At 60.4% G+C, this 57,423-nt stretch carries 49 protein-coding genes, 2 tRNA genes and 1 pseudogene (2 of these 52 only partly in view); 32 read left to right on the forward strand and 20 right to left on the reverse strand.

The window, feature by feature from the left end:
* Window positions 1-509: the 5' portion of an outer membrane protein assembly factor BamE gene (locus GOB87_RS00720; RefSeq protein WP_166312622.1), read on the reverse strand. 91 nt of this gene lie to the left of the window's left edge; the window shows 509 of its 600 coding nt (coding positions 1-509); it begins with the start codon at window positions 507-509; its stop codon lies off the left edge, out of view.
* Window positions 510-638: 129 nt separating this feature from the next.
* On the opposite strand from GOB87_RS00720, the gene GOB87_RS00725 reads away from it, so the two are divergent.
* From GOB87_RS00725 to GOB87_RS00770, 10 genes and pseudogenes are all read left to right on the forward strand, one after another.
* Entirely contained in the window at window positions 639-1,214 is a 576-nt protein-coding gene (locus GOB87_RS00725) for a DUF177 domain-containing protein (RefSeq protein ID WP_166312623.1), read from the forward strand.
* 163 nt (window positions 1,215-1,377) lie between these two features.
* Window positions 1,378-1,581, forward strand: a complete 204-nt coding sequence (gene rpmF, locus GOB87_RS00730) for a 50S ribosomal protein L32 (protein WP_166312624.1) — start codon at window positions 1,378-1,380, stop codon at window positions 1,579-1,581.
* A 125-nt stretch (window positions 1,582-1,706) separates the two neighbouring features.
* Complete coding sequence (gene plsX / locus GOB87_RS00735; protein WP_166312710.1) at window positions 1,707-2,759, forward strand: phosphate acyltransferase PlsX; 1,053 nt, start codon at window positions 1,707-1,709, stop codon at window positions 2,757-2,759.
* 93 nt (window positions 2,760-2,852) lie between these two features.
* Entirely contained in the window at window positions 2,853-3,818 is a 966-nt protein-coding gene (locus GOB87_RS00740) for a beta-ketoacyl-ACP synthase III (protein WP_166312625.1), read from the forward strand.
* Window positions 3,819-3,885: 67 nt separating this feature from the next.
* A complete protein-coding gene (locus GOB87_RS00745; RefSeq protein ID WP_166312626.1) occupies window positions 3,886-4,179 on the forward strand; it encodes an integration host factor subunit alpha in 294 nt (97 codons plus the stop codon).
* A gap of 83 nt (window positions 4,180-4,262) precedes the next feature.
* Window positions 4,263-4,530 (forward strand): annotated as a pseudogene (locus GOB87_RS17090) (MerR family transcriptional regulator); the annotation flags it as partial.
* Between the two features lie 303 nt (window positions 4,531-4,833).
* Window positions 4,834-4,907, forward strand: a tRNA-Pro gene (locus GOB87_RS00755).
* Window positions 4,908-5,099: 192 nt separating this feature from the next.
* Complete coding sequence (gene efp, locus GOB87_RS00760) at window positions 5,100-5,666, forward strand: elongation factor P (RefSeq protein ID WP_166312627.1); 567 nt, start codon at window positions 5,100-5,102, stop codon at window positions 5,664-5,666.
* Between the two features lie 87 nt (window positions 5,667-5,753).
* Window positions 5,754-6,581 carry an inositol monophosphatase family protein gene (locus GOB87_RS00765; protein WP_194303156.1) on the forward strand — a complete coding sequence of 276 codons (828 nt, stop codon included), beginning with the start codon at window positions 5,754-5,756 and terminating at the stop codon, window positions 6,579-6,581.
* 12 nt (window positions 6,582-6,593) lie between these two features.
* Entirely contained in the window at window positions 6,594-7,460 is an 867-nt protein-coding gene (locus GOB87_RS00770) for an OmpA family protein (protein ID WP_166312628.1), read from the forward strand.
* Between the two features lie 10 nt (window positions 7,461-7,470).
* Here GOB87_RS00770 and radA read toward each other — a convergent pair whose 3' ends face one another.
* Window positions 7,471-8,868 carry a DNA repair protein RadA gene (radA, locus tag GOB87_RS00775; protein WP_166312629.1) on the reverse strand — a complete coding sequence of 466 codons (1,398 nt, stop codon included), beginning with the start codon at window positions 8,866-8,868 and terminating at the stop codon, window positions 7,471-7,473.
* Window positions 8,869-9,027: 159 nt separating this feature from the next.
* Between radA and GOB87_RS00780 the strand changes: the two genes are divergently transcribed.
* The 3 genes from GOB87_RS00780 (at window position 9,028) to GOB87_RS00790 (ending at window position 12,480) form a co-directional block, all read left to right on the forward strand.
* Entirely contained in the window at window positions 9,028-9,444 is a 417-nt protein-coding gene (locus tag GOB87_RS00780; protein WP_166312630.1) for a hypothetical protein, read from the forward strand.
* A 93-nt stretch (window positions 9,445-9,537) separates the two neighbouring features.
* Entirely contained in the window at window positions 9,538-11,712 is a 2,175-nt protein-coding gene (locus GOB87_RS00785) for a ComEC/Rec2 family competence protein (protein ID WP_166312713.1), read from the forward strand.
* A 132-nt stretch (window positions 11,713-11,844) separates the two neighbouring features.
* Window positions 11,845-12,480, forward strand: coding sequence for a hypothetical protein (locus GOB87_RS00790; protein WP_166312631.1), 636 nt, complete (start codon window positions 11,845-11,847; stop codon window positions 12,478-12,480).
* Between the two features lie 99 nt (window positions 12,481-12,579).
* Here the strand turns inward: GOB87_RS00790 and bfr are convergent, their stop codons facing one another.
* Complete coding sequence (bfr, locus tag GOB87_RS00795) at window positions 12,580-13,065, reverse strand: bacterioferritin (protein WP_166312632.1); 486 nt, start codon at window positions 13,063-13,065, stop codon at window positions 12,580-12,582.
* Window positions 13,066-13,423: 358 nt separating this feature from the next.
* Here bfr and GOB87_RS00800 point away from each other — a divergent pair, with 358 nt between their 5' ends.
* Window positions 13,424-14,875, forward strand: coding sequence for a pilus assembly protein (locus tag GOB87_RS00800; protein WP_166312633.1), 1,452 nt, complete (start codon window positions 13,424-13,426; stop codon window positions 14,873-14,875).
* A 58-nt stretch (window positions 14,876-14,933) separates the two neighbouring features.
* Here the strand turns inward: GOB87_RS00800 and mdoH are convergent, their stop codons facing one another.
* From mdoH to GOB87_RS00820, 4 genes are read right to left on the reverse strand one after another with little or no spacing between them, the layout of a single operon-like run.
* The gene (gene mdoH, locus GOB87_RS00805; RefSeq protein WP_166312634.1) at window positions 14,934-17,099 is read right to left on the reverse strand and encodes a glucans biosynthesis glucosyltransferase MdoH; all 2,166 of its coding nucleotides are present in this window, start codon (window positions 17,097-17,099) and stop codon (window positions 14,934-14,936) included.
* Window positions 17,075-18,679: a glucan biosynthesis protein gene (locus tag GOB87_RS00810; RefSeq protein ID WP_166312635.1), complete on the reverse strand. Its 1,605-nt coding sequence runs from the start codon at window positions 18,677-18,679 to the stop codon at window positions 17,075-17,077. Before GOB87_RS00810 ends, mdoH begins: the two co-directional genes overlap by 25 nt.
* A 5-nt stretch (window positions 18,680-18,684) precedes the next feature.
* Window positions 18,685-19,044 carry a winged helix-turn-helix domain-containing protein gene (locus tag GOB87_RS00815; RefSeq protein WP_166312636.1) on the reverse strand — a complete coding sequence of 120 codons (360 nt, stop codon included), beginning with the start codon at window positions 19,042-19,044 and terminating at the stop codon, window positions 18,685-18,687.
* Between the two features lie 60 nt (window positions 19,045-19,104).
* The gene (locus tag GOB87_RS00820; RefSeq protein ID WP_373320729.1) at window positions 19,105-20,595 is read right to left on the reverse strand and encodes a DegQ family serine endoprotease; all 1,491 of its coding nucleotides are present in this window, start codon (window positions 20,593-20,595) and stop codon (window positions 19,105-19,107) included.
* A 216-nt stretch (window positions 20,596-20,811) separates the two neighbouring features.
* On the opposite strand from GOB87_RS00820, the gene GOB87_RS00825 reads away from it, so the two are divergent.
* Window positions 20,812-22,467 carry a lysine--tRNA ligase gene (locus tag GOB87_RS00825; protein WP_166312638.1) on the forward strand — a complete coding sequence of 552 codons (1,656 nt, stop codon included), beginning with the start codon at window positions 20,812-20,814 and terminating at the stop codon, window positions 22,465-22,467.
* Between the two features lie 181 nt (window positions 22,468-22,648).
* The gene (locus GOB87_RS00830) at window positions 22,649-24,565 is read left to right on the forward strand and encodes a lysylphosphatidylglycerol synthase domain-containing protein (protein ID WP_373320730.1); all 1,917 of its coding nucleotides are present in this window, start codon (window positions 22,649-22,651) and stop codon (window positions 24,563-24,565) included.
* Window positions 24,566-24,791: 226 nt separating this feature from the next.
* Here the strand turns inward: GOB87_RS00830 and GOB87_RS00835 are convergent, their stop codons facing one another.
* Entirely contained in the window at window positions 24,792-25,400 is a 609-nt protein-coding gene (locus GOB87_RS00835) for a TetR/AcrR family transcriptional regulator (protein ID WP_166312640.1), read from the reverse strand.
* A 99-nt stretch (window positions 25,401-25,499) separates the two neighbouring features.
* On the opposite strand from GOB87_RS00835, the gene GOB87_RS00840 reads away from it, so the two are divergent.
* Entirely contained in the window at window positions 25,500-26,906 is a 1,407-nt protein-coding gene (locus GOB87_RS00840) for a coniferyl aldehyde dehydrogenase (RefSeq protein ID WP_166312641.1), read from the forward strand.
* A 117-nt stretch (window positions 26,907-27,023) separates the two neighbouring features.
* Here GOB87_RS00840 and GOB87_RS00845 read toward each other — a convergent pair whose 3' ends face one another.
* The 3 genes from GOB87_RS00845 to GOB87_RS00855 all read right to left on the reverse strand — a co-directional run bounded on the left by GOB87_RS00845 (window position 27,024) and on the right by GOB87_RS00855 (window position 31,718).
* Window positions 27,024-27,545 (reverse strand): DUF4142 domain-containing protein, encoded by a 522-nt coding sequence (locus GOB87_RS00845; RefSeq protein WP_166312642.1) that lies wholly within the window; start codon window positions 27,543-27,545, stop codon window positions 27,024-27,026.
* 573 nt (window positions 27,546-28,118) lie between these two features.
* Window positions 28,119-29,723: a B12-binding domain-containing radical SAM protein gene (locus GOB87_RS00850; protein ID WP_166312643.1), complete on the reverse strand. Its 1,605-nt coding sequence runs from the start codon at window positions 29,721-29,723 to the stop codon at window positions 28,119-28,121.
* A 474-nt stretch (window positions 29,724-30,197) separates the two neighbouring features.
* Window positions 30,198-31,718 carry a replicative DNA helicase gene (locus tag GOB87_RS00855; protein ID WP_166312644.1) on the reverse strand — a complete coding sequence of 507 codons (1,521 nt, stop codon included), beginning with the start codon at window positions 31,716-31,718 and terminating at the stop codon, window positions 30,198-30,200.
* 125 nt (window positions 31,719-31,843) lie between these two features.
* On the opposite strand from GOB87_RS00855, the gene rfaD reads away from it, so the two are divergent.
* The 7 genes from rfaD to GOB87_RS00890 all read left to right on the forward strand — a co-directional run bounded on the left by rfaD (window position 31,844) and on the right by GOB87_RS00890 (window position 40,116).
* Window positions 31,844-32,824: an ADP-glyceromanno-heptose 6-epimerase gene (gene rfaD, locus GOB87_RS00860; protein WP_166312645.1), complete on the forward strand. Its 981-nt coding sequence runs from the start codon at window positions 31,844-31,846 to the stop codon at window positions 32,822-32,824.
* A gap of 29 nt (window positions 32,825-32,853) precedes the next feature.
* Window positions 32,854-33,681, forward strand: coding sequence for a prolipoprotein diacylglyceryl transferase (gene lgt, locus GOB87_RS00865; RefSeq protein WP_166312646.1), 828 nt, complete (start codon window positions 32,854-32,856; stop codon window positions 33,679-33,681).
* Window positions 33,678-34,709: a class I SAM-dependent methyltransferase gene (locus GOB87_RS00870; RefSeq protein WP_166312647.1), complete on the forward strand. Its 1,032-nt coding sequence runs from the start codon at window positions 33,678-33,680 to the stop codon at window positions 34,707-34,709. Before lgt ends, GOB87_RS00870 begins: the two co-directional genes overlap by 4 nt.
* Window positions 34,706-35,506, forward strand: a complete 801-nt coding sequence (pgeF, locus tag GOB87_RS00875) for a peptidoglycan editing factor PgeF (protein WP_166312648.1) — start codon at window positions 34,706-34,708, stop codon at window positions 35,504-35,506. Before GOB87_RS00870 ends, pgeF begins: the two co-directional genes overlap by 4 nt.
* Window positions 35,506-36,474, forward strand: coding sequence for a hypothetical protein (locus tag GOB87_RS00880; RefSeq protein ID WP_242006072.1), 969 nt, complete (start codon window positions 35,506-35,508; stop codon window positions 36,472-36,474). Before pgeF ends, GOB87_RS00880 begins: the two co-directional genes overlap by 1 nt.
* A 177-nt stretch (window positions 36,475-36,651) precedes the next feature.
* Window positions 36,652-37,710: an ABC transporter substrate-binding protein gene (locus tag GOB87_RS00885; protein ID WP_166312649.1), complete on the forward strand. Its 1,059-nt coding sequence runs from the start codon at window positions 36,652-36,654 to the stop codon at window positions 37,708-37,710.
* Between the two features lie 114 nt (window positions 37,711-37,824).
* Entirely contained in the window at window positions 37,825-40,116 is a 2,292-nt protein-coding gene (locus GOB87_RS00890) for a TonB-dependent receptor (protein ID WP_166312650.1), read from the forward strand.
* A gap of 68 nt (window positions 40,117-40,184) precedes the next feature.
* Here GOB87_RS00890 and GOB87_RS00895 read toward each other — a convergent pair whose 3' ends face one another.
* The 4 genes from GOB87_RS00895 to GOB87_RS00910 all read right to left on the reverse strand — a co-directional run bounded on the left by GOB87_RS00895 (window position 40,185) and on the right by GOB87_RS00910 (window position 42,874).
* Window positions 40,185-40,604 carry a hypothetical protein gene (locus GOB87_RS00895; protein ID WP_194303145.1) on the reverse strand — a complete coding sequence of 140 codons (420 nt, stop codon included), beginning with the start codon at window positions 40,602-40,604 and terminating at the stop codon, window positions 40,185-40,187.
* 84 nt (window positions 40,605-40,688) lie between these two features.
* Window positions 40,689-41,264, reverse strand: a complete 576-nt coding sequence (locus GOB87_RS00900; RefSeq protein ID WP_166312651.1) for a hypothetical protein — start codon at window positions 41,262-41,264, stop codon at window positions 40,689-40,691.
* A 343-nt stretch (window positions 41,265-41,607) separates the two neighbouring features.
* On the reverse strand, window positions 41,608-42,186 hold the full coding sequence (locus GOB87_RS00905; protein WP_166312652.1) for a cob(I)yrinic acid a,c-diamide adenosyltransferase: 579 nt from the start codon (window positions 42,184-42,186) through the stop codon (window positions 41,608-41,610).
* Between the two features lie 103 nt (window positions 42,187-42,289).
* Entirely contained in the window at window positions 42,290-42,874 is a 585-nt protein-coding gene (locus GOB87_RS00910) for a DUF4142 domain-containing protein (protein WP_166312653.1), read from the reverse strand.
* A 104-nt stretch (window positions 42,875-42,978) separates the two neighbouring features.
* Between GOB87_RS00910 and GOB87_RS00915 the strand changes: the two genes are divergently transcribed.
* From GOB87_RS00915 to GOB87_RS00925, 3 genes are all read left to right on the forward strand, one after another.
* Entirely contained in the window at window positions 42,979-43,404 is a 426-nt protein-coding gene (locus GOB87_RS00915) for a DUF423 domain-containing protein (RefSeq protein WP_242006073.1), read from the forward strand.
* Window positions 43,397-44,332, forward strand: a complete 936-nt coding sequence (locus GOB87_RS00920; RefSeq protein ID WP_166312654.1) for an SAM-dependent methyltransferase — start codon at window positions 43,397-43,399, stop codon at window positions 44,330-44,332. Before GOB87_RS00915 ends, GOB87_RS00920 begins: the two co-directional genes overlap by 8 nt.
* Before the next feature lie 83 nt (window positions 44,333-44,415).
* Entirely contained in the window at window positions 44,416-44,934 is a 519-nt protein-coding gene (locus tag GOB87_RS00925; RefSeq protein ID WP_166312655.1) for a TlpA family protein disulfide reductase, read from the forward strand.
* Window positions 44,935-45,005: 71 nt separating this feature from the next.
* Here GOB87_RS00925 and GOB87_RS00930 read toward each other — a convergent pair whose 3' ends face one another.
* Window positions 45,006-45,614, reverse strand: a complete 609-nt coding sequence (locus GOB87_RS00930; RefSeq protein ID WP_166312656.1) for a superoxide dismutase — start codon at window positions 45,612-45,614, stop codon at window positions 45,006-45,008.
* A gap of 138 nt (window positions 45,615-45,752) precedes the next feature.
* On the opposite strand from GOB87_RS00930, the gene GOB87_RS00935 reads away from it, so the two are divergent.
* The gene (locus GOB87_RS00935; RefSeq protein ID WP_166312657.1) at window positions 45,753-46,586 is read left to right on the forward strand and encodes a squalene/phytoene synthase family protein; all 834 of its coding nucleotides are present in this window, start codon (window positions 45,753-45,755) and stop codon (window positions 46,584-46,586) included.
* A 1-nt stretch (window position 46,587) separates the two neighbouring features.
* Here the strand turns inward: GOB87_RS00935 and GOB87_RS00940 are convergent, their stop codons facing one another.
* Window positions 46,588-49,584 (reverse strand): glycosyltransferase, encoded by a 2,997-nt coding sequence (locus tag GOB87_RS00940; RefSeq protein WP_166312658.1) that lies wholly within the window; start codon window positions 49,582-49,584, stop codon window positions 46,588-46,590.
* A gap of 283 nt (window positions 49,585-49,867) precedes the next feature.
* Here GOB87_RS00940 and GOB87_RS00945 point away from each other — a divergent pair, with 283 nt between their 5' ends.
* From GOB87_RS00945 to GOB87_RS00960, 4 genes are all read left to right on the forward strand, one after another.
* Entirely contained in the window at window positions 49,868-51,268 is a 1,401-nt protein-coding gene (locus GOB87_RS00945; protein WP_166312659.1) for a beta strand repeat-containing protein, read from the forward strand.
* A gap of 84 nt (window positions 51,269-51,352) precedes the next feature.
* Entirely contained in the window at window positions 51,353-54,109 is a 2,757-nt protein-coding gene (locus GOB87_RS00950) for a glycosyltransferase (protein WP_194303146.1), read from the forward strand.
* A gap of 45 nt (window positions 54,110-54,154) precedes the next feature.
* Window positions 54,155-55,309 (forward strand): ATP-grasp domain-containing protein, encoded by a 1,155-nt coding sequence (locus GOB87_RS00955; RefSeq protein WP_166312660.1) that lies wholly within the window; start codon window positions 54,155-54,157, stop codon window positions 55,307-55,309.
* Window positions 55,310-55,648: 339 nt separating this feature from the next.
* A complete protein-coding gene (locus GOB87_RS00960; RefSeq protein ID WP_166312661.1) occupies window positions 55,649-55,918 on the forward strand; it encodes an HU family DNA-binding protein in 270 nt (89 codons plus the stop codon).
* Between the two features lie 42 nt (window positions 55,919-55,960).
* On the opposite strand, the gene GOB87_RS00965 is transcribed toward GOB87_RS00960, so the two are convergent.
* The 3 genes from GOB87_RS00965 to proC all read right to left on the reverse strand — a co-directional run.
* Window positions 55,961-56,035, reverse strand: a tRNA-Gln gene (locus GOB87_RS00965).
* A 68-nt stretch (window positions 56,036-56,103) separates the two neighbouring features.
* Window positions 56,104-56,781, reverse strand: a complete 678-nt coding sequence (locus GOB87_RS00970) for a TetR family transcriptional regulator (protein WP_166312662.1) — start codon at window positions 56,779-56,781, stop codon at window positions 56,104-56,106.
* Between the two features lie 29 nt (window positions 56,782-56,810).
* A protein-coding gene (gene proC / locus GOB87_RS00975; RefSeq protein WP_166312663.1) for a pyrroline-5-carboxylate reductase crosses the window boundary here: on the reverse strand, window positions 56,811-57,423 show its 3' portion. The gene runs 215 nt beyond the window's last position; only the last 613 of its 828 coding nucleotides appear in the window; the start codon falls outside the window, past its right edge; the stop codon is at window positions 56,811-56,813.

Here is a 57,423-nt window from a genome sequence, read left to right on the forward strand (position 1 = left end):
ATCATGCCCTGCATCGGGTTGTAGCGTCCCACGTTGCCGAGGATTTCCTGCAGGATATTGATCTTGGTGCCGGGCGCGGGTGTCCTGTCGCCCACCATTCCGGGATGCTTTGCGTCTTTGAGGTTGAGTGTGCGCAGGGCACGCAGCGTACCGCCCTCATCGAAATTGAGCACCACCACCTGCTGCTTTGTCACATGCGGGAAGTTTGCCGGCGTCGGCGCCGTCATCATGGAAATATAAATCCATGTATTGTCGTCGAACGTCGCCTTGGCCGTGGGAGAGCCGAGGAGGTCGATAGCATCCGCGCGGTTGCTTTTTCCCGGCTGGAGCTGGTTGTAATCATCGGCCTCGATCAGCGAGCCGCGCGGCATGGGCGGATTTTCGAACACTGCGCAGCCCGACAGCGCCAGCACGCATCCAATGAGACCGACGGCTTTCCTCAAGCGCCGTCCACCATGCCCATTATGGGCGAAGGATGCGGTCGAGGCTGGAAGCGGTCGTGTCAACATGACGCTGTTCTGGTGCTTTCGGATATGGGCCTGATGTAGCGGGTTCTGTTAAAGCACAGGAAACAGCCCCCCGATAGTGTGTTTCGCACTGTCTCGCGGGCGGCTGTGGTGCAGGAAAGGGATCATGTCGTGACCGCCAAGCAATCGCTGGAGTTTTCCCGTCCCGTCCTCGTGCGGTCGCTGCGGGACGCAAGGCCCGAGGCACCGCGTGAGATCGTCGTGACGGCCACGCCTGAAGAATGTGTCCGCATCGCCCATCGGCTGGGGCTGCCGCAGGTGGCCAGCCTGTCATGCCGTTATGCGCTGTGTGCAGGAGTCGGTGGAGCGATCGTGGCGGAGGGCGCGTTGTCCGCACGCGTCAGTCAGCCCTGCGTGCTCACGCTCGATGTGTTCGAGGATGTGGTGGGGGAGCGCTTCACGCTCCGATTCGTGCCCGAGCATCGTTTCGACCCGGAGGCCGCTGACGATCTGGAAGCGTCGGATGAAATTCCGTTTGAAGGCGATGCCATAAATCTCGGGGAAGCGACGGTGGAGCAACTGGCCCTTGCTCTTGATCCGTGGCCACGCAAGCCGGATGCAACGCGTCCGGATTATGTGATTACTGAGGAAGAGGCGGAAGCATTGGCGGAACGCGATGCGGAAGATCCGCAGGCGCGCCGTAATCCTTTCGGTGCGCTGGCCAAGCTCAGGCGCGACGATTCCTGATACGAAAAACGTCTATTTGCCTGCGCGGCGCGGCTGTTTGTCGTGCGGCGCTTCTTGCGGAAGTGGGGCGCGTCTGATAGAGGGCCGCCCTCAATTGCAGTTGTGTCCAGGTTCCGCCGGGGGGTGGTTCCGGGATGTCGTCATTTCGGAGGGGCTTGGACCCATGGCAGTACCCAAGAGAAAAACTTCACCGTCCCGTCGCGGCATGCGTCGCAGCCATCAGGCCCTGCGCCCGGAGGCCCATGCCGAGTGTGGAAACTGTGGTGAACTGAAGCGTCCGCACCATGTGTGCAGCCACTGCGGTCACTACGATGGCCGTGAGGTCATTGCGGCCGGCAAGGCCCTGAAGGTCGCCGTCCGCGCCTGATTGGGTGTTTGTGGCTTGAAACGGCGTGACACTGACATGACAGCCCGTCTTTCGGTCGAGCAGGTGGGAGCGGTTTCGTGAGCGAAGCGCTTGCATCTGAGAGGACGGAAGACGGAAGCTGCGGCATGTTCTCCCTGGCGGTTGACGCCATGGGGGGGGATGGCGGCCCTGATGTTGTGGTGGCCGGACTGGCGCTTGCGGCGGATCGTCACCGGGGAGCGCGCGTGCTGCTCATCGGCGATGAAAAACGTCTGCGTCCGATTCTGGCACGGCACCCAAAGGCAGCCGCCATATGCACAGTGCGCCATGCGCCAACAGCCATCAGCATGGACATGAAGCCCACGGCGGCTCTTCGGGTTCGGGACTCATCCTTGCGGATGGTGATGGATGCGGTCGCGGCGGGTGAGGCGGCGGGTGTGGTGTCGGCTGGCAACAGCGGTGCCATGCTGGCATTGGCCAAGATTGTCGTGAAAACGCTGCCGGGCATTGCTCGGCCCGCCATGGCCGCCATCAGCCCGAGCATGAAGGGCGATGTCGTCATGCTGGACCTTGGGGCGAACGTCGCGTGCGACACCCGCAATCTGGTCGAGTTCGCCGTGATGGGTGAGGCGTTCGCCAAGGCGGTTCTCGGTCTTCCCGCGCCCAGCATTGGCCTGCTCAATGTCGGCGCGGAAGAGGTCAAGGGCGACGAACGGCTGCGGCAGGCTGCGGAAATGCTCCGTGACAGCCCACTGGCGTCCCAGTTTCACGGTTTCGTGGAAGGGCATGACATCACGGCTGGCACGACGGACGTGGTGGTGACGGACGGTTTCACCGGCAATGTCGCGCTCAAGACAGGCGAGGGGGCCATGAAGATGGCGTCCGGGCTGTTCCGGCAGGTGTTCACGAGCAGCATGGCCGGCCGGTTGGCCTATCTTCTCGTGCGCCCCGCATTGATGCGCATGAAGGACTGGCTGGACCCCCGCCGCTACAACGGTGCTGTGTTCGTGGGGTTGAACGGTGTGGTGGTGAAATCGCATGGCGGCACGGACGCGCAGGGGTTTGCGTCGGCTGTGGATGTGGCGATGGATATGGTCACGCATCAGTTCAATGACAGTATCCGCGAACGTCTGGCGCATATGACGACGCTGACGACCAGCCGCCCGAAGATGGAAGCGGAACGTCAGGCCGCCCTTTAAACCCCGTCGGCGCAGGCTGGTGGCGGATCAGGTATTTTATGCGGCCGGGACGCGGGAGTGCAGCCGGAACCGCGTCTTCTTGGGGTATTCTCAATGGTGACACGTTCGCTCCTCTCCGGTTTCGGAAGCTATCTGCCTGAGCGCATCGTCACCAATGACGAACTCTCGCAGCGTCTCGACACATCCGATGACTGGATTCGGGGTCGTACCGGCATTCGTCAGCGTCATATCGTGGGCGAAGACGAGACGGCCGTCTCCATGGCAGCAGAGGCCGCGCGTCGGGCGCTCGCATTCGGTGGTATCGATCCGCAGACTGTGGACGCGGTTATCGTGGCGACCTCCACGCCCGATCAGGTCTTTCCCGCGACGGCTGTGCGCGTGCTGCACGAACTGAGTGCCACGGGCGGATTCGGATTCGATATCGCGGCGGCGTGTTCAGGATTCATCTACGGCATGGCGACGGCGGATGCGTTCATCCTGTCGGGCAAGGCCAAATGCGTGGTGGTCATTGGCAGTGAGGTGTACTCACGCATTCTTGACTGGGACGACCGGACGACGGCCGTACTGTTCGGGGATGGCGCAGGTGCGGTTGTCCTGACAGCCAGTGATGATCCGGGGAATCGCGGGCTTCTCTCCACTCATCTCCACGCCGATGGAGCGCTGGGGGACATCCTCTACGTCGATGGTGCGGTCGGTCGGTCCGGTCACAGCGGGCATCTGAAAATGAACGGCCGTGAGGTGTTCCGTCATGCTGTGGGGCGTCTTTCCTCCGCCGTGGATGAAGCGCTGGGGGCGGAAGGGCTGACACATGCCGATGTGGCGTGGTTGGTGCCGCATCAGGCCAATATTCGCATCATTGAGGGTGTAGCCCGCAAACTGCACCTGCCGATGGAGCAGGTGGTGGTGACGGTGGACCGGCACGCCAACACGTCGGCGGCCTCTATCCCTCTCGCGCTGGATGAAGCCGTGCGGGATGGACGTATCCGTCGTGGCGATCTGGTGCTGATGGAAGCATTGGGCGGTGGTCTGACATGGGGATCGGCGCTGGCGCGGGTGTGACGGAGCTTCCCCAAGCGGGGTTCTTCATTCAAATTGACGCCGGGTATCAGCATGTTACTCTGCGCGCATGAGTACTGTGACGCGCGCCAGTCTGGCGGAAAAAATCCATACGCAGGTCGGGTTGTCCCGCAGCGAGTCCATCGACTTGCTGGAGGCGGTGCTCGAAACCATGGCAGCGACGCTGGAGAGTGGAGAATCCGTGAAAATCAGCGGGTTCGGTACCTTCATGGTGCGCCGCAAAGGGCAACGCAGCGGGCGAAATCCCAAGACAGGGGTGGAGATTCCCATTCTTCCCCGTTCGGTCATCACGTTTCGCGCCAGTCAGATTCTTCGTGCACGGGCTAATGGCGCGCCGGAATGATGGAAGAGCGGCCTGTTGCGAATCCGGGTGGGACTGTGTCCCCAGTTGATGTTGCTCTGGGAGAAGAGGCGGGCGAGCGGCTCCAGAAAGGGCCACTGGCGTTTCGTACCATCAGCGAAGTTGCCGATGAACTGAAGGTGCCCCAGCACGTCCTACGTTTCTGGGAGACCCGCTTCGAGCAGGTGCGTCCTCTGAAGCGTGGAGGCGGACGGCGTTATTACCGCCCTGAGGACATTGCGCTTCTGCGTCAGATTTCCGATCTGCTTTACGTGAAAGGCTACACCACCAAAGGGGTGCAGCGTGTTTTGCGGGGCGAAAGCGATCCGGAAAGCGAACATACTCCTGCATCCGATGGACAGGAGGAGGTGTCTGTCAGCGCGCAGGACGAACTTCCGCCGCTTGTTGCCCCTCTGGAGGAAAAGCCGCCTGAGCCAAAGGTTGTGGTCGAGGTGCGCGAGGTGCCTGATCCGCATGTGGTGGCGGAAAACGAACGGTTGCGACGCAGTCTTGAGCGTGTGCTGGGTCAGCTTGAGGCGATCCGGGCGAAACTCAAACAGGCGGACGTCTGATCATCCCGTCGCAAGAAGGGATAATCGGTGGAAAGGCTCTTGCGGGGGCTTTGTCAGACTGCTAGAGACCACCCGTTCACGATGACGGGCAGTAGCGCAGCCTGGTAGCGCATCAGTCTGGGGGACTGGGGGTCGTGGGTTCGAATCCCGCCTGCCCGATATCGTGGAACTGGACCGTTCTCGCTTGAGAACGGTTTTTTTTCTTTCCAAATTCAGGAAAACTGGCGGGCATGGTGAGTGCTTCCGCGTGTCGGAAAGGCACGCGTCGAGGCCGTGTGATCTTGCTCTTGACGGCTGTGGGGAGTAGAAGCCCGCCTTCGAGCCCAAAGCTTTTTTCTCCAGGGACAGACCATGAAACAGCAGGCCAACCTGATCCGTGCGGGCCAGGTCATTGAGCACGACGGACGTCGTTGGACCGTCCTCAAGCAGCAGATCATCACACCCGGTAAGGGCGGTGCGTTCATTCAGGTGGAGATGCGCGATCTCAAGACCGGCAACAAGACCAACGAGCGTTGGCGTACGGCCGATACCGTCGAGCGTCTGATCACCGAGGACAAGGAGTACAACTACTCCTACACCGACGGTGAGACGCTGGTTCTGATGGACCCGGAGACGTTCGAGCAGTTCATGATCCCCGTGGACCTTCTGGGCGATCAGGCTCCGTTCCTGCAGGACAACATGGTACTGAACCTCAATCTGGTGGAAGGCGATCCGGTAGCCGTGACGCTGCCGCCGCATGTTACGCTGGAAGTGGTGGAAGCCGACCCGGTGGTGAAGGGTCAGACGGCCAGTTCTTCCTACAAGCCGGCCATGCTGTCCAACGGCGTGAAGACGATGGTGCCGCCCTTCATCGAGGCGGGTGAGCGCATTGTGGTCCGCACGGATGACGCCAGTTACGTCGAGCGTGCGAAGTCCTGACGGACCTCTGAGCCGACTGATCGCGGCCGGACAGTCTGTCCGGCCTTTCCGTTTCTTGAATTTTCCACAGGGATGACCGCCTTGGCGATGCGTCTTTCACCCGTAATGACCGTGATGCAGAGTGCTGCCGAAAAGGCGGCACGGCGTCTTCTGCGTGACTTCAATGAAGTCGAGCAGCTTCAGGTGAGCATCAAGGGGCCGGGCGATTTCGTGTCGCAGGCCGACCTGCGCGCTGAGCAGACCCTGCGGGAAGAACTGGAGCGGGCCCGTCCCGGTTATGCCTTCCTCATGGAGGAAAGTGGCGAGTCGGGCGGTGAGAACTGGACGTGGCGTTGGGTGGTCGATCCCTTGGATGGAACGACCAACTTCCTGCACGGTATTCCGCACTGGGCCATTTCCATCGGTCTGCAGCGGCGTCTGCCCGATGGCTCCATCGAACTGACCGCGGCTGTGGTGTACAATCCGGCAGCCGGTGAGATGTTCTGGGCCGAGAAAGGTGTGGGGGCGTATCTCAACGACCGGCGCATCCGTGTGTCGGCGCGTCGCGAGATGCTGACGGCCCTGTTCGCCACAGGTATTCCTTTCGCCAAGGTGTCGCCCAAGCGCCGCCTTCCGTTTGCGCGGGTCATGGGCGCGTTGATGCCGCAGGTTGCGGGCATCCGTCGCTTCGGCGCGGCGGCGCTCGATCTCGCGTGGGTCGCGGCAGGCCGTTATGAGGGCTACTGGGAGTTCGGCATCAAGCCGTGGGATTGCGCGGCCGGTGCGCTTCTTGTGCGCGAAGCCGGTGGCTACTGCACCGATCCCGCAGGTGTGGATCTGAACGAACTTCCCGATGACGTGCTGATCGTGGCGGGCAATGGTCATCTGCACGCCAAGCTGCGTGAGATTGTGGCGGAGAGCCTGACAGACGCCTGAACCGACGGGGAGGTGAAGGACGATCGTTTCCGCTCGATCTTCCCTCCTGTGCTTGGGCCGGTTTCCCAGATGAGGTTGCTGATGTTGCTGCGTGAACGGCATGCGTTCCGTCTTTCTGCTTTTCCTCTCGCCTGTATCTGGTGTTTTGTTCTCGCGGCACCGCTTGCGCACGCGCAGGTGTCCACCGACACGTCCGCGCTGGATGCGCTTGGTCCCGCCCCAGCAAAGAAAAGCGGCGCACGGCAAACGCCCTCTCCCACAAGACCGAAAGCCTCGTCTGTCGCCCGTACCGGCGCGAAACATGTGGTGGAGCATGCCGCACCAGCGAAAGTCGCACCTGTCCCGCAAAAGGCGCCTGATGCACCAGCGACCGCCAGCGGCCCCAAACCGGCATCGCCTTCTCACGCGCCCGTAGCGGCGACCATTCCACCCGCGCCTCCTCCGCCGCCGGTATTCACGGCGCCGCAAATTCCAGTGCAACTGCATCCGTTCCCTCTGCCGCCTGATCCGCAACCTGTCGCCGATGCCAAGGGTGACAGCCGTCCGATCGACGGGGGCGTGCGCGTAACATTTGCGGCGGATTCCGATCACCTGAACACGGAGACGCGCAACGCCATTCTCGCTTTCGCCAAGGCGCTGAAGGAGCGGCCTGATACCCGTGCGCTGGTGGATACGACCGCGAGCGGTGTGCCCAACGACCCGTCACGGCCGCGCCGCATGGCGCTCAGCCGCGGGCTTGTTGTGCGGGCTGTGCTGATGAACGCGGGTGTCCCGTCCACCCGGATTTATGTCCGGGTAATCGGCCTGCCGGATAAGACTGGCATCGAGACTCCAGCGGATCGGGCCGACATCCGCCGCTCCGACGCCGTGGATCAGTAGGCGCTGTTCCTTAGTCGTCCTTTGCGGCGGCGGAACTTTCGGTCATCGTTCTGACCAGACTGGAGAGATGTCCCAGTTCGTGCAGGTCGAGACCGGGAGGGGCAGCGAGCTTGGCATTCCCGCGTGCGATACGGCGCGGCAGAATGGCGGACGCGAACCCGAGTTTGCTGGCTTCGCGCAGGCGCAGATCGGCCTGTGGCACCTGCCGGATTTCCCCTGACAGACCGATTTCCCCGAAAAAGACGGAGCCAGCGTCCGTCGGGTGACCTGTCGCGGCCGAGACGATGGCGGCGGCAGCGGCAAGATCGGCCGCCGGTTCCGTCACTCGCAGGCCGCCCGCGAAATTGAGATAGACATCCATTCCGGACAATTTCAGACCGCAGCGCGATTCCAGCACGGCCAGCAGCATGGACAGGCGTCCCGAATCCCATCCCACCACAGCGCGGCGGGGACTGCCGTCCCCGGCTTTGGGGGAAAGTAGGGCCTGCACTTCCAGCAGCACGGGGCGCGTGCCTTCAAGCCCGGCAAAGACAGCGGAGCCGGCAATATTGCCCTGCCGTTCGGCCAGAAACAGGGCGGAGGGGTTGGGCACTTCGATCAGGCCGTGATCGGTCATGGCGAACACACCGATCTCATCGGTCGCGCCGAAACGGTTTTTGGCCGCGCGCAGGATGCGGAACTGATGGCCGCGATCCCCTTCGAAATACATCACCGCATCGACCATGTGCTCCATGACGCGCGGACCGGCCAAGCCTCCCTCTTTGGTGACGTGTCCCACCAGAACGAGCGAGAAGCCGCGCTTCTTGGCGAGACGGATCAATTCGAACGCACAGGCCCGGACCTGTGCCACGGACCCCGGCGCGCTCTCGATGCTGTCGAGCCACATGGTCTGGATGGAATCGATAATGACGAGGCCCGGTGGCTCGTCTGTTTCAAGCGTGGCCACGATGTCCGACACGTTGATCGAGGCGGCAAGCTCCAGCGTGGGCGCGACCAGTTCGAGGCGACGCGCCCGCATGCGGATCTGATCCACGGCTTCTTCGCCTGAAATATAGACAACGCGCTGGCCGGTGGTGGCGAGATGACACGCGGTCTGAAGCAGCAGCGTGGATTTACCGATACCCGGATCGCCACCTACGAGCACAACGGATGCGGGCACGAACCCTCCACCCAGCACGCGATCGAGTTCAGGAATGCGCGTGAGAATACGTGGTGGCGGCGCGACGTTTCCCTCCAGTCCCGTCAGCGTAAGGCGGTTCTTGGTACGGCTCGCACGTGAAACCGTCGGTTCCACGCTTTCCTCAACGATGGTGTTCCATTCTCCGCAGGCCTCGCATTTACCGGACCATTTTGGATAGACGGCGCCACAGGATTGGCAGACGAAACGGGTTGTGGGACGCTTGGCCAAGAAGAACGATTCTCCTGTCGGATTTTAAGGAACGATGTGTGTTGTGTAGCGTTTTTTAACGCAAATCGACGATCCTGACGCATTGTCTTTCTGAAATGTGTTGCTAATCATTGCGCCAACGATCGCGTGATCGAGAGTCATAGATGAGGAGAGGCAGGCGTGGCACGAGCAGCGAGGGGCACGACATCGGCGGCACGGGGCGCTACGGGCCGCGGAAAAACGGCAGAACGGACAGCCACTCCTCGTGAAAAAGCCCGTTCCACACGAAAGAAACCGGCAGAAGTGATTGAGGAAATCGTGGAAGAGGTGGTGCCTGTGCGTGTGCCGCCCATACGCGACGCCCTTTATTTCGATGTGCAATGGTATCTCTCAGCCTATCCGGATGTGGCGGAAGCTGGCGTCGATGCCGCGACGCATTATCAGACTGTCGGTTTTCGTGAGGGACGTCAGCCCAACAAGCTCTTCGACAGTAAGGCTTATCTCGCCGTCAATCCGGATCTGGAGGGTTATGACGGCGATCTGTTCCTTCATTACGTGTTTTTCGGTGCTGCCGAAGGGCGTGCCCTGACGTCGTGATTGTCACGGTTGAGCGGCAGTTCCTTAGGGAATTGCCGTTTTTGCGAAGAGTAAATCTTTGCTGATGGTGCCCTGTACCGTTTCATGCGTCTGATGGCCGAGATCGTTGGATGGCTGGAAGAGCGCCTTCTCTCTGAACGGCACCGGTTGCCGGTCTGGTTGCCGGTGTGCGTGGCCTTCGGTGTGCTGCTTTATTTTCAGCCACGTCATGAGCCGGTGTTCTGGCCCGCGCTGCTGAGCGCGGGTTTTTCCATTTTTATTCTCATATACGGCTGGTATCGGATCGGTGCCCGTGTGGTGGGATCTGTGGTGTTGTGTCTGTCGCTCGGTTTTCTGGCGGCATGGACGGAGTGTCACCGCCTGCCGCCAATGCCGGAACTGCCACGGCGCGCCGTCATGCTGAGCGGACACGTTCGGGCGGTTGACCAGCTTGCCCCACGTGAAGGCGCGGAAAGCGGTGGGCGACGGGTGACGCTTGCGAATGTGCGCTTCGAGACATGGGTGGATGACGGCATGGCGCCGTTGGCCCGCACGCTGCGCATCCGTCTGCGCAACGACGACCCGCTGGTGCTGGCGGCGGGTGACGAACTGCGGGTGCGGGCTTTGCTGACGGCGCCGCCTTTTCCGGTAATACCCGGTGCCCGCGACCTGCAACGGGAGGCTTGGTTCAAGGGGGAGGCCGGAACCGGACGTGCTCTCAATGCCGCGACCGTGGTGACGGGCGATACGGGTGTGGGAAAACGCGCGTCTTCCCTGTGGGAGCGGCTGCGCGAAGGGATCGGAGCGCGCATTCATTCCGTGCTGCCGGGCACCAACGGCGCCATCGCCGCGACGTTGCTTGTTGGTCTTTCCAGCGCCATTCCTCAGATGGATCGGGAGGCGTTCGCCGCATCCGGCCTTGCGCATCTTCTGGCCGTGGCCGGGCTGCATCTGGGTATCGTGATGGGACTTGTGGTGACGGTGGCGCGCTACGATTTGGCCGCCATCGAGTGGGTGGCGTTGCGGTGGCCCTGCAAGGAAATCGCGGCTCTCTGCGGGCTGGCGGGCGGTGTGCTGTATGTGGCGATGACGGGGCTGCATCTTCCTGCTCTGCGCAGTCTGGTGATGGCGTGTCTGGTGGTTCTGGCCCTGCTGACCGGACGAAATGCCGCGTCGATGCGTGGGCTGGCGGTGGCGGCGCTGGTTCTGCTGCTGACGGGACCGTCCGTTTTGCTGGATGTGCCGTTTCAGATGTCGTTTGCCGCTGTCATGGCGTTGATCGCGGGCTACGAGGTGTTACGCCAGCCATTACGCCGCCTGCATGGCGAGGGTGGGGTGAGTCGCCGCTTCGGGGTGCATGTCACGACGCTCGCGCTGACCAGCCTGCTGGCGGGCGGGGCGACTCTGCCTGTTTCCATGGCGCATTTTGGAGAAATCCAGCCCTTTTTCGTGGTGGCGAACCTTGTGGCAGTGCCGATGACGGCGCTGTGGGTGATGCCGGCGGGGCTGATAGCGTTACTGCTGATGCCGCTGCATCTGGAAACGCTGGCGCTTGTGCCGATGGGCTGGGGGATCGACGGCATCATCTGGCTGGCGCGCACCGTGGCCGGTTGGCCCGCAGCCCGTCTGGCTGTTCCAATGACGCCGGGTTGGGGGCTGACGCTGTTCCTGCTGGGGTTGTGCTGGTTGTGTCTGTGGACGCGACGCTGGCGGTTACTGGGACTGCTGCCCATGCTGGTCGGTTTTCTTTCGCCCTTCTATCACACATTGCCAGATGTGGTGGTGGCGCCCGATGGAGGCGTCGTAGCGGTGCGGGACGGCGGGAAGCTTCTGGTGGCTGGCCGGTCGCGGGATGCATGGTTCGAGCGGCGGGAGTTGGGGCAGGCTTTCGGACGACCTGTGACGGAGATGTCGCTGCCCACGAGTGAAAGCGCCAATGGCGATCTGGTCTGTGGAGAGGACGGCGCGCCCGGTCTGTGTGTGCTGACCCGGCATGGCCAGTCCCTTCTCCTGCGTCTGATGGACGATTCGGATGGAATGCACATCGTGCCGCCCGGCTTGTGCGATGGCATGGATCTGTTCGTGAGTGTCTCGCCTGCGCGGACGTCGTGTCGCGCTATTCCGCGGATTGACCGGTTCACGGTCTGGCGTGAGGGCGCGGAAGCGATCTGGCTTGAAGCGGGGAAGATCAAGATCGTGTCGGATCGGGCGTGGACGGGTGCGCGTCCGTGGGTAATGCGGCCGGGACGTCATGGCGTCCCGAACCTTCCATTGGCGCAGGCGGAATGAGGGGCTGCTCTCTTCACGAAAACAGTTGAGATCGTGATCGGATGAGAGTGATTTTTAATTGCAAATGAGAATGGTTTGCAATTAAGGTGAGGCATCACGAGGAGGGACGGGCCATCAGGTCCGATGGATGTCATGATCGCGACTTCCGATATTCTGCACGAACTTTCTGCCGATGAGCGCGTGGCGGTCTGGATGCTGCGCTATCTGGTCGGGCCCGGACGGCCTTTCTGCCGGATGGGATTCGGCTCTCTGGGGGGTATGTTCTTCCGCGAGGATCTCGACGCGCTGGGAACGGCTTTCCGCCATGCGCTGGATCGCTGCTCCGGCGCCGGGGTGATGCCGCCCGATGTCAGGATGAGAGGTTGTGGGGCTGTCAGTTCCACGGAAATGGCGCTGCTGGACGCGACGGCGCTTGCTCAGAAGGGCGACGAGAAAGGGGTGCGGGCCACCTTGCGGCGCCTGTTTCCCCAGCGGCATGTGATCGCATCCTTTGCCGAAGCGATGACGCAACTTGGTGCCTGTCTGGCTTCGGCGGGCTATTGGCTGCTGAGCCGGGCCTGCACGAGAACGGATAGTCTGAGTGAAACGCAGGCAATCCCTGAACGATCTGTGGCCATCACCCGAAGGCAGCGTGATATGGTGCTGGAAAGTGACACGCCTGTAGCAGCGGCTTCGCTGGCCACGCTGTCGCGCTGGCGCTCTCAGGACATGAGGCTGGCTCAGGTTCTCTGGCCCCATGGGGCGACACAGATCTGTGCCGTTGGATGAGGGCTCTAAACGATAAAACGCCAGCTTCCTCCGCCATGACAGGCGGTGGAAACCGGTGTTTTGCGGGCGTCTCAGACCAGACTTGCTGGCCTGGACGGCTTATTCCTCGTTGGCGGGCGCGGAATTGAGCTGAATGTAGCGCTCGATGCCGATCTGCTTGATGAGGTCGAACTGACGGTCGAGGTAGTCCTCATGCTCTTCCTCGTTGTCGAGGATCTTGATCAACAGGTCACGTGAGACGTAGTCGCGCACGCTCTCGCAGTAGGCGATACCTTCACGAAGATCGGCCAGCGCCTTTTCTTCGAGCTTGAGGTCGCATTCAAGGATTTCCTTGACGTTCTGACCGATCAGGACGGTGTTGTAGCGCTGCACGTTCGGCAGACCGCCGAGATAGAGAATGCGCTCGATTAGCCAGTCGGCGTGACGCATCTCTTCGATGGATTCCTCATATTCCTTTTTGCCCAGCAGGGTCACGCCCCAGTGGTTCAGCGTGCGCGCATGCAGGAAATACTGGTTGATTGCTGTCAGCTCATTGGTGAGCTGGATGTTCAGGTGCTCGATCACCTTGGGATCTTTGACGGCCATGACGGCATTTTCCTTCGTGTGGGGAATGTTTCCTGTCCTGTCTCTACGTCAGATTCTGTGACGCATGCAAGAAGAAAATCCTTTATTTCTCAATGTAATAGCAGAAATGACTTGCATTCTCAAGTCGCAGTAAATCTTTGGTGAGACTGTGGTGGGACATGTTCAAGGCAATATTTGGGAATGCTGATATTGCAGGAGGTTTTATCGAAAAAAGTAGGGTAGGTCGGCTGTAGAGAGGAAATTAATCTTTTGCTGATGAAAGAGAAAATTCCACTACCGGCTGATCGCGTTGCCACTGTGAAGGGGCGGATGTGCCGGAAAACACTTCTTTTTTATAGACTTTCCAAGAGAGGTGCGTTTGCGCCCCCCTGACTTTTCTTCTCTGTATCTCTCCCGTTTTCTTGTTCCCGCCCTGACGAAATGGTGGATGTGCCGTCGTGGGAGCGTGATGGTGGTCGCCGCACTGTCTGCGCTTCCCGTAATGCTCGGGGTCGCGGCGGCGGTGGATCTGCGCACGGTGGTCAATACCCGCAGCAAATTGCAATCGCTGGCAGATGCCGCCTCTTTGCAGGCGGCGAAGCAGGCCAACAACAGTCTGGCATCAGGCAGCAGCACGACCACAGACGCCGCGTTGGCCGTCGCCCGTACGACGGCTCAGTCAATGGTTACGGCCAATGCACAGATCAGTGGCCTTTCTTCCGTTCCATCGGTGACTGTCAGCTACACGCCCCAGACAAGTTATTCGGGCAGCGTCACCGTCGCTCTGAGCCAGACGCCACAGTTGTTCTTTTCTGGACTGTTGCCTGCAGGCAATAAGACCGTCTCCGTTCAGTCAACGGCCACCATGGCGCAGGGCAATTCCTATATTCAGGTGTTGTTTCTTGTGGATATTTCCAATTCGATGGGAATTGGCGGCACACCTTCGGACATCCAGCAATTGGAGAACGGTCCGGGTCAATGCGCCTTTGCCTGTCACGATCCACATGGATACGACGCCATCAGTAATAACTGCGTTCTATCGAGTTCTGGCCAGTGGCAGGGATCGGGCTGGTATAGTGTCTGGCGTCCTCCCTGCGACATGCGGACCGTGGCAAAGGCATCGGGGATCAGCCTGAAAATCGATTATGTCAGTCAGTCCTTGCAGGCGTTCGTTTCTCAGCTTGTCCAATATGCTCAGGATGACCGTAATCACATTACGGTTGGGATCGATACGTTTGGCACTGTATTCTCCCGTGTGGTGCTCCCGACCACGGACCTTTCCCAGGCCACGAGCGCTGCAGCCAATGTGGATATCGAAGACGCCACGCCTTTTGCCAATCAGTATAACAATCCCAACCGGTCTCCCTCGGATTGGGCGGATTACAATGGCGGTTACACGAAAACACAGGCGGCTCTGCAACAGGTAGCCACCGATCTTCAGAATGTTGGGGATGGATCCTCATCCTCCAGCATGAAAACCTATATCATCTTCATTTCGGACGGGGCCGAGGAACTCTATTCGGCCAGTGGTAAATGGCATACGGCTGTGGACGTGAATTACGGCGCAGCCTGCACAGCACTGAAGAACAAAGGCGTGCGCCTCTTTTCTGTTCTGGTTCCCTATTATCCCATTCCCGGTAACACGCTTTATGACGCGCTGGTGGCACCGTTCGATGGAACGGGCGAAGGCAGCATGCAGTACACCATGCAGACCTGTGCTTCTGCCAGCACCGATTTCATTCAGGCCGATGACGGCCCCGCCATCAAGCAGGCCCTCTCGTCCGTGTTCGACACGATCATTGCGGACAGCGCCCTTCACCTGACGCACTGAGGGCACAGACGGGTCAGGTGAAGAAGCGCGAACACTCCGTGGACTGGGGCCTGTCTCGCTAAAGCGGCAGCGTTTCCAGACGCTCAAGGGCTGAGGCGGTTCCCAACGCAGCCGCTTTTTCCTTGGGCGTCAGTTTGCGTTCCGCCTCGGTGAGCGAGCGCGCTTCGTCCACTTTCAGGACGCCGACAAGCTGGTCCGGGTCAATCGGGTCCCCCGGTTTGCGAGGCGGTGGCAGCATGGCGCGGTGGGCGGCCAGCAACGTGGGATCGGAGCGCAGCGCTGCCATGGCTTCTTCCGGCAGATCCGACCCGGGTGCGGCGATAGCCTGAGCCGCTTCCACCAGAACTTCGGGAGGATGCGTTTCTTCGGGGACCAGCAGCAGTCCTGCGCGACGGAAAGCCTGTCCCACGTCGCGACTTCCGGTAATGGCCGCCAGTGGAATGGCCAGCACCAACCCGATCAGCACTGGCGTCATCCACAGAAACAGCGAGAACGACACGGCCCATGCACAGGCGCCGAGGATTACCCCGAAGAGGGTGTAGCGCCAGTATCCGCGCACGATGGTGCTCAGCGGGATGCCGCCGTCATCGCGTCGCTGGGCATTCCAGCCCGAATCCTGTCCGCTGAGGATCGAGATGACGCCGCTTGTCTGGATCAACATCGCAATCGGCGCGATCAGACCGCCGATGAGGGTTTCCACCAGCACGGAGGCCGCAGTGCGGATCATGCCGCCGCAGCCCTTGAGGGAGGCGCGATCGAACAGCAGGGCGATATAGGCGAACAGTTTGGGGGCAAGCAGGATCGCCATCGTGGCGATGAACACGAATTTCGCGCGCACGGGATCGACCTGCGGCCAGTGCGGATAAAGCGTCTTGGTGTCCCCGAAATATTCCGGCCGCACGAAGTGCGCCTGGAGCGAGATCAGGATGCCCACCAGCAGAAAGATCAGCCACAGGGGCGATGTGAGATAGGCCGAGATGCCCACGATCATGTGCATCCGACTGACCCAGCTCAGCCCTTTGGTGGGCAGCACCTTGTAGTGCTGGAGATTGCCCTGACACCAGCGGCGGTCACGGATCGCCACATCGGTGAGGGAGGGGGGGCTTTCCTCGTATGAACCCGACAGGGCAGGAACCATGTGAATGGCCCAGCCGCCGCGTCGCATCAGCGCGGCCTCCACAAAGTCGTGGCTGAGGATATGGCCGCCGAAAGGCTTGCGGCCCGGAAGCGCCGGAAGCCCCGCCTGTTCGGCGAAGGCGGCGGTACGGATGACGGCGTTGTGGCCCCAGTAATTGCTGCTGGCCCCATGCCACCATGCAATACCATGGGCGATCAGCGGCCCATACACACGTCCTGCGAACTGCTGCATACGGGCAAACAGCGTCGTGCCGCCCGTGATGACCGGCAATGTCTGGATCAGCCCCACGCCGGGATTGCGTTCCATGGCAGCAGTAATGCGCACCAGCGTGCGGCCATCCATCACGGAGTCCGCGTCCAGCGTGACCATCAGCGGATAGGTCGCGCCGAAGCGACGGACCCATTCGCCGATGTTGCCGGCCTTGCGTTCCGTGTTCTTGGGGCGGCGACGATAGAAGATGTGCGCCGCATCGTTCGTGTCGTGGCGCAGTTTGAGGAACGCGGCTTCTTCCGCCACCCAGACATCGGGGTTGGTGGTGTCGGAAAGAATGAAGATATCGAACCGATCCGCCTGTCCCGTCTCACGCAGGCTGTCGTGGATCGCGCGCAATCCCGCCATAACCCGGTGCGGGTCTTCGTTGTAGGTGGGCATCAGAAGGGCGGTGCGGGTGTTCAGGGACGGCAGGGGGCCATCCTTTGTGATGCCAAGGCCGAGGCCGCCCCCGGTGAGAAGCGACCAGAATCCGCCCAGCGCGGAGGTGAAAGACAGCGCGATCCAGAAGAAGAGCAGGACGAACAGCACTTCCATGATGACGCCCAGCACGGATGCGCCGTTGGCGTCGAGCACGAGATGCGTCTGCCACGCGCCATAGGCCGTGAGCGCCAGCGCTGGGCCGATGACGGCAAAGCGGCGGAGCGCGATCAGCTTCGGCTCGGTGGATGGCGTGGCGTCACGTCCATGCCGATCGGGTGCCGCGTGCAGATCCTGCACGTCCATGCGCAGGGGGGCATCGGGCGGCAGGGCGCGGAAAACGCCAGTCGCCGCCTGCGGAGGAACGGAGGTCACGGTGTCCAACGATACATCCATTGTTCCGAAACGGGTCCCTGTTCATCGGCAAGCACGACGCTCATTTCGGCCAACTTGGCGTCACCGGGATAGAACTCGAACGTCGTGCGCCAGCCGTTGATGTTGGGATTGGGTTCCACCACCACATTTCGGATGGTTCCTGCGGACGTATTGGGAATGAGGTGGAACTTCGCGTCCTGTCCCTTGTCGGCCACCGGGCCGCCGGTGAAGTCGATGGCAAAGAACCGGCCGTCCTTGTGGTCCGTCACGGCGCCCTCACGGGTTGCGCCGATACGGGCGAGATCGGTCGGGAACGGCACGTCCCAGCCCCAATACATGCGGTAGGTGTAGGTGTATTCGTGCCCGGCCTGCAGTGGTTCCTTGGGCCGCCAGAACGAGACGATATTGTCGTTCACCTCGTTGGGGGTGGGGATTTCCACGAGATCGACCGCGCCCGCGCCCCAGTCCCCGATCGGTTCGATCCACAGGGAGGGGCGCTTTTCGTAGTCGAGAGCCAGATCTTCGAAATCGTGGAAGGACCGACGACGCTGCATCAGGCCGAAACCGCGTGGGGAGATGTCGGTGAAGGCTGAGAACTGAAGATCCAGCGGATTGCGCAGCGGGCGGTAAAGCTGGAGGTCCGAGCCGGTCCAGATCTGGAGCGCCTCGCTGTCATGGGCCGCCGGTCGCCAGTCGTCGATGTGGTTGCGGTCGTTGGCATCGAAATAGAACATGCCCGTCAGGGGGGCGATGCCGGACTGCTCGATTTTCACGCGCGGAAAGAGGGCTGACTGCACATCGAAGATGGTGGTGTCGCCCGGACGGATGGTGAAGCGGAACGCACCCGCAAGGGAGGGACTGTCGAGCAGCGCATGAATGACGATCGAGTCCACGCCCGGCTGCGGTTTTTCCAGCCAGAAGGCGCGGAACAGCGCAAACTCCTCGCCCTTCGGATCGCCCGTGCCATCGGCGAAGCCGCGCGCGGACAGGCCGTAATTCTGCCCCTTGGCGACGGCGCGGAAATAGGAGGCGCCGAGAAAGACCGCGCACTCCTCCATCACGCCCGGCGTGTTGATGGCGTAGCGTAGCCGCAGGCCGGCGAAACCGAGATCATCGGTTACGCGGAGCATCGGATCGCCGAAATTGAAGAGATCGGGAGTGTAGGGCACGGCGGTCGATTTGCCGTCCACGACTTCATGAATCGCTATGCGTGGGCGGTAGAGGAAGCCGCGATGGAAGAACTCCACGTCAAAGGCGAGATTCTGTCCGTGCCACAGGGCCTGATCCGGACGGTATTCGATGGAGCGGAACTGATCGAAATTCAGATTGTCGAGCGCCTTGGGCAGCGACTGCTCGGGCGCGCTGTAAGGCTTTGCAGCCAGTTCGCGCGCCATGCGGGTAACGGTTTCGTGATCGAACGGCACGGAGGCGGGTACTATGGGAGCGCTCTCGGCGGCACGAGCGGAGGAAGCAAGGAAGTCCGTTGCAAGAGCGGCAAAGGCGGCGCCACTGCCCGCACGCAGGAGGTCGCGGCGGAAGACTGGGGGTGTCACGCTTCGTGTTCTCCCGACTCTGTTCTTGGAAAAAGGGTCATGCGGCATCGTGGTCAGGATGCTGCGTCATTTTCAGGGCGGAGCAGGCTCGCCAGTTCGTCCAGTGGCGCGCGGGCGCCTGCGCGGGCGTCATGCTCCGCCTGTCGGTAACAGCGGATCACGGTCTTGCCCGTTTCGGTCAGACGCGCGCCGCCGCCGCCGCCGGGCCGGGTTTCCACCACTGGTGTGTGGAACTGGCTGTTCAGCGCATCAATCAGCAGCCACGCCCGACGATAGGACATGCCCATGGCACGCCCGGCGGCGGAAATGGAGCCGCTTTCCGCCAACTGTTCGAGCAGGCGAATCTTGCCATGTCCCAATGCCGGATGGCCGTCCACATCCATACGCAGGGTGAGACGTATCTCAGCCGACATCACGATCCCCCATTGTTTTGCTGCCCCGTCCATCTGCGCATAACATCGTGAGGTGGGAGGTCAATGGTCGCCATCCAGCGGGAAGGGAACCCAGCGAAGACCGTCCATGTCGTGGACCAGAAGCAGCACGGAGTGGCGTTTGTCTTTGCGCGCCGCCTCGATACCCTGCCGCAATTGAGCGGGCGTGCTCACGGGTGTCTGCTGTACTTCGGTGATGACATCGCCGGGCTTGAGGCCACGATCCATGGCGGGACCGCCTTCGGCCACGTCCGTGATGACCACGCCTTTCTGATCTTCCGACAGGCGGAACTTGCGGCGTGTTGCGTCCGTGATGGAACTGGCGCGGAATCCGAACGGCCCGAGATCGACGGATTTTTCAGCAGGACCGGCATCCGGGTGCGCGGGTTTGCTTGTCTGTGCCTCATCCTTGGGCTCGGGGAGCGCGCCGATGGTAATGGGCACATCAATGGTCTTGCCCTTGCGCCAGACACTCAGATGCGCCTGCGCTCCCACCGGGAGATCCGCGATCAGGCGGGGCAGTGCGCGGCCTTCGATCGGCTTGCCGTCGAGTTGCTGGATGACGTCACCCGTTGCGAGTTGAGCCTGCGCTGCCGGGCCCTTGGGCTCCACGCCCGCGACCAGAGCGCCCTTGGCGGGTTTCAGCCCTAGCCCATCGGCGATTTCCGCCGTGACAGCCTGAATTCGCACGCCGATCCATCCGCGTGAGACGTGGCCGGTCTTGCGAAGCTGCTCAAGAACACGCCGGGCCTCATTGGAGGGGATGGCGAAGCCGATGCCGACCGAGCCGCCCGAGGGCGAGTAAATGGCAGTGTTCACGCCAATGACCGCGCCGTGCATGTCGAACAGCGGGCCGCCGGAGTTGCCCTTGTTGATGGGGGCGTCCGTCTGGATGAAATCGTCATACGGTCCTTGGTCGATATTGCGCCCGCGCGAGGACACGATGCCCGCCGTGACGGTGCCGGAAAGACCGAACGGGTTGCCGATGGCCAGCACCCAGTTGCCCACACGGGCCGTGTCGCTGTCACCGAATGCAACGAAGGGAAGCGGCTTGGGCGCGCTGACCTTGAGCAGGGCGAGATCGGTGCGGTCATCGTGACCGATGACCTTGGCCGGCAGGGTGGTGTTGTCCTGCAGGGTGACGGTGACGCGGTCGGCATGGCGGATGACGTGGTTATTGGTCACCACGTAGCCCTCGGGGTCGATGATGAAGCCCGAACCCAGCGCCTGCATCCGGCGGGGCGGCGCGTTGGGGGCAGTTTTGCGGTTCATGAAGTCGTGGAAGAACTTCTCGAACGGAGAACCGGGTGGGAACTGCGGTACCTGCGGGGTCTGTCCGCCTTCGTCCTCATCCTCGTCTTCATCGGAGTCGCCCTTGAGCGTCTGCTGGGTGGAGACGTTGACAACGGCGGGCAGAAGCCGGTCCGCAAGGTCGGCAAAGCTGTCGGGCACCCCCTGCGCGTTGGTGGAGATCGATGGCATGGGAGCCGTCGCGGGCGGTGCCTGTGGCTCGGCGCATGCTGGCGAGAGCATGGTGCCGACACATAATGCGCAGGCAAGGCCGAGGGAGAGAAAGAGCGGACGGGAAGGGCCGGAAACGCGCATGAACAATGGGGCTTTTCAGTCTGGAGCGGCGAGTCGTTCTCTCACCCATAGCTCACCCGTTCGTGCCGTTACAGTCCGGCGGTGTATGTAACAGCGCGTGATTTGCATTGACCGGACGCGCGCGTCTTCCTAGCTTCCGCCACCATGTCCGAGAACAGTGCCAATTCCGCAGTCCGTTCCCTCCTTCCGGCCGGTAGTGCGCCCAAGGCGTGGCCGTTCGAGGAAGCCCGAAAACTTGCCGAGCATGTGGCGAAAAAGGGCGACGAGCGCCCGGCGCTGCTGGAGACGGGATATGGCCCCTCCGGCCTGCCGCATATCGGCACCTTCGGAGAAGTGGCGCGCACGAGCTGGGTGCGTCAGGCTTACACCGCGCTGACGGGACGTCCCTCGCGCCTGCTGGCCTTCTCGGATGATATGGACGCGCTGCGCAAGGTGCCGGACAACGTGCCGAACCGCGAGATGCTGGAGCAGTTCATCGGCAAGCCCTTGACGCGCGTGCCCGATCCGTTCGGCAAGTATGACTCCTTTGCCGCCCACAACAACGCGCGCCTGCGTTCTTTCCTCGATGGCTTCGGCTTCGAGTACGAGTTTGCGTCTTCCACCGAATATTACACGTCGGGTCGCTTCGACGCGGCGCTCAAGCGCGTGTTGGAGGTGCATGACGAGATCGTGGCCGTGATCCTGCCCACGCTCGGCGCGGAGCGGCGTGAGACCTACTCCCCGGTGCTGCCCATTCACCCCGAGACCGGCAATGTCATGCAGGTGCGCATGGACAAGGTGGACCCGGTGGCGGGCACGGTGTCGTGGACCGATGAAAACGGCAAACGCTTCGAGACGCCGGTGACGGGCGGCGCTGCCAAGATGCAGTGGAAGGCCGATTGGGCCATGCGTTGGTACGCGCTGGGCGTGGATTATGAAATGTCGGGCAAGGATCTGATCGACAGCGTGCGTCTGTCGGGCAAGATCTGCCGCATTCTCGGCTCCGCTCCCCCGGCAGGCCTGACCTACGAGCTGTTCCTCGATGAGCACGGACAGAAGATTTCCAAGTCCAAAGGTAACGGTCTGTCCGTTGAGGAGTGGCTGCGTTACGCCCCACCCGAGAGCCTTGGGCAGTTCATGTTCAATCAGCCGCAGCGGGCCAAGCGCCTGTTCTTTGACGTGATTCCGAAAGCGGCGGACGAATATCTCGCACATGCGGACAAGGCGGCAGCCCTTCAGGCGCGCGTGTCCACGGGCGCGGAAGACGCGACGCTGGATGCGGATCGTCTTGCTCTGTGCGCCAATCCGGCGTGGTTCATCCATGGTGGCCACATTCCCGATCATGCGGGCAGTCCGCTGTCGTTCGCCATGCTGCTCAACCTCGCCAGCGTGGCGAATGCCGAGACGCCGGACGTGTTGTGGGGCTTCATCCATCGCTACGATGCGAATGTCTCGCCCGAGACGCATCCGATGCTCGCCACGTTGGTGGAACGCGCCATCACCTTCTATGCGGATTTCGTGCGCCCGGCGAAAAGCTATCGTCTGCCGGACGAGAAGGAACATGCGGCCCTCGTCGATCTGGCCAACTCGCTGCGGATGTATGAGGACGAGGCTCCGGACGCGGAGACACTTCAGAATCTTGTCTTCGAGATTGGCAAACGTCACCAGTTCGAGCCGCTGCGGAGTTGGTTCACCTGTCTGTACGAAGTGCTTCTGGGGCAAAGCGAAGGGCCGCGTTTCGGTGGGTTCATCGCGCTTTATGGCGTGCGCGGCACCATTGCGCTGATCGAGGCCGCGCTGGTGCGGAGCGCCGAGGCCTGAGCGTCGGTGCGGAGACGGTCCGATGACACGCCTGCCTGAGGACGAGCGCCTCGCACTGCCGCCCGATGACACGGAACTGACCGCACGGGCAGATGAGTCGGGCGATCCGGTTCTCAAGGAGCGCCCCAGAGGATGGAAGCGCTGGCTCCGGCACGCGCCGCATCTCCTTGGCCTGCTGCTGATGATCGCCGCCATCGTGGTGGTGCGGCGCGAACTGCACTCGCTCAGCATGGCGGACATCCGTGCTGCTCTCGCCAGTATTCCCGACACGGCGTTGCTGGCGGGCGTGGGCTGCACGTTCCTGTCTTACTTCATCCTGTCCTTCTATGACCGGCTTGCGGTCATTCAGGTGGGACATCCACAGATTTCGTGGCTGCGCACGGCGTTCGCCGCCTTCTGCTCCTATGTGCTCTCGCACAATCTCGGCTTTTCCGCCGTCTCCGGCGCGGCGGTGCGGTTTCGGCTCTATCGCAACTGGGGCCTGCCGCCGTTCGCCATCGCGCATATCATCGCGTTCTGTTCCGTCACCTATCTTTTGGGCGCTGCGGTTCTGATCGGCAGTGTGCTGCTGATCGAGCCGGGCGCCGTGCCGGGGCCGGGCGGTCATGTGCCCACGCCGGTCGTGGCGGGCGTGGGAATCGCGCTCTGGCTGGGTGTGCTGGCCTATATTCTGGCGGGCCTGAAATGGCGGGAGTTCACCTTCCGCGGCAAGACGGTGGAATTGCCTTCCGCACCCATGGCCATCGCGCAGACCGTGGTGTCGGCGGCCGATATGGCAGCGACGGCCGCCATCGCGTGGGTGCTGCTGCCGCCCGATACGGTGGATTATCCGTCGTTCCTTGCCATCTACATCGCGTCCTACACGGCGGGATTGGTGGCGAGTGTGCCGGGCGGCCTTGGGGTGTTCGACAGCGCCATGCTGCTGGCCCTCGGGCCGTATATGCCAAAAGCGCAGATCATTGGCGTGATCCTTGTTTTCCGTCTGTTTTACTACATCGTTCCGCTTTTCCTCGCGGGCGGCATGTTCGCGGCGCACGAGTTGTTTCTGCGCGGAGACGCGGTGCTGGCGCGTAAAAAGGGCAAGTCGTGCGAAAGCGATGAAGTGCGTGAGCGACGCCCAAGTCTGGCGGTGCGCGAGAGCGAGGCGGATTTCTCCGTGGGTGTGTCCACCGGTACGGTGTCCATGTGCGGCGTGCTGCTGATGATCCTGCCGCTCATCAATCCGATCGTAGTGCCGGACGGCGCGTCTCGCGTGACGGTTCTGGCCGCGCATTATGTGGGTGATTATGTGCTGACGCTGGTGGGTGCGGTGCTGATTGCATTGGCCGTGGGGCTGTCGCAGCGCGTGACGTTGGCGTGGGGGGCGACGCTGTCACTTCTGGTGGCGTCTGCCGCACTGACCTTCCTGCGTGGCAATGCGTTGCCGGTGCCGGCGGTGCTGGCCTTCTCGGCCTTTCTGATCGCGCCATTCCGTCGTTGTTATTACCGTCACGCGCGTTTGCTGAGCGAGCCGCTGTCTTTCTCCACGCTGCTCTCGTTGCTGCTGTTGATCGGTTGCGCTGTGGTGATCGCCACGCACCGCGAAGGCGCGGACGGATGGTGGGATTTGCTGGTGCCCGAGGGCAGTCACGCGCGCTGGGTCATGTTGTTGGCGGTATTGTTGTCCGTGGTGGTGATCGCCCGTCTGGCGCGGCCCGGTCGTGTGGTGGTGCGGTCTTGGAATGACAAGACGGCGAACTGGTATCACGCGCACGATCACGCATTGCCGCGCCTGCCGGGCACAGTTGTGGATGGCGTGGTGGCGGGGGAAGCCGGGACGGCGGTGCTTCCGTTCCGTCGCCGGGGCATGTTGCTGGTCGGGCTGGGTGATCCCGCCGGGGACGATGTGGATTGCGCTTCGGCCATCTGGCGCTTGCGCGATCTGGCGATGCAGGAAGGATTGCAACCCGTGTTCTGGCGCACGGGGGCGACGTTCCTGCCGATTTATGCCGATATCGGGCTGGTGGCGTGGCCGCTGGCGGACGGGCCGGGGAGTTATGTGTGCTGCCCGTCGGAGCAGATCGGACTGGTGCGGGCGGTGTTGGTGGGGCGGAAGTAGGGCCGGTTTCGCCTCCATGTCAGAAATCAATGCTTGCGAATGTTGGGTATCTCAAAAACAGGCACTACTCCCGTATTGAAGCCCGTGATGCGGCAATGAAAGCAGCCATTGCCGAGGAGTGTTGTCGTCGGTTGGGGTAGTAAAAGGTGATAGGGTTCGAAGACCTTTCGCCGTTCGGAGAGTAGGCCGATCAGTTCCGAAAAGCGGGCGTCGTACGGTGGCCCAATCAATCGGTGCAGCACATGCCATCCAGTAATACATCCAGCGCGGCAGGGACTGGCGCTGGCCCGACCTTCTCATCAAGAAGTTGGCCATTGATGGCCAACATGGCCAGGCCGTGCACCTGCGCCCAGCTTGCCGCCGCCATGGCGCTGACGGCAACCGGCCGGAAGCTTCCGTCGCGTTGTCCTCGTTCCAGAAGATCCAGAAGAATCCCGAAAGTGCTCTTGGCCGCGTCATGCAACTGCGGATCTATCGTTTTGTCGGCATCGGAACTGAACATCAGACGATAAAGGCCGGGATTTTGACACGCAAACTCGATACAGGCCTGCGCCGCCGCCATGAAGTGCGCGCGTGTGGAAGGAAGATCCGGGCACATGGCCTCGGTCATGGCTTTCCCAAGCCTGACGAAACCGATCCTGGCCAGTTCTCGAAGCAGTTCTTCCCTGTCGCGAAAATGCTTGTAAGGCGCTGCGTGACTGACTCCCGTGCGCCGCGCCACTTCCCGTAGGGTGAAGGTCCAGTTCTGATCTGCGGCGAGCATGGCAAGCGCCGTGTCGATCAGTGTGCGACGTAGATCGCCATGATGATAGGGATGGTCTTTCGTTTCACTCATTCGTGAGACCATGTTTACACAAGAAACTTTCATTGACGCCAGATCGTCATACTCCATATCCTGCCCACATAAGTTTCTCCTGTAAACATGGAGGGTGCAATGTCCGATGCTGCTCCCGCTGACCTGCTCCGTATTCTCGACCGCCAGCGTGCCGCATGCCTGCGTGCCGGACCACCCGATCTGAAACAGCGTCGGACTGATCTGCGTCGTCTGAAAGCTGAAATCCTGAAGCGACGTATCGAGATCGTGCGCGCCCTGAAAACCGATTTTGGCCAGCGGTCGGAGCGGGAAAGCGCCATTGTGGAACTGATCCCGCTGGTGCAGTCGATCAATTACATGATCCGGCATGTGGGACAGTGGATGAAGCCGGAACGTCGGCATGTTTCCACATATTTTCAGTTTGGTCGTGCGTGGGTGGTTCGTCAGCCGGTTGGGGTCGTGGGCATTATCGCTCCGTGGAATTATCCGGTCTCCCTCGCCCTTGTGCCGCTGGCGACAGCGATTGCCGCCGGCAACCGGGCCATGCTCAAACCCTCTGAATTCACACCGGCCACATCGGCTGTGATTGGAGAGATTGTTCAGGCCGTCTTTCCGCCGGAGCAGATTTCTGTCGTCACGGGAAATGGCGAAATGGGCGCGGCATTCTCAGCTCTGCCCTTCGATCATATCCTGTTCACCGGCAGTACGGCGGTCGGAAAGAAGGTCGCAGAGGCAGCGGCAAGTAACCTGACCCCGGTTACGCTCGAACTCGGCGGCAAGTCTCCCGTGGTGATCGAGCCCGGCTTTTCCATGCAATGGGTGGCAGACCGTGTGGCATTCGGCAAGCTGATCAATGCCGGACAGACCTGTGTCGCGCCGGATTACGTGTTGATTCATGAAGGCGACAAGGACGTTTTTGCCACGGCCTATCAGGACGCTGTGAAAAAACTGCATCCGGGCGGTTACGCCGGGTCACCCGATTATACGGCCATCCTCAACCAGCATCATTACGAGCGGTTGAGCGGTCTGATCGACAATGCCGAAACACAGGGCGCCCGGGTGATCCGGTTGGGGAACGACTCAACTGCGGATCATGTTCTGGCGCCGGTGCTGCTGCTGGATGTGACACCGCAGATGGCGGTGATGGAGGAGGAAATTTTCGGACCTGTTTTGCCCGTACTGACGTACCGCACACTGGATGAGGCGATTGCCTTTATTAACGCGCGTCCCCGGCCTCTGGCCCTGTATTATTTTGGCGACAACCGCATTGAACGCGACAGGCTTCTCAAGCGCACGGTTTCAGGAAACGTGACGATCAACGGCACATTGATGCATTATGTGCAGGACGATCTGCCGTTTGGCGGCGTGGGGGAAAGTGGCATCGGAGCGTATCATGGAAAGGAAGGCTTCATGGCGCTTACGCATCCTCGCGGCATTTATAAGCAAGGCCGGTTCAACGTGGCAACGATGCTTCAACCGCCATTCGGCAAGCTCACCGATGTCATCACAAATTTTATTCTGCGATGACAACGCGCTCTGCTTATCGGGGGGCGGCCTTGCCGGGCATCGTGTTGATGCGGAGCTTGCCACACGGCCCGCTACCCACGTCACCAGCATTACCGTCACTGATTATCTTACCCCGCGTTACTTTGGTAAGTTCTCAGCCATTTTCAGATGTTCCTCAAGAGTAGGTATGGTGTCGCCAGCCCACTTCTTCAGCGCTTCATTTTCACCGCTCTTCGCATAACGCCGGAAGAGTGACAGAGCATCTTTGTGAGCGGAAATCTGATCCTTTCGATATTGGCTGACGAAGCTGTCACCATGCAGACCCTGCAGTGTGTCCAGTTTCTTTTGATGTGTATCGTCAACAGAAGATGGAGGCGTAGTTGCTATATTGCTCGTGCTGAGAATCTGTTTCAGTTCTGATGAAGTTTTCTGGTGGTCCGCGATCATCTTGGAAGCAAATGTGTTAAGTGAGGGATCTGGCAGGGCTATCTGGCTGGACTGAATCTCAAACAGATCGCTCCAGGCAACGCTCCGGATGAAATCATCCGTTTTTGGTGCAATTCCCATCATGGAATTGACTCCTGTTTTTTCCGGGAGAGATTGAGCAAGAGCAGGTATTGAGAAACACAATCCTGCGACAAGAAGATAAGATTTTTTCATCTTCGCTTTCCTTATGCGACGGAAAAGGGATGGTCTTGGGAAGGCATCAGGACAGATATTGGCGATAGAAAGCCAATATGTGCCGATATTTTCTAAAGTTTAGCATAGATGTCGATTGCTGAGGATAACTCTGTAAAGAGCATAAATTCCGAACGACACGTTCAGAGGAAAGTTGCACGGTTTTTATTGCTTTTGAATATTTTTCTACTTGGTAGGAACTTTTATAAAATGCAGCCTTTTTCGAGGAACTAAAGAAGTTATGTCCAATCAGAGTTATGGTTTTCGTAACGCGCTTTCTCAACAGTGAAGGCGTCCTTCCCTATCTTGGATATTGGAGTGGCGTTCACACTGGTACGCATGTTGGACGCTCTGCATCTGTCGTTTTCATTCCCCAGCGTGCTGCCCACCTTTCCCGGAAAAAGGAAGAAAATATCACAGATCGAACGGATATAAGCGTCATTGGACCGTGTGCTAACGGACGACAAACCCCACAATCCGGACAAAACTGATCGCAATGAGGCCAAGCTCCTCACAGCTATTGCGGCAGGTGCCCATAGATCGGCGCATCTCTGTTCACGCCACTGGCTCAAGCGTGTCCTGAGCAGCCTGCCGCATGAGCGGCGGTGCCTGCCAGCGCCCCTGATCCACATTCTCGATTTCCCGATCGATCTCAGAGATGACCTGTCGCGAAAACGGTCCAAGATGCAGATAAAGCGCGCTGGTCATAACCACATAAGGCAGCGCCTTCGGGTTGTGCAGGGCGCAATCCAGCAGCATACGCCAGAATTGCTTGCTCGTTCCGGGTCCGGCGCGATGTATCCGAAAGAGAAGACGCAGGAAACTGCGGAGATCGCCCCGGATCATCCGGTGGGTGCGCTCGCGCTTGAGCATCCGCCCCAAGCGGCGCACGCGACCGAAATACGCCATCGGATCATAGATCGCGGCCAGAACGGTCCGGTAATCGTTCAGCACGTCGCGACGCGGTCGCTTCGTCTCGAAGTTCAGCCCGGCGGTGCATTGATCTCCTGATTGTGTTTGGTCATCACTGGAGAAAAGACGTCCCTCGGCCAGCAGGCGGCGCGTGAGTTGTGTGGTGGGCAGGGCGTAGAGCAGACCCACCATGCAGACCGGGATCGACGTATCCTCGATACATTCGATCATGCCTGCGGCGACACTGCCTTTTTCGCTATCGAACCCGACGATGAACCCGGCATTCACGAAAATCCCGGCTTCATGGATTGTGGTGATGCTCTGTTGCAGGCTGCGGCGGGTGTTCTGCTTTTTCTGCGTCATGACCAGAGTGTCCGTATCCGGACTCTCGATGCCTACGAACACTGCGAAGAAATTCGTCTCCGACAGACTGCGGAGCAGATCGGCATCGTCGGCGAGGTTGATCGAGGCTTCGGTTGAAAATTCGAAGGGAAAATTCTTTTCATTTTGCCAGAGTTTCAGATCCGGCAGGAATTTCTTGAGCGCTTTTTTGTTTCCGATCAGATTGTCATCGACAAAATCGACATGCCCGCGATAGCCCAGAGCATACAGGGCATCGAGTTCCGCCATGACCTGTGCATTGGTCTTGGTGCGTGGCACCCGGCCATACAGTTCGATGATGTCGCAAAACTCGCAACTGAATGGGCAACCGCGCGAGAACTGAACCCCGACATGCAGATACTGGTCCAGCTTGAGCAGATCGAAGCGGGGAAGCGGGCTTTTGGTGACGTCGGTCTTTCCCATCGGTGCTTCGAAGACGCCCTGTCTGTCACCCCTGCGCCATGCCGCGATGAAATCGCCCATAATTTCTTCGGCTTCTCCGAGAACCTGAAAATTGGCGGCGCTGTAGAGAGAGGGGCTCGACGTGACATCGGGGCCGCCAACTACCACCGGCTTGCCGTCGGCGCGACATCTCTCGATGATATGCAGCGCGTCGTTTCGCTGGGGAAGCATCCCGCCGGTCATCACCATGTCGGCCCACGCGAAATCCGCATCTGTCAGAATCTCGGTGTTACGATTGACCAGCCTGATCTCCCAGTTCTTGGGGAGTAGGGCGGCAACGGTAATCAGACCGAGCGGGGCCGCTGGGTAGCGGGCTCCCGCCAGATCGCAGGCTTCTTTGTAGTTCCAGAAGGAATGTGCGTTGAAAAGCGGAAAGATCATCAAGACCTTGCAGCTGTCGGTCATCGCGGAGAGGTCCTTTGATTTAACAGCTGATCACGATCTAAGCGGACGATCTCTCGTGCTCTTCGACAGCGCGCCGGGTTTTGGAAAGTCGGGTTCAATGGGGAAACAGTAGAAGGGCGACACCATTCAGGGCGGTGTCGGCAGGGAGACTTGGGACGGCGCAAGTCTCCTTTACGGTCGTCCTCGCTGACGGGCGGGGCATGCGGATGGGCTGTTCCATGTCTTGTGGAACAGCGAGGTTTCAGCGAACGACCGTCGTAGGGACGCTCCATCCGGATCGGTAAGGGTTTATACACCCAACATCCCATGATGGCGACAGGCCAACTTTCAGGACGTAAGACACTGATAATAGTAACGGCATATGGGATCTCTGCATGTAACGAAGAGAAGCGAAGCTGCGCGTCCCGTTACCTGCCTCAGAGAAAGGAGGCGTTCAGCCGTTGGCCTTCGATAGTCAGGCCATAGGGCGGAACATCACCGCCCATACTCCTCATGAATCGTATCCAGATCCGCAAACCGCGTGTATTCGCCCTCGAAGTACAGCGGTACCATTCCGGTCGGGCCATGTCGCTGTTTCTCAAGAATCAGTTCGGCCTTGTTGTGGACCAACTCCATCTTGCGCCGCCAGTCTTCCAGCGCGGCCTGATACTTCTCCGAAGACTCGAAGCTCGCTTCTTTCGGTTCGCGTTGCTGGAGGTAATATTCGTCGCGATAGACAAACATCACGGCGTCCGCGTCCTGCTCAATCGAGCCGGATTCACGCAAATCCGAGAGCATCGGGCGCTTGTCCTCGCGGCTTTCCACCTGACGGGAGAGCTGCGACAGCGCCATGACGGGCACTTCCAGTTCCTTGGCGATGGCCTTCAGGCCCTGCGTGATCATCGAGATTTCCAGCACGCGGCTATCGGGACGGGTGCCCACGGCGGGCCGCATGAGCTGGAGATAATCCACGACCACAAGGCTCAGCCCTTTGGTGCGCTTGAGGCGGCGGCAGCGTGTCCGCATGGCGGACAGCGAGATGGCGGGCGTGTCGTCGATCACCAGCGGCAACTGGGTCAATTCGCGGCTGACGCGCACGAAACGGTCGAACTCTTTCTGCCCGATGTCACCGCGCCGGATGCGCTCGCCCGAAACTTCGGCCTGTTCGGAGAGGATACGTGTGGCCAACTGCTCGGCGGACATTTCCAACGAGAAGATCGCGACAGTGCCTTCGGGCTGCACACCCTCGCCCTTTTCGCGTGCGGCGTTGAGCAGCGCGCGGGCGGCGGAAAAGGCAATCTTGGTGGCAAGTGCCGTCTTGCCCATGGCCGGACGCCCGGCGAGGATCAGCAGATCGGAGGGATGCAGGCCGCCGGTCTTGCGATCGAAATCGCGCAGGCCGGAGGTCAGGCCGGAGACATCGCCTTCATTGCGGAACGCCTTCTCGGCGGTTTCGATGGCCGAGGTGAGCGCGCGATCGAAACCGGTGAAGCCGCCGTCCTGCCCCTTGTCGGTGGCGAGCTTGAACAACTGCTCCTCGCCTGAGGCGATCTGGTCCTGCCCGTCGAGGTCCGTGGCGCCGAAGGCGTTGTTGACGAGGTTTTCGCCGATGTCGATCAACTGGCGACGAATCCAGGCGTCATGGATGGCGCGGCCATAGTCGCCCGCGTTGATGATGCCCACGGTGGAGGTCAGCAGCCGCGCCAGATAGGCCATGCCGCCGACTTCATCGAGGAGGCCGGAGTTTTCCAGCGTGCCGCGCAGCGTCACCGGGTCGGCGAGCATACCCGCTTCGATGCGCTTGCCGATGGCGTCGAAGATCGCCCCGTTGACCCGGTTGGCGAAATGCGCGCCGGTCAGGAAGTCCGAGACGCGGTCATAGGCGCGGTTATTGGTCAGCAGCGCGCCGAGCAGCGCCTGTTCGGCGTCCACATTGGCAGGTGGCTGACGCAATGAGACGCCGACGAGACCGTCCTTGCCAGAGTCCGGGGTGGGTGCGGGGGAGGAGTCCATCATGTTCACGGGAGCCTGTGTATCACCGAGGCGGGGGCGCGGGACAGTGCTGATGCATCCGTGAACCTTTGTCGCATCGTTCTCGCTTTCCTTGTCGCCCCCCTGCGCTTGCCTGTAAGGCAGGACACATGATTATCGTCACCGGCGGGGCCGGATTCATTGGGTCGTGTCTCGTCGCGGCCCTTCATGCGCGGGGCCATGAGGTGATCGTGGTCGATCGTCTGCGCGATGGAGGTAAATGGCGCAACCTGCGCCGTCATGCGCCCGCGCGGCTGGTGGCGCCGGAGGATCTTGACGCTCTGCTCGACAGCGATATCGCGGTCGAGGCAGTCTTTCATCTTGGCGCGATCAGCGCCACCACGGCGCGCGATGGGGATCTGGTGTGGAACACCAACGTGGCCCTCTCGGAAAAGCTGTGGGTGTGGTGCACAGAACGGCAGGTCCGTTTCCTCTATGCGTCGTCCGCCGCGACTTATGGAGCCGCCGACCGACCCGAACTGTTCTCTGACGATCCGGCGCGGCTGGAAACGCTTGAGCCACTCAATCTTTACGGTTGGTCCAAGCAGGTGTTCGACCTGCATGTGAAGGCCAGGCTGGTCCGGGGTGAAGACCGTCCGCCGCAATGGGGGGGGCTGAAGTTTTTCAACGTCTATGGCCCGAACGAATACCACAAGGGCGGCATGATCTCCGTCGTGAAGGTGAAATACGACGAGGTGAGCGCAGGCCGCCCCGCACGTCTGTTCCGCTCCGACTGCCCTGCGATTGCGGACGGTCAGCAGAAGCGGGACTTCATCTGGGTGGGAGATGTGGTGGATGTCATGCTCTGGTTGTTCGATCATCCGCATGTGAGCGGATTGTTCAACTGCGGCACGGGAGTGGCGCGGAGCTATCTCGACCTTGCCCATGCGGTGTGCGACGCGGTGGGTGTGGCCCGTGTGGTGGAGTTCATCGACATGCCCGAGAGTCTGCGGGGGCAGTATCAGTCCTTCACGCAGGCCGACATGACGCGGTTGCGGGCCGTGGGGTATGACGCGCCGTTCACGTCTTTGGAGGAGGGCGTCACGCGATATGTGCGTGACCATCTCTCCAAGGCCGATCCCTACATCTGACGGCCGGTTCCGTTTCAGGAAGGACCTTTATGCTGCCTGTTCTCATGTTTCCGCAGTTCGATCCGGTGCTGATCCATTTCGGACCGCTTGCGATCCGCTGGTACGCGCTGGCCTACATTGCGGGCATCGTGCTCGGTATCCAGCTTCTCAAGACGCTGGTGACATGGGCGCCACGGGCTGCGACACGCGAGATGGCAGACGATTTCCTCGTCTGGGTGACGCTGGGCGTCGTGCTGGGCGGCCGCACAGGCTATGTCCTGTTCTACCAGCCGGAGTTTTTCCTCACCCATCCCCTGCACATTTTCGAGGTATGGCAGGGCGGCATGTCCTTCCACGGTGGGGCGTTGGGAGTGATCCTTGCGTTGTTTTTGTTTACCCAGCGCTTCGGGTTGAACTTTCTGGCGTTTTCGGACCGGGTGACGGTGTGCGTGCCGATCGGGTTGGGGTTCGGGCGGCTGGCCAACTTCATCAACGGAGAATTGTGGGGTCGCTACGCCGACCCGTCGCTGCCTTGGGCGATGATCTTCCCCGGCACGGATGGGATTCCGCGCCATCCGTCGCAGATTTATGAGGCGCTGACGGAAGGGCTGCTGCTGTTCCTTGTGCTGTTTACGGCAGCACGGCGGAAATCGCTGCGGGAGCATCCGGGTTTCCTCGCGGGCCTGTTTCTGGCGGGTTATGGTTGCGCGCGTATTTTCTGCGAATGCTTCCGTGAGCCGGATGCTTTCCTCGGGTATTTTCCCTTCGGCGTGACGATGGGCCAGATCCTGAGCATTCCCATGATTCTGGCGGGTATTGGCCTGATGACATGGGCCATGAAGCACAAGCCTTACGCTGGCATTGCGAACGCGGAATGAGCAGCGCGGGAGTGGGCTGTGGAGAGCGGCTGGACGCCTTCATGGGGCGGGCCAATGCTCTTTATTACGCGACCCGCGATCCGTTCGCGGACTTTGTGACGGCTCCCGAGGTTTCGCAGATTTTTGGGGAACTGCTTGGCGCGTGGTGCGCGGTGGTGATGGACACTCTTGGCCCGGACGTGCGGCTGGTGGAAGTTGGGCCGGGCCGCGGCACGCTGATGGCGGACATGCTGCGTGTGCTGGCGCGGGTGGCGCCTTCGCGTCTGGGCGGGCTGTCGGTGCATCTTGTGGAAACATCGCCACGGTTGCGGACGGCGCAGGAACAGGCTTTGGCGCAATTCGATGTCAGGGTGCAGTGGCATGATGCACTGGGCGATGTGCCGGAGGAACCGATACTGCTCGTGGGCAACGAGTTTCTCGATGCTCTGCCAATCCGTCAGTTCGTGCGGACGGAAACCGGATGGCTGGAACGCTATGTGCGGGATGGGCAGTGGGCTTTGCAGGCGTGTCCAGATGTGCCGCTGGACGTGACGGAGCGGAATGCGGCACCCGGTGAGGTGATCGAGACGTGTCCGGCAGGACAGGCGTTCATGCGTGAGCTTGGCCGCCGCGTGTCGGAGGCGCCCGGCGCGGCTCTGTTGATCGATTACGGCACGTCCCGTTCCTGCGTGGGCGAATCGCTTCAGGCTTTGTGTCAGGGGCAGCCGGTTTCCGCTCTGGTGGAGCCGGGCACGGCCGATCTGACGGCGCATGTGGATTTTGCGAGCATGGCGCACGCGGCGGTGGAGGCTGGCGCTGTATGCGACGGCCCTGTGGAGCAGGGCGCGTTTCTCATAGCGTTGGGCGCGATCCAGCGTGCGGATGCGTTATGCAAGGTGGCGCCTGCGCAGGCGGGTTCCGTCCGTGCCGGGCTGGACCGGTTGATCGGGCCGGAGCGCATGGGGCGGCTGTTCAAGGTGCTGGGTGTGCGCTCGCCGCACGGACCGCCGTTGCCGGGTTTCCCGCAAGAACATGGAGAAAAGACATGAGTGCTGATCTGGTGCCTGAATCGGTCGTACAAAGCCCCTATCTGTCTCATGTTCGGCACGGGTTCTTCACCCGGATCGGCGGTGTGTCGGAGGGGCCGTACGCCAGCCTGAACTGTTCCACTAAGTCGGGGGATGATCCGGACCACATCACGGAAAATCGGCGGCGTGTGGCGGATTTTTTTGGACTGGGCGGTGAGGCGCTTCTGGGTGTGACGCAGGTGCATGGCGATGGTGTCGTGAGCGTGACACAGCCGTGGAAGCCGGGTGAAGGTTCTCCTGCGGACGCCATGGTGACGACGCGTGAGGATGTGGCGCTTGGCGTCATCACAGCGGATTGCGGTCCGGTGCTGTTTGCCTCTCGCGATGGATGTGTGGTGGGCGCGGCCCATGCGGGCTGGCGTGGCGCGGTCGGTGGCGTGCTGGAAGCGACGTTGGACGCGATGGCGGCCTGTGGTGCGGCACCCGAGGAGATCGTCGCGGTTGTCGGCCCCTGTATCGCGCAGGCGAGCTATGAGGTGGGGGCGGATATGCGGGCGGCGGCCCTCGTGTCGGATGCGCAGGCAGCGGCATTTTTTCTGCCCGGCGAGCGGGAGTCGCACTGGCAGTTTGATCTGGCGGGGTATTGCGTGGACCGGCTGCGTCGCGCAGGAGTGGGGCAGGCCGCAGCCATGGGTATCGACACACTGCCTGACGAGCGGCGCTTTTTCAGCCACCGGCGGCGCACCCTCGCTGGCGGTGGTCCGATCGGTCACCAGATCTCGGTGATCGCGGCTGGAACCGGAGCTGTTGCGCGTTGATGAAACGGTCGTTCTCTATCCTTCTTTCCCTCTCGACGATGTGCCTGCTTTCAGGGTGCCTCAGTGTTCCGCACCCGTTCAGTCATCCGGGGAAAGAGACGCAGAATCTGACCGACCGCACGGCCACCTCGCGGCTGGATGTGCCGGTGCCGAAAGATGAAGCATCCGGAGATGCCGTCTCGAAACTGTGGGCGCAGCAGGTGACGGAGGCGCTTCTGGAGCAGTCGGTGCCCGCCATTGCCCAGCCCGTGCGCCCGGGAGACTGGTGGCTGCGGCTGCACACGGAGCGCCGTGGCGATGTGATTGTGCCGCTGTATTCCGTCATGACCCCCAAGGGCACGATCCGCGCCACACAGGAGGGGCCGGGTGTGTCGGTGGCGGACTGGAATGCCGCCAATCCGGACGCCATCCATACCGCTTCGATGTTCGGGGCAGGGCAGGTGGCCAATACGCTCACCGGCATCATGGCGCAGGACATGGAGGATGACCCGCACAGCCTCAAGCATCGCGGCGCGCGCATCTGGTTTCAGGGTGTGACGGGCGCACCCGGAGATGGGGATGTGTCGTTGGCGCAGGCTTTTGTCGCGGCTTTCCGTGGTATGAAGGATTCGATCCAGAGTTCGCGGACGGATGCGGATTTCATTGTGGCCACCACGGTCAAACTGACGGATGGGCCCGAAGGCACGCACGGTCATCCCTTGCAGCATATTCGCATCGACTGGCGCGCGACCGACAAGGATGGACATGAGGTGGGGATCGCCACCCAGTTGCATGACATCTCGGCGCATGAGCTGGACGGTATGTGGGGCGATGTCGCTATGGCGGCTGCCGGTGAAGCGGCTGGCGCTGTGGAAGAGATGATCACCCGTTATTCCAGCCGGGACGCGAAACCCATTCCCGATACAACGAAAGGGAATGGAAAAAAGGCCGCGACCCCACAGACGGCGGCACCCGGCACGGGAGGCTGATGGTTGTGCGGCGCCTATGCCGTTGAGGCATGAACGCCGCATGGCTGCCGGGAAACATTCCGGCTTGACATCGTCTGTTGCCGGGAAGCCACGCTTGTAATTTTCCGTTTCGAACGGGTTGCAAACCCTTCCACCGCGCAGTCTATATATGGACAAATATACATATATGGGTGAGCGGTGAATCGCAGATCTGTCCTTTCGGAAGTGTTACGGCTTGTGCTGTCGGTCGCCACGGTGGCGGTCATGGCCATGCCGTCGGCGTATGCCGAAACGGAACAGCGGACCGTCCACGACATGACGGGCGCTGCTGTGGCGGTGCCTGTCGCTCCCAGGCGGATTGCCGATCTCTGGTTCGCTCATAACGAAGTTCTCGCGATGTTGGGGGCTGCGGATCGCATTGTTGTAACGGTGGATCGACCGCAACAGCAGCCGTGGCTGTTTTATCTCGTGCCGGAATTGGCAAAGGCGCGACATGTCAGCCCCGGTGGCATCGATCCGGAATCTCTGCTGGCGGATCGCGTGGATCTGGCGTTCGTGTCGTCCGGTCTGACGCAGGCATCCGGCTTGCGGCAGGCTAGTTTGCCGGTACTGGATATGACGTTTCAGGACGTTGGCGGGTTGTTGCGCTCCCTGACGCTGACGGCGGATGCGCTGAATGATCCCATCGCCCGGGAGCGAGCGGCACGCTATCGCCGCGAACTTGATGAGGAACTCGCCCGTATTGAGAAGATTATTGGCAATGTAAGCGAGGATCGGAAGCCGCGCGTCCTCCATCTGACCAGTATTGCGCCTCTTCAGGTCGATGGGGCGCACACTATTGTCGATCAGTGGATCCACAGTGCAGGCGGACGGAATGCCGCCGCCAGTGTCTCGGGCGTCAAGCGCCCGGTGACAGCGGAACAGATTGCAGCATGGGATCCGGACATCATCATCGTGCAGGGTGGTGTCGCCCTGCCGGGACACGATGCCAATGGAGATGTGCCGACGGGGTGGGATAGCTTCCGGGCTGTCAAATCCGGACATGTCTTTGCAAATCCTGTCGGTATGTTCCCATGGGATCGCTACGGCACGGAATTTCTTCTTCAGGTTCGTTGGGCGGCGGGCGTGCTGCATCCGGACCTGTTCGCTTCATCGGATCTGAAAGACGCGATGAAGCGGTTTTATCATGACTATATCAGTCGGGATCTTTCGGATGCCGATCTCGACCGGATGCTCTCGGGGCGCGGACCTGTCTGAGTCGACAGTGTGTCTGCATGCAGGAATATGAGGAATGTTTTCGTGAAATCGATTTCGGGTTGGGCAGTTTTTGTGTGTGGGTGCGTCGCCGGGAGCGCTGTGCACGCAGCGGAGATGCCTGCTGGAACCACGACACACAGCACGGCAAAGACGGCCAAAGCAGCGGTTGCCCCAAAACAGAAGACGGCTGCCCAGACGGCGGCGAAGACGACGACCACCACGGCTCCCATTACCGGGACACTGGATGGGTCCAAGGGTGAGACCGTAATCGTTCATGGCATTCATGTCGCGGACGGTACAAGTGCAAGATATATGAACAAGACGGTCTATCTCGGACCGTTGGGCAATCGGGATACGCTGAACACGCCTTATTCCGTCATGGGTGTTCCGCATGACGTCGTGGTCAATCAGCAGCTCCGCAACGTCAACGATATGGCGCAGTATCTCCCTTCGGTGCAGTTGGAGATTCGAGGAGATCCCAATACCTCGCGTCCGCAATCCCGTGGGTTTGAGGCCGATGTGATCGCCAATTCCCGTCTGGACGGGCTGAATGTGGTCTCCACGACCCCTTATCCGGCCGAATGGGTTGACAATCTTCAGGTGCTCAACGGCTTGGCCGGGGCGATGTACGGACCGGAAAACCCGGCGGGTGTCTTCGAATATACGCTCAAGCGTCCGACCGATCGGCGGACCGAGCGGTTTTCGGTCGGTGCGGATTCCATCGGCACTCCCATCGTGAATGGCGATATTTCCGGTCGTATCGGCAAGAATCGCTGGTTCGGTTACCGTCTGAACATGCTGCATGCTGATGGCACGGGCTATGCGTCAGGCAGTTCGATCCGGCGTGAAATGGTCAGCGCTGATTTCGATATCCATCTGGACGACAAGACCGTTATCGAAATCGACGCCAGCCATTATACCTATGCTGCGCGTGGTCTGGCGCCGGGCTTTGGGATTCCGGCCGGCACCGCTGCCAACCCCACCGGTATTAGCGGGAAATTGCCTGAGGCACCGGATCTGGGCAGGCGGATGGCGCCCGGCTGGAGCGGCTATAACATGGAAACCAACACGTTTCTGGCCAAGATCAAGCATCAGATCAATGATAACTGGAGCTTTACGCTCGGTGGTCTTTATCAGGACGCCATGCGGCAGTCCTTTGGTATCAGTGATACATTGACGGCGGCGGGCGGAACGAACGGTTTCTATTCCTCGAAAGCGACAGCGACCACGACCGCAGATGATTTCCGCGTCGGCAGTAACATGGCTTATTTCAACGGTCGTGTTTTTACCGGACCGATCCGGCATGATCTGGTGATTGGCACCAATGGCTACATGATGGGGAATTATAATCCTGTCAGAGGCGTTACGCCTGCGCAAAGCCTCGGAACGTACAACATGTATGGCGCTGCGCCCACTGATGGCAGGCAGCCTTATTATGAGGGGCGTTATAAATCCAGCAGCATTACCAGCCAGTCTTTTATCGTTGGCGATACGCTGACGATCAACAAGCATTGGTCGATTATGGGAACGCTCGCTTGGAGCTGGATCGACCAGTCCGGCGCGTTGAATGCCAATACCGCCATGAGGAAAACCTTTCAGGCCAATGCGGCTTTCAGCCCGACGACCAGCCTGATGTATAAGCCGACCGAGAACCAGACCATTTATTTCACCTATGGACGCTCGGTGGAGGCGGGACCGGTTACACCGAACAGTCAATATTATACCAATACAAATATTGCCTTGCCGATTGCGCACTCTGAAGAATATGAAGTCGGCTATAAGCTGCGTTATAAGACAATGCAGTTTAACGTCGCCGGATTCCGCATGACCTCGCCGTATGCGATGTATGTGAGTGCGGCCAGTGGTTCTTGCGCTGGCGGCACGAACTGTCAGACCTATACCTATGGCGGCACGCAGCGCAATTATGGTGTGGAAGCCCAGATTTCGGGTGAAGTTCTGCCAAATCTTTCCGTTCTTGCTGGTATGACCTGGCTAGATGCGGAATTGGTTCACAGCAAAACGGCTTCCTATAATAACAAGGAGATTGTCGGGGCCGCGCCGTTGCAGGCCAGTTTGTTGCTGGATTACCGTTTGCCGGCAACATTGGGCTCCTTCGCGTCAGGTTGGGCGTTTAATGCCGGCATCCATTACATGGGTAACCGTGCGGCTAACGTGACCAATACGCTCCACACTGGATCGTATACGACGCTGGAACTGGGAACACGTTATGCTTTCCACGTTGCCCGTTTTCCATGGGTCGCGCGTTTTGGGGTCAGCAATGTTACGAACGAGCGCTACTGGGCGTCGGTTTATACCGGTGCGCCAAGTGGCACATCCGGCGCGGCTTCGACACTGTATGCAGGACTACCCCGTGTCTATCATTTCACTCTGTCGGCTGAGTTCTGAGGGGTGAAAGGCAGGCAGCGCCTATGCCTGCCTATCGTTTTTCATGGAAAGCGAATGCCTGAAAAGGATCAGTCAGAGTCGGGCTGATTGCGGATTGCATACAGGGCGACAGCTTCCGTGCACAGGGCTGGCAACAGCAGGGCGGCGACAGGCGTTCCAATGAGAACGCCTGCGCCCCCATGAAGACTCAAGCATGACCATAACAATGTCGGTTGCCGTCGTCCCGCTCCACTGGCCACGATGAAGAGCAGCAGTCCGGCTGCGATAAGCAGGGCGGGCAGATAATCGTGTAGGAGCGCCCAGGAGGGATCGGTCTGTGTGGATGACCGCCCCACCTCCGACACGGCATTACCGATGTCATTGCCGGTCGTCAGCCAGAGAGCCAGACCGAAAAGCAGGCGAAAGGGGAGAAAGAGGGCTTCAAGCGTGCTGCGGAAAAGCAGCAGGAAGCCCGAGATCAGTCCCGGGACGAGGAGCGTGGCCATCATGCAGGCGCATGAGAAGGCCACGATGATCCGCTGAATCAGCGCACGGCTCAGATCATGCCGAAGCGTGGTCGCTGGTGGAATGGATCAGTCCTTCCACCATTTGATGGGCTGCTGACCGTTTTCATCGGTGGGCACGTCATCGTGGATGCCAGCGCTTTCGTTCCGGGCGGAGCTTTTGCGGATCTGCTTGCGCAGCGCACGAATTTCCTCGGCAGCCTGCTGGACCGTGGCGCGTTCCCGAACGAGTTCAGCCGTCCGGTCGGCCAGTTCCTGATCGCGAACCGCCAGCGTCTGCTTGAGTTCCGCCATCAGAACTTCGGCATGTCCCAGTCGGGTGGTCAGGGAACGCTGCGCGACCTCAAGATCGTGGATCTGGCGTTCAGCGTCGCCACGAGCGCGCCGTTCGTTTTCCAGCGCTTTGTTCAGTCGAACTTCGTCCGCGCCCGTGGAGGCTGCAACCGGTCGCGCGGAAGTGCGGGCCAGTTGGTGGTGTTCCACCGGCACATCGCCGTCGCGCACGAAACGGCGCTTGCGCGCAGTGCCTGTATTATCCGTGTTGGAGGACAGTCGCAGGGTGGCGGCGGGTTTTGCGGCACCTTTTCGCGAACCCATGCGATTGAGGGCGCGGAGCGCTGCCTCTTCTGCGCCTGCGTCCGACATGTCGTCGTTATGTGTTTGGGGAAGCCGGTTGGATATTTTCAGCAATCCGCTATCCACTGTGATGTTTCTTTCAAGTATTCACTCAAAGTCCTGCTCTCGGAAAGACGCAGGATTGAGGGTCCATATCGGACAGTGCGGAAATCCGCTTTTTTCGATTCGGAAGGGGGACGGACGATAGGCGGCTTGGCCCGCGGATTTTGTCCGCACAAGACGTGTCAGACAACTCCGGCACCCCGGTCGTGCTGTGCCAATACCACGACCGGTAAGGGAGTTCAAGCAAGGCTTGACAATTTCTTTTTACGACGGCTTGCGATTCGGATCGGATGAGATCTCTTCGTCTGCTTTATCCTTGATGAAACAGCCCACGTCCCGGTTGCCACACGGCATCTTCCTGCCCGTTTGCATTGAGGTGACGCGCCAGCACGAAAAAATAGTCAGACAGGCGGTTCAGCAGGGGCACGAGCGCTGGGTTTATCGGAGTGTCCGCAGACAGCGCCACGACAGCTCGTTCGGCCCGTCGTACGGAGGTGCGGACCATATGGGCCCAAGCCGCAGCAAGGGAGCCGCCGGGCAGAACGAAGCTGGTGAGGGGCGACTGAAGCGCTCTCAGGCGCTCGATTTCGGCTTCCAGTGTGACGATGACAGTCGGCTCGACCCGTTTCGCGTGAGCGCTGCCTTCAGGCATGCACAGATCGCCGCCCATATCGAAGAGAAGGTTCTGAATGTCCGCCAGACGCTCCGCCAAGACGGCATCGACGGCCTGCACATGGCAGCGCAGAACGCCAAGAGTGGCGTTCATCTCGTCCAGTGCGCCGATGGCTTCCACATGAGGGGCGTTCTTGGGCAGACGTGTGCCATCGCCCAGTGACGTCTGGCCCTTGTCGCCTCCTCGTGTGACGACGCGATCTATTCTGACGGACATTGCGTAAAGGGCTCCAGTTTCGGTAGGGCAAGGACGTTTCGAAAAGGGGACAGTTCGGAGCCTGTTCTGTCAAGCGCCCGCCGCCCACCTTGCCGCACTCTGTTCAGTGATGTCGCGACTGGCGGGCACCGGCATAGCCTGCCGGATGACCGGGATGACGTGTGAGCGCGCGGGCGGCTGTCAGGTGCTGCTGCGCCATCTGCTCCAGTTCCTGCGCGTAGGCTTTCAGGCCTGCATCCGATGTGGTTGCGGCTTCTGTGGCGGCGAAGGTTACGGCGTTTTCGTGTGCTTGGATCGTGGCCGCGAGATAGGCCTGATCGAAGCGTGCGCGTTTCATGCCGCCGAGCGATGTGATGGTCTGCTGGTTGTCCGCATCCGGTGCGGTGGGAAGCGTGACGCCATGAGTCGATGCAATGGTGGCGAGCTTGTCCTGTGCACCGCTATGGGCGGCAATCAGGCGCTGGGCATAGTTCTTCACTGTGCTTTTTGCGGCCTTGGTGGGCGCAAGTTTCCCTAGTGCGATTTCGGTCAGGTTGAGCTGCGCGGCCTGCTGAACGAAGTCCGCATCGGACGCGGCCAGTGGTGCGGGAGCGGCTGGCGGAGGGGGAGGTGGCGGAGGCGTTGTGGGGGCGCAGGCCGCGAGAAGGGCGAGTATCGTGAGGGCGCTGAGGCGATGGGAAGGTTTCATGACGAGACTCCGGCTGGAAAAGGCGAGTAGGTGCCATTGCGTAACAACATTTGGCTTTCTTGTCGGTTCCGTATCGGGCGGCTAGACCACGAAGCCTGTTCTCCATGGGGATCGACACCCATGACCGGGCATGTGGGGGACGAGGAGAGGACGTAATGGAGCTTGCACGATTCTGGCGCGTGGGCGGTGCCTGGGCAGCGGCGACCGGCGTGGCGATGGGTGCCGTGGCCGCGCATCTGCCGTCCGAGCGTTTCGGTCTGCCTGAGGGCCGCACGATCGTGCAGGAAGCCGTGCAGATGCAGATGTGGCATGCGCTGGCGCTTCTCGCGCTGGGAGTGTCGGTGCGCCGTTCCTCTCGGCTGACGGCGCTGGCCGGCTGCGGACTGTGGTGCGGCATGGTGATCTTCTGTCTGGCTCTCTATGTCACGGCTTTCTCCGGCCATCATCTTGGGCCCGTTGCCCCCACCGGTGGTTCGATGCTGATCGCTTCGTGGACGTTGCTTGGCGTGGCGTTTCTGCGTCATGACTGAATCGCTAATTCGCAGTGTCTACGTGGCTCCTTCCGGATTTGAGGAGGTGTTGGGCGCGGAACTGGAACGGCTGGGCACACCACCGGAAAGATGGTGGGGACGGCTGGCCTTGTGCGCGCTCCCTCCGGTGGCGAGCGTCTGGGCGCTGGATGTGTGGACGGCGCCGGAGGTTCAGGTCATTGCTTCCATCGGGGAGGCGGCGCGCCTGCTGAAAAGCCGGCAGCGGAACTGGTCGGATGTGCCGGTGGAGTTTTTCCGGCGGTCCTCGCTCATCAAGGACAAGCTGCCTCCCGTGAAGGCGGCTCCATTGGTCTTTCCACAGATGCCGCCCACCAGTCCTTTGGGTGGGTGGACATTGCTGGCTCCGGACCGTCTGCTGTTTTCCCAGACCAAAACCAGTCCTTTTCCGATGGGCGAACCACGTTTCGTGGAAGATCGGGAAGGCCCGCCGTCTCGGGCGTATCTCAAACTTTGGGAAGCCTGCACGCGCATCGGACGCTGGCCGGTTGCGGGAGAGCGTTGTCTGGACATGGGGGCGACGCCGGGTGGCTGGACGTGGGCGATTGCCCGACTGGGCGCGCAGGTGATGGCGGTGGACCGTGCGGTTCTTGCGCCGCAGGTGGCCATGATGCCGGGCGTTACGTTTCGACAGGAGAGCGCCTTTGGCCTTGATCCTGTGAAAGAAGACCGTGTGGACTGGCTGTTTTCAGATGTGATCGCTTATCCGGATCGGCTTCTCACTCTGGCGCGGCGCTGGATCGAAGCCGGAAAGACAGCGCGTATTGTCATGAGCGTGAAATTTCAGGGTGAGACGGATTTTGCGATCATGGATGCGTTCGCTGCGATACCGGGCGGACGGCTGGTTCATCTGTTTCACAACAAGCACGAAGTGACGTTCTTTTGGAGCGAAGACGGAACATTCTCCTGACCGCATCTGAGTGTTGCACTCGTGGGTTGTGACAGAAAGAAGACGACATCACCGGGTTTTTCCCGCTCCAAGGAGGAATCGTGATGCGTCTGAAGAATCTTTCCCTTGCCGTCCTATGTGCCATCTCCACGGCGCTGCCGTGTTCTCTCGGCCTTGCCCATACGGTGACGGCAACACCACAGGTCGGAGAGGCACCTGTGCGTCCTGTTGTGGTCCCCTATCCGGCAGCCGAACTGGCTCCCGCCGCCGTCGCTGCGGCGCTGACACGCGCAAAGACGAGCGGCAAGCCAGTGCTGCTGGATTTTGGCGGCAACTGGGCCCCCGATTGCTGGGCGCTCTCGGGCGTGTTGGCCACGCCGGCGGTGGCGGCGTGGGTGGCGCAGAATTATGAGGTGGCGGTTGTGAACGTGTCGCGGTTCATGACCAATATGAGCATCGCAAAAGGATATGGTGTGACGGTCTCGGTCGTTCCCACGGTTCTGATCATCTCACCTTCCGGCAAGCTGTTGAACGGGGACGGCGTGGTGGCTTTGGCGCATGCCCGGCAGATGACGCCGCAGGCCGTGGTCGATCAGCTGGCCGCATGGGCAAAACTGGACTGAGTTTTTCAAAGCAGAGTGTGGAATGAAAAACGGGCCGGGGAAATGCTCCCCGGCCCGTTGCCCGTGTGGCCTCAGGCGGCCTGAAGCTGAGCCTCGGCAAACTCGTAATTGGCGAGCTTGTCGAGGTAGTTGGTGATGTAGTCCGGGCGACGGTTGCGGAAGTCGAGATAGTAAGCGTGCTCCCACACATCGAGGCCCAGCAGCGCCTTGCCCTGACCTTCGGCCAGCGGGTTGGAGCCGTTGCCGGTCTTGGTCACAGCCAGCTTGCCATTCGGCGCCAGCACGAGCCACGCCCAGCCGGACCCGAACTGCGAAGCAGCCGCCTTCTTGAACTCTTCCTTGAACTTTTCGACGCTGCCCAGATCTTCCTTGATCTTGGCTTCCAGCGCCGGCGGGATCGCGCCGCCGTTGGGGGAGAGATTTTCCCAGAACAGGATGTGGTTCCAATGCTGGCCAGCGTTGTTGAACACCGGAGCCTGTGTCGCATCACCTTTTACGGCGAGAATGATTTCATCGAGCGACTTGCCCTGAAGTTCCGGCTTCGCCTCGACGAAGTTGTTCAGCGCCGTGACATAGGCCTGATGATGCTTGTCGTGATGGAGTTCCAGAGTCTCCTGGCACATGCCACGCGAAGCGAGGGCATTGTAGGAGAAGGGAAGGGCTGGCAATTCGAAAGCCATGATGCTGGTCTCCTTGGATTGCAATCACGAATAGGTGGCGTATGGACGCCGCTCCCAAGTGCTATGTGCCGTCCACCAGACCGTCAAGGGACGGTTGAGTGATCGGAGGCACAGGCACGACATGAAGGGTCCAACGCGATGAACGGACAAAAGGATGCCTCCGAGGGTGCGGAGCTGTCCTGTGCAGCGATTGCACGTCTGCGTGATCGGGATCGCTTTTTCTGCGCCATGTTTCTTCCACCCGAAATACGCGAGGCGGCTTTTGTGCTGATTGCGCTGAATGTGGAACTGTCGAAAGCGCTCGTGCTGCCGGTTTCGGGGTCCGTCACCGGCCCGATGGCCGGGCTGATCCGCCTGCAATGGTGGCGCGATGTAGTGCAGGAACCGGCTCAGGGGCGGGCATCCCGAATGCCTGTGGCTATGGAACTGGCCGAACTTCTGGAGGGAGGGCGGATCGCACCGGAGTCCGTGTTGCGGTTGATCGATGCGCGGGAAGCGGAACTGTGCGGTCTGCCTGACTGGGTAGCATGGCGTACGGCGATGCTCGACGGAGCCGGCATGATGCAACGCATGGTTGGGGAATTGCTTGGCGTGGTGGACGCCGCCCAGCTGGCCATGATTGTTCATGCGGGTGCCGCATTCGGAACGGGCACATTGCTGCGTCATCTGCTGGACGTACTGGCTGCGGGGCGCATGCCGCTTCCGCAAGAGGCGCTGGAACAGGCCGGCCTGCCACGGGACGCAGACGGTACGGCCTTTCTGGAGGGGGAGAGGCTCGCTCCCGTCGTGACGTGTCTGCGTCAGGAGGGGCGGGCGTTTCTGCCTTCGCGTGCGGAATGTCGCAAGGCGAGGCTGGCCACGCTCCCGGCGGTTCTGGCCGATCGCGATCTCAGACGCGGGCCGGTCCCGTCTGGTATGTCACGCGGGCTTGGGGACCGGCTGGCGGTGATGAGGCGCGCTTTTTTCAGATAAATCAGCCCCGGCTGCGGGCCTCATGATGCATGTCGAGCCATGGATGACGTGCCTTTATATAGGTCACGACGTTGGCTTTGTGTGTGTGTGTCTCCGTGACGCTGTTGGTCATGGACTCTCCATGTACGCGGTATTCCGCCACAGGCTCGGAGACATGCACGCCCTTGAGGCCCAGTTCCGCCAGCGTGCACCACAGATCGTAATCCTCCCATCCCATGGCGTCGCGCTTCACGTAATAACCACCGGCAGCGGACCACGCCCATTTTGCGACCAGCGCCATGGCGTCGATGTAGTTGCCGTTGCGAAGCTGGAGCGGACGGCTGGGGATATTGCCCATCAGATCGTGCGCTGCTCCGAACTGACGCAGAGTGGGATAGGCGTAAGCGGTCAAGGGATCGCAGGCGGCAAGAAGTTTCTCGCAGGCATCGGCGCGGAGGCGGTTATCGGCATCCAGCGAGAGGAAATACGGTGTCTCACTGGCGGAAACGCCGATGTTGCGCGCGCCCCCGAGACCCACATTGGCCAGAGGCGCGAGCACGAGAAGCCGGTTGAAGCGGGCAGCGTTTTGCTGGGCCCAGTGGGTGATGAGGGCTACGGAGTCGTCGGTCGAGGCGTCATCGACGATAATCAGGTCGAGTTTCTGCACGCTTTGGCTTCGGACCGATTCGAGCGCATCGAGAATGACATCGTGATAATTGTGAGACGTGATGATGACGCTTACATCCGCCGCTTCCAGGGCGTCATGTGCGAAGAGCGTCTCATACTCCGGAACTTCCGGCACGCCACGGCCCTGATAGCGACCGCGGGCAATGAGGGTCTCGCTCGCTCTGGCTGTCGCGGCGTCATTGCAGAATGACATGATGATGCTTTCGAACAGCAGGGCCTGCCGCTGAGGACCGAACGTCCACAGCACCTGATTGAGAGCGTTGCGGGCAAGGCTGCGACGCAAGGACGGATCGGTGACAAGACGGGTCAGGGCGTCTTCCCATTGTGTGGGAGTTTCGGCAAGGAAGCCGGTCACGCCATCGGTGACGCAGTCACGATAAGGCGCTGTCGGGGAAACCACGGACGGCACACCTGCGAGGGCGGCTTCGAGATATTTGATTTCGCTCTTGGCCTCACAGAACACGTTGTCGAGTTCCAAGGGAGCGATGGAAATATCGAAGCGTGCGAATTCTTCGGGCAGACGTTCGAGGGGCACCATATCGCGCCATTCGATCTGATCGGCCACGGGAAGGAGGGCTGGAAATTCGTCCATCAGCAGAACCGGCCGCTTGTTGCCGGTTTCGTGGAAAAGCACGAGACGCACCTCGGAGTGCTTTTGCATCAGGCGCGCCAGAACCTCGGCTACGAGCGCAAAGTCACGCTGATGGGTCCGGGTGCCGGATGCGTATCCGATGCGAATGAGGCCGTCGCCGGGAACGGAGGCGAGGATGCGCGCGGCCATGCGGCTGCGGCGTAGGCAGGCCGCGTCATAGATATTGGGTAATGTGAACGACTGCCGGGCGATGCGGCGCATTTCGGTCGCCATGAAATCGGTGGTGGCGAAACAGGCGTCGGCCCGCTCCATCGTTGCGCGCATGTTTTGGAAAGTGATGTGGACGATGGATTCGGTTGCGCAGTCCACTGTCCGGATGCCGTCGATGATTGCGATACTGGCGAGTGCCGGGATGAAAACCAGATCATCCGTATCGAAGATGACGGTTGTTCCCTTTTCCTTGCTCAGCCGGATGAGGATGGCCACATGCGGGCTGTATTCCACCCGCCACAGCACGATGACATCGGCCCATTCCACATCGGCCGGCCCGACATCGGCACAGGCCAGCACACGGGTAAAGTGTCCGACAAGCGCACAGGCGGCGGCATTGCGCGTGCAGCGGTACAGGGTGCCGGGAGTGGCGGGTTCGCCGCTGACAAAGAGAACATTACGCCTGAGAGCGGAAACCGGAAGCGGCGACGCGGGGTTGTGCGTGCCAGCGACGGCGCTTTCGATTTCCGGAAGGGCGGGAAGTTCCAATGGGGCGGGGACGGTGGGAATATGTGGCGAAAAATTCGGGTGGCGCAGCGTGCGTAAAAGGCCACGAAACAGGCCGGAGCGGGCCTGTATGGCGCTTTGCAGGGCCTGAATCTCCGTCTGCAATGTAGCAAGACGGCTGTTTTGTTCCTCGATGAGTGTGCGGGCCTGCTGCATCCATGTGGGATCGACCGTGGTGGGGGCGACCGCCTGGGATTCCTCAGGGGGTTCGCTGGGTTGCTGGTCGATTTCTGCTGCGGAGGCGGCGGCTTGGGACAGGCGTTCCCGTGTTTCCAGCAGCGCCAGCCGGGTCTGGAGGAGATCGTGGCGCGTTGCGTCCAGAGAATCTTTCTGATGCAGGCTTTCCGCATCAAACGTGCTCTGCCGGACGGCACCGGCCCATGCCGACCCGAGACGGCTGAGGCGTATCCGCAGGCGGGCAAGCTGCGTGGAGGAGGTGCGTGCCTCGAAAAGAGGGTTCAGGCCGCACGGGATAGCACCCAGCGCCACGATTCCAGCACCGCCGGTATCCGGGAAGAGGCAGTGGGGATGTGTCGCGGCAAGTGCGTTCCACACGGCGGCTCCGGTGTCCGTCTCCGTACCATTAAGGAAGAGGAGGGCGTCAGGAGCGAGAGAGGGACGAAGGGTGGTGAGCGTCTCTGCCGCGCGTTTCAGGCGTGTAAGATCGAGCACCGCAATATCGAGTGGGGAGCCGGTGCGTGCAGGCGCTTCGGAGGCGTTCAGGCTCTGCGTGCGGGTGTCGAAGGCCTGCAGGATCAGAAAGGACCGGACGTAATCGGCAATGGCCGGGGGTACTCCGACAAGGGCGAGAGAATGGGGCCGCGTACTTATAAGTATGCCGAGAAGAAGCGGCATGTGGGCCGCAGTATCGGGCGGCACATCTCTGAGAGCCGGGGGCGCGAAAAAAACGTCCAGTTCCGGGGATGAGAGCAGGCTGAAGATGGAAACGGGCAGGTCGGACATGTCGCTCATATAGCAGGGGACGATCTGCTGTGGTTTGTCTGCGCTCGTGACTTCGACGACAAGAGGGAATGGAAAGCTAAAGGTTAACCGAATGGGCGATAGACAAAGTATTTGTTAAAAAAACGCAGGAAACTGCGATTCGCAGTGTATTTTTTTCGAGCCGCTAGCCTTGTTTTCTGTTGCGTGTGTCGGAGGTTTCAACGTAGAAAGGCCATGGAAAAATGTCTGCCCGTGTGTGATGCTGCGACTGACCATGCTGGGTTACAAAGCAAGGGACTGAATAATGCCTATTATTACCGTTCAGGGCGCGTCCTCGGGTTCACATGTTGTCGTTACCGTTGATGGTGCCGGCAGCGGCACGCTCGCGGGTCTTGTCTCGTCGTTCAGCAATACGCTGGCCAGCGGCATTGCCGGTGGTTCGATCAGCGGCCAGAACCTGACGCCGGGTTCGACCGAGTTTGCGTCCAACGCTTCGGGTTATGGCGTCATCACGGCGGCAGGATCCTATCAGGTTTCCGGAGATGTCGGCGCGATCGTGTTCGGCGGTCTGCCGGGCACCAACCAGATTCCTAGCGCGCATGTTCAGATTGATGCCAGCAAGGGTACGGCCTCTTTCGTGAGCGTTGAGGGCGGCACCACGCAGGGCGTGCAGTTCCAGGCCGGTTCGTCCAACGGTGTCTTTGTGGCTGGCACGGGCAACAACAGCTTCCTTGGCGATCAGCTTGCGGGTGGCGGCAACTGGTCGATCTATGCTGGTTCCGGCAACGATACGGTTATTGCGGGCACGGGTAACAGCACGATCAACGCTGGTACGGGCAATAACTACATCAGCATCAGTCAGGGCACGAACGTCGTCGATTCGTACGGCCAGGACACCATCTTCGGTGGTGACTGCAACCCGGATCAGACTGTCAACCTGTACGGTGGCAGCTCTTTCGTTACGGTTGGCAAGGATTCTCAGGTCAGCGATCTGTCCGGTGGCAACAATGCCATCACTGTTGGCGGTGGCTCGACGGTTCGTGGTGGCGCAAACGACTCGATCAACCTGAATGGTGGCAGCTCCACGATCCTTGGTGGGTCTTCGGACACCATTTCGGCCAGTGGCGACGCGCTGATCGCAAACTCCGACATTGCCAATGTGAGCGTTTCCGGTTCCCTCACCTTTATCGGTGGCACGGGCCAGAGCACGATCACGGCGGCTTCCAGCACGATCTTCGGTGCGAGCGGTCTGGATGCGATCGTCAATGGCACCAGCAACAGCGCCGAAACACTGTTCGTGGCCAATGCAGGCAACGAGACGCTCGACGGTTCCAACTCCGTTTACGGCATTCACGCTTTCGGTAACGTTGTGGGCACGTCTGGCACGCAGACCTTCATCGGTGGCACAGGCTCCGATACGCTGGTTGCAGGTGTGGGTGACGCCACGATGACAGGTGGTTCCGGTGACAAGAACTACTTTGCATTCCGTGATGGAATTGCGGGTGGCGACTACACCATTACCGACTTTGGTTCCGCTGCTGGCAATGTTGTCGGCCTGCTCAACTATACGCAGTCCGATCTGACGAATGCGCTGAACAACGCGACGACGTCTGGCAACAACACCACCATCAAGCTGTCTGACAACACGACCATTACGTTCGACAATGTCACCAGCCTCAACTCGAACGACTTCCAGATCTGGTAAGATCGGCAGTACGTTTCGTAAGAAACCGGGCTTCGGCCCGGTTTTTTTTTGCCGTAAGATGATTGATGGCAAGCAAACAGGGGAATGGACACGTCTGTGACAGATCGTCAGCTCGAAGCATTGGAAAAGCGTCTGGAGAATGCCGAGTCGCTTCTGAAAACGTACAAGGCGACTTCCGCCTTGCATGGAATGAGAGCGGATGGACTGGAATGGGAGGCGGGTCGGCTTCGGCGTACTCTGTTTGGTTTGGATCGCGGGCCAGTAGTGAGGGGGCTGCGGACAGCATGGCTGTTGGCGCATGGGGAGCTGCCGTCCGGCGTTCCGTTACGGCTGATCGCTCGCAGAGCGCGGGAAATTGCTGAGCAGGACGGCATCCGGATTCTGTGGGGGAAAGTGAGGCAGCGTGTCGGCGGTCGTGTGGCGCGGGAATGGGAAAAGCGTCGGACGGCCCGCTCTTCCACACTCGTCTCACCTCCTGTCGAGGACGGAGAAGCGGTCTATCGTCGCTCTGTTTCCTCGGAACGGCTACGTGATTTCACGCCCCGGGTTCTGATCGTTGCGGAGCTCTCCATTCCGCAGTGCGCGAAATACCGTGTCTGGCAGCGCAAGGAAGAACTGGAACGCCTTGGTTGGCAGGTAGACGTCATGAATTGGCATGACGTCCAGAGTGTTCTTTCCGGCTTGCAGGTGTGTACGGACGTCATTTTCTACCGCACGCCGGCCGTGCCAGACGTCCGCAAGATGATCGACGAAGCAAGGCGACTTGGTCTTTCCCCTTGGTGGGAAGTGGATGATCTGATCTTCGATGTCGAACTTTACCGGCAGAACAGCAATCTTTTATCCCTGCCGCCCGTAGAACAGGCCGAATTATTGAAGGGGGCGGCTCTCTACAGAGAATGTCTGGAATTGTGTGGACGTGGGATCGCCTCAACCCGGGTTCTCGGTGAGGCCATGAGCCGGATCGGTATCGGCGAAGTGGGTGTTATCGAGAATGCACTCGATGATCAGACACTGGCCGCTGCCGAGACGGCGCTGACTGGGCTGACCCAAAAAAACCAGAAGACGACGGACGATATCGTCATTGTCTATGGGTCGGGTACGCGAACCCATGACGGAGATTTTCTTTGCTGCGCCGAAGGTCTGGCCGCCGCCATGGAGGCGGAGCCACGCCTGCGTTTGCGGATTGTGGGCGAACTGACGGTGCCGCCCGTGTTGCTACGCTTTGGCAGTCGCGTCGAAACCTTGGAAGGGCGGGATTATCCCACCTACATGGCCATGCTGGCGGCTGCCGATCTGACGGTCACACCGCTGGAACTCACGATTTTCAACGACGCAAAAAGCAACATCAAGTTTCTTGAAGCCTCCATCCTGCGCGTTCCGTCAGTCTGTTCACCCTGCGATGCGTTTCGGGGCGTGATTGTGGAAGGACAGAACGGTTTTCTCGCTGAAGGCACGGAGGCTTGGCGGGATGCTGTGCTGGCACTGGCGCGCGATCCGGTGTTGCGTCGGGATGTCGGCGAATCCGCACGTCGCGACGTCCTTGCGCATTATCGTCCGGACGTTATCGCCCGCGAACAGGTCGCTCGTTATTTCCCTTTGCCTGCTCCACAAGCGCGACAAGGTTTACGGGTTCTGTCGGTAAACGTGTTTTTCGAACCACGTTCTTTTGGCGGTGCGACGCTGGTGGCCGAAGAAATGGCGACCCGGCTTTCTGCCATGGGGTGTGATGTCGGCGTGTTCACCTCCGGTCCTTCTTTTCCAGAGCGCGCAGGCGCTCCCATACGGCATGAAATACGTGGCATGCCCGTTATGGCTTTCCCGCTGCCATTGGACGTGGATCCTGTTGGCGCACTGGATAATCCGCGCTGCAGCACCCAGTTCGCAGCATGGTTGGATGCCTTTCGGCCGGATGTCGTGCACTTCCATTCCGTGCAGGGGCTGGGTGTCGGGATCTTGCAGGTCTGTGCGGAGAGGGGAATTCCGCATGTGATAACACTGCATGATGCGTGGTGGCTGTGTGAGCGTCAGTTCATGGTGAAAGCCGATGGACGCTATTGTTTCCAGCGACATATCGATCTGACGGCGTGTCAGAGATGTGTGCCCGGAGCGCATCATCTTCAACTGCGTCAGGATATGATGCAGGGGGCGTTGTACAGGGCGCAGCTTCTTCTGTCTCCAAGTGCCTCCCATCGCGCGTTGTATCTGGAAAATGGTATAGAGCCAGAACGCATACAGGTGAATCGCAATGGCTTCTCATGGCCTGTGAAGGCACGGACCCCACGAAAGGCTGGGAAGCCTCTCCGTTTCGGTTTTGTCAGTGGAACGGCGGAGGTCAAGGGGTTCTCACTGATCCGCAAGGCGTTCGAGGCGCTTGAAAGAAACGACTGGGAACTGGTGCTTATCGACAACACGCTCAATCTCGGATTTTCCTCGGTCAACGTGTCGGGATGGAGAGTGAAGGGGGAGGTTGTGATCCGTCCGGCCTATACGGACGAAACACGGGATGATTTCTTTAATGCGATTGATGTCCTGCTGTTTCCGTCTCAATGGATGGAGAGTTATGGCCTGACCGTGCGTGAGGCTCTTTCGCGGAATGTATGGGTGATTGCCACGGCGCCGGGTGGACAGGCGGAGGATATCGAGGACGGCGTGAACGGGACGCTGATTCCGCTGGACGGTCGCTTTGAGAGTTTGCAGACAGCTATTGAAGGTGTTCTGACTAACAAGGAGCGGTTTTCCTCCTATGTGAACCCGCATAGGGAGGAATTGCCGACTTTTGAAAGTCAGGCTGCGGAACTCAAAGCCTATCTGGAATCGGTTATACGGAAGCAGGAGGCCTGACGGTCTTTACCTGACTTTAGAGAAGGGCGCGTTAGGCATGGCAACATGCTTGACCTCGCCGAATTCGCTAATGATCCCTCTGTCGCTCGTTCCGTTCTGACCGAACGTCTGGGCAGAGCCTCTGATCCCTCGGAGCGTGCCCAGATCCATTACCGGCTATGGGAGATGTGTCAGGTGTGCGGAGAGCCGGCTGCGGCCCTGCGTCATCTTGATGAGGCCATGCAACTCGACCCGATGCAGAGGCCGGATTCTGTCTCTTCCGATGCATGCCGCCGCATTGTGGTCATGAATGCTCCCGGCACATTTCAGGCGAATGCGCCACTTGCGTTTCTTCTTGATGATACCACCCAGATTTTCACGCTGTGGGTGTTGGGAGCCCCTGCTGCACGGGGAGTTCTCGTTGCAGCCGTCAGGGCAGTGCAGGCCGAATGCGCGTTTATTGCCATTGCGGAGGACGAACGGCAGGCACAGGCCCTCGCGGAAGCGGAGATCATCGCGCACGAGGCTGGATTACCTGTTCTCAATGGGAATGATCGTATTATGCAGGTGGGGCGTGCCCGCGTTCCGCAACTTCTGGCTGGTATTGCGGATGTTCTAGTGCCGCAATGTACGGTGATACGATCCTTTGGTGACAAGATACCGTCTTTTCCTGTTCTGATAAGACCGCTTGCCTCGCATGCTGGAGACGGACTGGCACGGATCGATACGAAGGCGGAACTGGAGACCTATATTCGTTCAGCGTCTCCGGGCACGTCTTTCTATGTTACGAAATTCATTGATTTTATCAGTTCCGATGGTTTGTACCGCAAATATCGAGTCGTGTTTGTTGAAGGGGAACCTTTTCCGGTTCATTTGGCCATCCATGATGGCTGGGCGATCTGGTATTACAACGCGAAGATGGAAAATTTTCCTCAGAGACGCGCCGAAGAAGCGCGTTTCATGACAGATATGGCGGGGTATTTTCCTTTTGGTGTTCTGGAAGGGCTAAAGGCGATCGCTCGTGCCGTACAGCTTGATTATTTCGGGCTGGACTTTGGTGTGTTGCCGGATGGAACATTGGTTGTGTTTGAAGTTGAGACCGGCATGATCGTACATGATCGGGATCCGGCGGATATCTATCCTTATAAAAATGCTGCCATTGCCCGTATTCGGCATGCTGTTGAAGCCATGATCGATCAGAAGTCCCATGCGCCCTCATGACAGGCGGTGGAAAATCAGTTCGTATGAATAATGATATCTGCGACTGAGCGATGATGGCACCGAGGTGCGCGTGGGAAAGAGGCTGATGCCATCAGGCACAACGGAGAGAGATGGCTCCATCCCTGTTTCGGAATGTTTCCATGTGTCCGACAGACGTGGTACTTCGGCTGCATTGAAGAGTTTTTCCCTCCTGTTTAAGCTGTTTCTCTCGCGGTATGGATTTTTTTTCTGGTTTCTTCAGGTGTGGCACGTTAGAAGCCGCGATATTGGCCGACCTATTGTCGACAGTCGCCGTCCATAGTAATCGGTCCAGCCCACATTTCAGGAGTTGAGAGATCCATGAGTAAGGCTTTCATTGCGGCGGTCATCCAGGATTCTATTGATTGCACCGGGGTGGCTGCTAACAAGGCCGCTGCGGATCTGATGGACGCGATCGTGAAGGAACTGAAGCGCGAAGGTGGTTTCACTCTGCCGTCGTTCGGTACGTTCACGGTTCGTAAGACCAAGGCACGCAAGGCCCTCAATCCTCGCACAGGCGAGCCCGTAAAGGTGAAGGCTGGCAAGACCGTCCGGTTCAAGGCCAGTCCCAATCTGAAGAAGGCTGTCTGAAGGTCATCTGCTGATGCGGCGGGCTTTGCCCGCTGCATCGAATGGCTGGGGTGGGAGGGATCGAACCTCCGCATGGCGGAATCAAAATCCGCTGCCTTACCGCTTGGCTACACCCCAATCGCGGCCAGTCGCCTGTCCCGCTTTCTACTGTGACACGACCGGCTCGTAAAGAGGGTCAGAGCCCTCTATCCGTTGTTCTCGGTGAAATCGGCATCCGGTTCTTCCTGCAAGGGAGGAAGCGTGTCGCCATCCTCTGATGGATAGGCGGACTGAAGCTCTTCGGTCGGCGCGTGATCCACGCCATTGAACAGGCCCATGCGCTCGGCCCGGTCCAGCCCCTGCTCCAACGCTGCCATGGTGGTGCCGAGATCTTCGCTCTCGTCTTTTTCCCAAGCGCGCAGCGTATGTGTCCAGAGCGCCACGACACCCTGCACGCGAAGCAGTCCACCAACGCCACCCGTGGAAATACCCGCCGCGCCCGCAATCCATTTCATGCTGTCCATGGTGGCGGCACCCAGAAGCAGCAGGAGAGGGGGATCGAACGGCAGCCCCCGGAGTACAGCCAGAAGGCCGGCACGATATTGCTGAAAAACGTCGATCCGTCGCATGAGCAGATCGAAAAGCGTTTCACGCGGTGTGCCGAGCGAGCCGTCATCGATGAGGGCCGACTGGTCCGCCATGCGGCCAAGCAACAGAAGAACGGACGCCTTGAAGGGATAACGGCGGCGAACCTCTCCCATCTCCAGTCCGGCATGCCGGGCGATCTCGGGCATGGTGAGGGAAGCCCATCCCTTGCTGGCGGCCAACGCCATGGCGGCGTCAAGCAGGGCTGAATCGAACTGGTCGTTGTCTTCCGAGGTCATGCAGGGGAGGCTCATGGTTTTTCGATGGATCAGGACGCGAGTTCATGTGACCGGAGGACGTTGGCCTCCAAGGCTTCGCGCAGGATGCGGGGGCAGTTGTCTGGTGCGTCAAGCACAGCGAGGGCAGCAGCCGTAGTGCCGCCGGGGCTCGTGACACGCCGACGCAGTTCAGTGGCGTCTTCGGAACTGCGTTCAAGCAGTTCGCCCGATCCCGAAACCGTCTTGCGGGCCAGCAGACGGGCCGTGTCTGGAGCGAGCCCCATGCTCACGGCTGTCTTTTCCAGAAGCTCCGCAAGAAGGAAGACGTAGGCCGGCCCACTGCCGGAGACGGCGGTCACGATATCGATCTGTTCTTCCGGATGAACCCATGCGGTCGCGCCGACAGCCGAGAGGAGGCGGTCACAGAGTGTTTTCTGCGCAGGTGTTACAGCATTTCCGGCGAACAGCCCTGTAGCACCGCGTCCGATGGCGGAGGGTGTATTGGGCATGGCGCGCACGACGGCAGGACGCGCCGTTGGAGCGTTCGTTTTCAGGAAGGCGGAGATTGTGCTGGTGGACAGGCCGGCCATGACTGAGACGATCACGGCATCTGTCACGATGTCTGGACGCAGGCGTGCCAGTTCTTCCAGAACGGGCCGTGCT

This window comes from Acetobacter estunensis (assembly GCF_011516945.1).
Taxonomy (GTDB): domain Bacteria; phylum Pseudomonadota; class Alphaproteobacteria; order Acetobacterales; family Acetobacteraceae; genus Acetobacter; species Acetobacter estunensis.

Bases quoted from the DNA above. Each gene is read 5' to 3' on its own strand.
- rpmF (WP_166312624.1), top strand. From the start codon at position 1,378: ATGGCAGTACCCAAGAGAAAAACTTCACCGTCCCGTCGCGGCATGCGT.
- plsX (WP_166312710.1), top strand. From the start codon at position 1,707: ATGTTCTCCCTGGCGGTTGACGCCATGGGGGGGGATGGCGGCCCTGAT.
- GOB87_RS00740 (WP_166312625.1), top strand. From the start codon at position 2,853: ATGGTGACACGTTCGCTCCTCTCCGGTTTCGGAAGCTATCTGCCTGAG.
- GOB87_RS00745 (WP_166312626.1), top strand. From the start codon at position 3,886: ATGAGTACTGTGACGCGCGCCAGTCTGGCGGAAAAAATCCATACGCAG.
- efp (WP_166312627.1), top strand. From the start codon at position 5,100: ATGAAACAGCAGGCCAACCTGATCCGTGCGGGCCAGGTCATTGAGCAC.
- GOB87_RS00765 (WP_194303156.1), top strand. From the start codon at position 5,754: ATGCGTCTTTCACCCGTAATGACCGTGATGCAGAGTGCTGCCGAAAAG.
- GOB87_RS00785 (WP_166312713.1), top strand. From the start codon at position 9,538: ATGGCCGAGATCGTTGGATGGCTGGAAGAGCGCCTTCTCTCTGAACGG.
- GOB87_RS00790 (WP_166312631.1), top strand. From the start codon at position 11,845: ATGATCGCGACTTCCGATATTCTGCACGAACTTTCTGCCGATGAGCGC.
- bfr (WP_166312632.1), bottom strand. From the start codon at position 13,065: ATGGCCGTCAAAGATCCCAAGGTGATCGAGCACCTGAACATCCAGCTC.
- mdoH (WP_166312634.1), bottom strand. From the start codon at position 17,099: ATGGATGTATCGTTGGACACCGTGACCTCCGTTCCTCCGCAGGCGGCG.
- GOB87_RS00810 (WP_166312635.1), bottom strand. From the start codon at position 18,679: ATGCCGCATGACCCTTTTTCCAAGAACAGAGTCGGGAGAACACGAAGC.
- GOB87_RS00815 (WP_166312636.1), bottom strand. From the start codon at position 19,044: ATGTCGGCTGAGATACGTCTCACCCTGCGTATGGATGTGGACGGCCAT.
- GOB87_RS00820 (WP_373320729.1), bottom strand. From the start codon at position 20,595: ATGCTCTCGCCAGCATGCGCCGAGCCACAGGCACCGCCCGCGACGGCT.
- GOB87_RS00825 (WP_166312638.1), top strand. From the start codon at position 20,812: ATGTCCGAGAACAGTGCCAATTCCGCAGTCCGTTCCCTCCTTCCGGCC.
- GOB87_RS00830 (WP_373320730.1), top strand. From the start codon at position 22,649: ATGATCGCCGCCATCGTGGTGGTGCGGCGCGAACTGCACTCGCTCAGC.
- GOB87_RS00835 (WP_166312640.1), bottom strand. From the start codon at position 25,400: ATGAGTGAAACGAAAGACCATCCCTATCATCATGGCGATCTACGTCGC.
- GOB87_RS00840 (WP_166312641.1), top strand. From the start codon at position 25,500: ATGTCCGATGCTGCTCCCGCTGACCTGCTCCGTATTCTCGACCGCCAG.
- GOB87_RS00845 (WP_166312642.1), bottom strand. From the start codon at position 27,545: ATGAAAAAATCTTATCTTCTTGTCGCAGGATTGTGTTTCTCAATACCT.
- GOB87_RS00850 (WP_166312643.1), bottom strand. From the start codon at position 29,723: ATGACCGACAGCTGCAAGGTCTTGATGATCTTTCCGCTTTTCAACGCA.
- GOB87_RS00855 (WP_166312644.1), bottom strand. From the start codon at position 31,718: ATGATGGACTCCTCCCCCGCACCCACCCCGGACTCTGGCAAGGACGGT.
- rfaD (WP_166312645.1), top strand. From the start codon at position 31,844: ATGATTATCGTCACCGGCGGGGCCGGATTCATTGGGTCGTGTCTCGTC.
- lgt (WP_166312646.1), top strand. From the start codon at position 32,854: ATGCTGCCTGTTCTCATGTTTCCGCAGTTCGATCCGGTGCTGATCCAT.
- GOB87_RS00870 (WP_166312647.1), top strand. From the start codon at position 33,678: ATGAGCAGCGCGGGAGTGGGCTGTGGAGAGCGGCTGGACGCCTTCATG.
- pgeF (WP_166312648.1), top strand. From the start codon at position 34,706: ATGAGTGCTGATCTGGTGCCTGAATCGGTCGTACAAAGCCCCTATCTG.
- GOB87_RS00880 (WP_242006072.1), top strand. From the start codon at position 35,506: ATGAAACGGTCGTTCTCTATCCTTCTTTCCCTCTCGACGATGTGCCTG.
- GOB87_RS00890 (WP_166312650.1), top strand. From the start codon at position 37,825: ATGCCTGCTGGAACCACGACACACAGCACGGCAAAGACGGCCAAAGCA.
- GOB87_RS00895 (WP_194303145.1), bottom strand. From the start codon at position 40,604: ATGATGGCCACGCTCCTCGTCCCGGGACTGATCTCGGGCTTCCTGCTG.
- GOB87_RS00900 (WP_166312651.1), bottom strand. From the start codon at position 41,264: ATGTCGGACGCAGGCGCAGAAGAGGCAGCGCTCCGCGCCCTCAATCGC.
- GOB87_RS00905 (WP_166312652.1), bottom strand. From the start codon at position 42,186: ATGTCCGTCAGAATAGATCGCGTCGTCACACGAGGAGGCGACAAGGGC.
- GOB87_RS00910 (WP_166312653.1), bottom strand. From the start codon at position 42,874: ATGAAACCTTCCCATCGCCTCAGCGCCCTCACGATACTCGCCCTTCTC.
- GOB87_RS00915 (WP_242006073.1), top strand. From the start codon at position 42,979: ATGGGGATCGACACCCATGACCGGGCATGTGGGGGACGAGGAGAGGAC.
- GOB87_RS00920 (WP_166312654.1), top strand. From the start codon at position 43,397: ATGACTGAATCGCTAATTCGCAGTGTCTACGTGGCTCCTTCCGGATTT.
- GOB87_RS00925 (WP_166312655.1), top strand. From the start codon at position 44,416: ATGCGTCTGAAGAATCTTTCCCTTGCCGTCCTATGTGCCATCTCCACG.
- GOB87_RS00930 (WP_166312656.1), bottom strand. From the start codon at position 45,614: ATGGCTTTCGAATTGCCAGCCCTTCCCTTCTCCTACAATGCCCTCGCT.
- GOB87_RS00935 (WP_166312657.1), top strand. From the start codon at position 45,753: ATGAACGGACAAAAGGATGCCTCCGAGGGTGCGGAGCTGTCCTGTGCA.
- GOB87_RS00940 (WP_166312658.1), bottom strand. From the start codon at position 49,584: ATGTCCGACCTGCCCGTTTCCATCTTCAGCCTGCTCTCATCCCCGGAA.
- GOB87_RS00945 (WP_166312659.1), top strand. From the start codon at position 49,868: ATGCCTATTATTACCGTTCAGGGCGCGTCCTCGGGTTCACATGTTGTC.
- GOB87_RS00950 (WP_194303146.1), top strand. From the start codon at position 51,353: ATGGACACGTCTGTGACAGATCGTCAGCTCGAAGCATTGGAAAAGCGT.
- GOB87_RS00955 (WP_166312660.1), top strand. From the start codon at position 54,155: ATGCTTGACCTCGCCGAATTCGCTAATGATCCCTCTGTCGCTCGTTCC.
- GOB87_RS00960 (WP_166312661.1), top strand. From the start codon at position 55,649: ATGAGTAAGGCTTTCATTGCGGCGGTCATCCAGGATTCTATTGATTGC.
- GOB87_RS00970 (WP_166312662.1), bottom strand. From the start codon at position 56,781: ATGACCTCGGAAGACAACGACCAGTTCGATTCAGCCCTGCTTGACGCC.